We start from the raw sequence: 56,606 nt of genomic DNA, 5'->3' as shown, positions 1-56,606 counted from the left end.
CACTCGACAGGTGAAGGAGTACTCGCAGTACTGCCCGGTCGCCTTGGCCAGCTCGGTGTTCGCCGAGCGATGGACGCCGCTGATCATCCGGGAGCTCGTGCTGGGCGCCCGCCGCTTCAACGAGATCGACCGAGGGCTGCCGGGGATCTCGCGTTCTCTGCTCAAGCAGCGTCTCGAACACCTCGAGCGCAAGGGCGTCGTCCAGCGGGTCGCCGTGCCGGCGGGCCACGAGTACCAGCTCACGCCGGCAGGTCGAGACCTCGAGGGCGTCATCACGGCTGCCGGCGAGTGGGCGGTGCGCTGGATGTTCAGCGAGCCCGAGCCGCGGGAGGTCGACCCGGTCACCCTGACGTGGTGGATGTCGCGCCGCCTCGTGACCACGGAGCTGCCCGACCACCGCACGATCGTCGAGTTCGACTACACCGGAGAGGACCCGACCCGGATCTGGATGGTGATCGAGCGCCGCGAGACCTCGGTGTGCACCGACCCGCCCGGCTTCGACAACGACGTCGTGGTGACCACCGAACCGGTGGCGTTGATGCGAGTCTTCTCGGGCATCGTCACCTATCCGCACGCCCTCGCCGACGGCAGCCTGGCGCTGACCGGACCCTCACACCTGACCCGAGCGGTTCCGCGCTGGTTCGCGTGGAGCCCGTTCGCTCCGGCGGTGCGCCAGCGCCTTGGCCTCGACGCCTCACACCCGTGACGATCGTTCGGGACCGCGACCTCAGGGACTGCCCTCTGGACGCGTGACGCCGGCGATGTCGAGGGCCCACGCCTGACCGTCGCGACGGAACCCGAGCCGCTCGTAGTAGGCACCGACCATGGCGTCGGGGGTGCGGATGGTGCGCCACCCGTGGCCGGCGAACAGGCCACTGCGCCGCCACACGAACTCGCCCGGCGTGAAGTCCCGGTAGCGCTCGGTGACGTAGTCGAGCTCCACCTGACCGACACCGCCTCCCGCGCCGCGGACGACCACCACGCCGACGGTCTCGTGGCCGTGGACGACGAGGTAGGCATAGCGTTCGGCGGCCTCGGTGACGCCGCTGAAGCCAGGGTTGAACCTTTCGATGTCGTCGTGCTGGACCTCGAGGAAGTGCTGCAGGTAGGCGTCATGCTCCTCGACCTCGATGACGGTGAAGGCGCTCTCGTCGTTCCTCTCCCGCAACATCCTGGCGATGAACCAGAGGTTGATGGCCGCGAGCACGACGTTCATGGCGACCATCGGCCAGACGCCGAGGAAGGCGTTGAAGAACGTCAGGATGATGCAGGCGACCGTGTTGAGGACCCGCAGCCGCAGGATGCGCGCCTGGAGGAGCGAGAAGACGAGGAGAGCCGAGCCGAACCACCCGAGGGCGTCGAGCCAGCTCACGTGAGCGCCCACCGGACCGTGACGGTCGTCGTGATGGCCTGCGTCCCACCCTCGATCGGCATCGAGGCGTCAAAGCTGGCCGACCGGGCCATCATCGGGCGCGGCCGGTTGTCGTCGGGGCCGCCCTCGTGGATGTGGATGACCTTGCCGAGCTCGGTGCCCGCGAGACGAGCGAACTGCGTGGCCCGGGTGTGGGCATCGGCGAACGCGGCGTCGCGGGCGGAGGCGACGGCGTCCGCGGTCTGGTCGGCCCCCATCTCGATGCCGTCGACGGCGAGCGCGTCACCGGCCGCACCAGCGAGGGCCTGGAGGAGGTCGCCGACCCGATCCCGGTCGCGGACGGTGAGCCGGAATGCCTGGTATGCCGTGTAGCCGATGACCTTGCGCCCGTTCTGGTCGTGCCGCGGATGGATACCGACGTCATCGGTGCGTCGGTCACGGGGCTCGACGCCGTGGTCGGACGCCGCCTGCAGGGCCGCAGCGGTGCGGTTCGACGACTCCGTCAGGGCGGAGGCGACGTCGCGGGCGTCGCACTGCACCCGGGCGCGCACGATGACGAGGTCGGGGACGACGTGGTGGGCCCCGTGGCCGGTGACTTCGACGTGGTCGGTCATGCTCGCAACTCTAGGTCCGCGCAGCCGCCTCGTGACCCACGGAGCGGGAGGTCCGGCTGTGGCGGGTCGATGAAGTCGAACTGGCGAGTAGCAGGTTGAATCGTCTCCATGGCCGCCCTTCCCTCTGCTGCGAACTCCGTCACCGTCCGCCTCATCGTCCCCGCCAGAGCCACCGCCGTGAGCGAGCTCACCAGCGTGGTCGAGCAGGCCGGGGGAGTCGTCACCGGTCTCGACGTCACGGCCTCGGGCCACGAGCGGATCCGCGTCGACGTGACCCTCATGACCCGCGACCCGGGCCACGCCGACGAGATCGTCGAGCGCATGCGGACGGTCGAGGGCGTCGAGATCGGCAAGGTGTCGGACCGCACCTTCCTCATGCACCTCGGCGGCAAGCTGAGCATCGAGTCCAAGGTCCCGATCCGCAACCGTGACGACCTGTCCCTCATCTACACCCCCGGTGTCGCGCGCGTCTGCCTGGCGATCGCCGCGAACCCGGAGGACGCCCGCCGCCTCACGATCAAGCGCAACACCGTCGCCGTCGTCACCGACGGCACCGCGGTCCTCGGTCTGGGCGACATCGGCCCGCTCGCCGCGCTCCCCGTCATGGAGGGCAAGGCAGCCCTCTTCAAGCGGTTCGCCGACATCGACGCGTTCCCGATCTGCCTCGACACCACCGACACCGAGGAGATCATCACGGCGGTCAAGGCGATCTCGCCGGTCTTCGCGGGCATCAACCTCGAGGACATCTCGGCGCCGCGCTGCTTCGAGATCGAGGCACGCCTGCGCGAGGAGCTCGACATCCCGGTCTTCCACGACGACCAGCACGGCACCGCGATCGTCTGCCTCGCCGCCATGCGCAACGCGCTCGCCGTCGTCGGCAAGAGGCTCGAGGACGTCACCCTCGTCATGAGTGGCGCCGGCGCTGCCGGCACCGCGATCCTCAAGCTGCTTCTGTATGCCGGCCTGCGCAACGTCGTCGTGGCCGACTACTACGGCGTCATCCACAAGGACCGCGAGGACGTGGTGTCCGGGGATCACCCCAACCAGGCGTGGATCGCCGAGAACACCAACCCGCAGGGCCTGTCGGGAACCCTGGTCGAGGCCCTCGCCGGTGCCGACGTCTTCCTCGGCGTCTCGGCACCCAACATCCTCACCGGCGACGACATCGCCACCATGGCCGACGACGCCGTCGTCTTCGCGATGGCCAACCCGACGCCCGAGGTCGACCCGATCGAAGCGGCGAAGCACGCAGCCGTCGTCGCGACCGGACGCTCCGACTTCTCGAACCAGATCAACAACGTGCTGGTCTTCCCCGGCGTCTTCCGCGGCCTGCTCGACTCCGGCTCCAAAGTGCTCACCCCGGAGGTCCTCCTCGCCGCAGCCGACGCGCTCGCCGCGGTCGTCAAGGAGGAGGAGCGCAACGCGACCTACATCATCCCCAGCGTCTTCCATCCCGACGTCGCCGGTGTCGTGGCGGCAGCCGTCTCCAAGGCCGCTCTCGCCGCTGGTGCCGCGACCGCAGAGCCGAAACCGAGCGCCTCGGTGGCGGAGCCCGCCCCCACCACGGCGTGAGGAGCGAGCGCACTCCTCGTTGGACCTTCGCGCCGGTGCTCGCGGCGCTGCTCCTCCAGCTGGGGGTGCTCTACGCCCCCTCGGGTGGGGGAGCCCCGCCCTTCGCCCACTTCGACAAGCTGGTGCACTGCGCGGTCTTCGCGCTTCCCGTGTTCCTCGCCCTGCTGGTCCGCCTGCCGTTCACCCCGGTCGTCATCGCCCTGGCCGCGCACGCACCGGTGAGCGAGATCGTGCAGGCGACGTTGCTGCCCAAACGGGCTGGTGATCCCTGGGACGTCGTCGCCGACCTCGTCGGCGTCTGCCTCGGGGTGGCTGCGGCCCATCTCGGGCTGCGCAGGGCGAAGCGGGATCGCTGATAAGATGGACCCTTGCGCCACGTCCGGCGCCCGCGTTCCAGCCCGTTGAATCTCGTTGACACAGATGTCGCGTGGAGGGCCGTATACGCCCCCACCACCGACTCGGATCGAGTGATTCACCATGCCCAAGAAGATTTCCTCCGGCGGCAAGAAGCCACGTTGGACCTCCTCCCAGAAGTCCGCGGCGCAGGCCAAGGGACCCAAGAAGGCCCACCGCGGCCAGCCCGACGGGCCCACCCGCACCAAGGCGCCGCGCTCCGAGCGCAGCCCACGCTGGGACCGTGAGGACCGTGGAGCCCGACCCGAGCGCAGTGAGCGCCCGGAGCGTCGCGACGACCGCGCCTCCTCGGGCCCGCGCCGCGAGGCCCGTCCCGACTCGCGCGGTGGCAACCAGGGCCGCGACAGCCGCGCCGACTCCCGCTCTGACACGCGCAGTGGCTACCAGGGCCGCGACAGCCGCAACGACTCGCGTGGCGACAGCCGTGGCGAGCGGCCGGCATACGGCCAGCGTCGTGATGACCGCGCCACGTCCGGGCCTCGTCGTGACGACCGGTCCGACACCCGCGGTGGCTATCAGGGTCGCCACAGCCGCAGCGACTCGCTTGGCGACAGCCGTGGCGAGCGGCCGGCATACAACCAGGGTCGTGACGACCGTGGCACCTCGGCGCCGCGACGCGACGACCGTCCCGAGCGTGGTGACCGTCCGGCATACGGCAGCCCCCAGCGCGGCGAGCGCAACGCCCGTCCCGGCTACGCCGGCCCGCGCCGCGACGACCGCACCGAGCGCAGCAGCCGACCCGCCTACGGTGAGCGCCGTGACGGCCGTCCGCCGTTCCGTCGTGACAGCGACACCCCGGTCCGTCGCGTCGCCGACCCCGTGCGTCGTGACCGCCACGAGGGCCGTCACTTCGACGAGCGTCGCAACGACCTGCCCGAGCAGCGCACCTTCGAGGAGGCCGAGGCCGAGCGCGCCCAGGCCGACACGTGGGTCAAGTACGAGTCCAAGAAGGGCACCGGTCCCACGGAGGTCACCGAGGACAACGGCTTCGCCAAGCTCGGTGTGGACCCGCGCCTCGTCGAGCGCCTCGCCCGCGACGGCATCTCCTCACCGTTCCCGATCCAGGAAGCCACGATCCCCGACGCGCTCGCGGGTCGCGACGTCCTCGGTCGCGGCCAGACCGGCTCCGGCAAGACGCTGGCGTTCGGCCTCCCGACCATCACCCGCCTCATCGACGGAACCCGCCCCGCGCCCAAGCGCCCCCGCGCCCTCATCATGGTGCCGACGCGCGAGCTCGCGATGCAGGTGAGTGACGCCCTCGAGCCGCTCGTCCACGTGACCGGGCTGCGCCACAAGCTCGTCGCGGGTGGCCTCTCCTACGAGCCGCAGGTCCGGGCCCTCAAGAGCGGCATCGACATCCTCGTCGCCACCCCGGGTCGCCTCAACGACCTCATCGAGCGCGGCGCCTGCGAGCTCGACGACGTCCGGGTCGTCATCCTCGATGAGGCCGACCACATGGCCGACATGGGCTTCATGCCCGAGGTCACCGCGATCCTCGACAAGATCCCCGCGGGCGGTCAGCGCCTGCTCTTCTCGGCGACACTCGACAAGGGCGTCGACAAGCTCGTCGACCGCTACCTCACCGACCCGGTGACGCACTCGACCGAGGACGCGCAGGCCAGCGTCACGACGATGAGCCACCACATCATGCTCATCGACCCCAACAACAAGAAGCAGCTCACGGCCGAGCTCGCCGCACGCGACGGTCGCACCGTGGTCTTCGTGCGCACCCAGCTCGGCGCCGACCGCATCGCCCGCGAGCTGCGTGAGAAGGGCGTCCTCGCGGCCGCCATCCACGGCGGTCTGTCCCAGAACCTGCGCAACCGCGCGCTCGGCGCCTTCCGCGACGGGTCGCTGCCCGTCCTCGTCGCCACCGACGTCGCCGCCCGTGGCATCCACGTCGACGACATCGGCCTCGTCCTGCAGGCCGACCCGCCTGCCGACCACAAGGACTACCTGCACCGTGCCGGCCGCACCGCTCGCGCGGGGGAGAAGGGCACCGTCGTGACCTTCGCCCTCCCGCACCAGAAGCGCACGATGGCCCGTCTCGCCGAGGCCGCCGGCCTCGACGTCGAGCCCATCCGCGTGATCCCGGGCGACCACAACGTCGCGGCCGCCGGAGGACGTATGCCGTCCGGCGTCCCCGTGGCTGATCACGTCTGGATGCCACTGCTCGAGGCCAAGGAGCAGCGTGGCCGTCGTCCCGGTGGCCCGCCGCGTCGCTTCCAGGGTGCCTCGCGTGGTCACCAGGGCGGATCCGGTGGTGGCTCGGGCGCCCCTCGAGGCGGCGAACGCCGGGGTGCGGGCAGCCGCGCCGGTGGCCGTGCAGAATGGAACCGTGGCCGCTGACAGCACGACGGGACGACTTCTCGTCTCCACCCCGCAGCTCGATGACGGGTTGTTCCACCGCAGCGTGATCCTCGTGCTCCAGCACGACGACAACGGCGCCCAAGGGGTTGTCCTCAACAAGCCGCTGGGCGCCGACGTCGACTCCGTCCTCCCGGGGTGGGGCGAGCACATCGCCTCGCCGCAGACCCTCTTCCAGGGGGGTCCGGTGCAGCTCGACTCGGCGTTGGGGCTGGCCACCTTCCGCGGCGATGCGGAGCTCCCTCCGGGCAGCAAGCGGCTGTTCGACTCGGTCGCGATCGTCGACCTCGACACCCCGCCCCTGCTCGTCATGCCCGAGGTCGGCGGCCTGCGGATCTTCGCCGGGTATGCCGGGTGGTCCAGCGGGCAGCTCGAGGGCGAGCTGGATCGTGGGTCGTGGTTCGTCGTGGACTCCGTCGCCGGCGACCTGCTGACCGGCGACCCGGGACGCCTCTGGGAGCAGGTGCTCCGGCGCCAGCGGGGCGAGCTGGCTTTCGTCGCCTACTACCCCTCGGACCCCGAGCTCAACTGACCACCGGCCGAACCCGACGTACGCTGGACCGGTGAGCGACCCGCAGATGCCCAACGACCCCTTCACTCCCGAGCGGGAGTCCGAGCCCTCGGGTCCCTCGACGCGCACGGCCGTGCTCGAGCGCGAGGAGACGGTCCCGCAGGTCCAGGAGCCAGGCGACCACGAGCGCTTCTCGCACTACGTGCGCAAGGAGAAGATCCTCGAGTCAGCTCTCTCCGGCGAACCCGTGACCGCCCTGTGCGGCAAGGTGTGGGTCCCCGGTCGCGACCCCAAGAGGTTCCCGGTCTGCCCGGAGTGCAAGGAGATCTACGAAGGGCTGCGCAAGCCGCAGGACGGCGGCGAGTGACCCGCTGACGCGTCCCTCCCCGCCCGCCGGACCAGCGGCGGCGGACCGATGGCGCGGTGTCGTCGGGGGGTGAGCGGACGGCATACCGGCCGTCAGCCGCTTTGCCAAACCTTGACCGGATCATGGAACTTCTCTGGTATCCGGGGTCCGGTGGCGTCGCTAGGTTCGAGAGAACCGGACCTCACAGAGGTTTGTGCAAACCGAAAGGGACACCACATGTCTGTTCGTCCAGTGCGCACCGTCGCACTTCTCGCCGCCTCGCTCCTGTCGGCAGCCGGGCTCGGCGTCACGAGCGCCTCGGCCGTCACCACGGCCGGTGACCCGACCATCTCCGCCGAGTGTGTGCACCACGACGACGAGGTCGGGCACGCCGCCGCTCGCTCTGGCAAGGCCGGCAAGTCCGACCCCCACCACTTCACCGCAGCCGAGGTCGCCGCCAAGGAGTCGGCGTTCGCCAAGGCGCTCGCGGCGAAGGGACTGACCAAGAGCAGCACGGGCAAGGCCGTGGACGCCAAGAGGCCGGGCGGTGGCGGCGGAACCGCAGCGTTCGCGCCCACGACGGTCAACGTCTACTGGAACACGATCACCAACGGGTCCGCCGGCGCCGTCAGCAGCACCGCCATCGCCTCGCAGATCAACGTCCTCAACCAGGCCTACGCCTCGACGGGTTTCTCGTTCGTGCTCAAGGGCACCAAGGTGACCAACAACGCGGACTGGTTCAGCGTCACCATGCCGAACCGCGGTGAGCCCAGGGACGCAGCGGCCATGAAGACGGCGCTGCACCAGGGCACCATGGCCGACCTCAACGTCTACTCGCTGAGCTTCGCCGACGGCACCCTCGGCTACGCCACCTTCCCGGGCGGCTCCCTGAGCTACGACGGCGTCGTGCTCGACTACCGGTCCCTGCCCGGCGGGAGCGCCGCTCCCTACAACCTCGGTGACACGGGCACCCACGAGGTCGGCCACTGGGCCGGGCTCTACCACACCTTCCAGGGTGGCTGCACGACCACGGGCGACTCGGTCGCGGACACCCCGGCCGAGGCCAGCCCGGCCTTCGGCTGCCCGGTCGGCCGCGACTCCTGCGCCTCGCTGCCCGGCACCGACCCGGTCCGCAACTTCATGGACTACACCGACGACTCGTGCATGGACCAGTTCACGCCGAACCAGATCACCCGCATGCAGAACCAGTTCGTCGCCTTCCGCGCCTGACTGCGCTGACCGTCTGAACGAACGCGCAGCCGACCGTGCTGCGCATGCACATCACCGAGGGCCCGTCCGTGAGGCGGGCCCTCGGCATGTCGTCCGGCGATCATCGTTACCCTTGCGGAGCCGATGAGTACCTCTGCTGCCAGCCACCTCAGTCCCGCCTTCCCGGAGCGGGCCGCGTGGGGTACCGCCGCGAAGCTGCGCGCCTGGCAGCAGGACGCGCTCACGGCATACCTCGAGGCGGATGCCAAGGACTTCCTGGCGGTCGCGACGCCCGGTGCCGGCAAGACGACCTACGCACTGCGCATCGCCGCGGAGCTCCTGGAGAGCGGTGAGGTCGAGGCCATCACGGTCATCGCACCCACCGAGCACCTCAAGACGCAGTGGTCCGAGGCGGCGTCGCGCGTCGGCATCCAGCTCGACCCGAAGTTCTCCAACTCCACCGCCGTCCACAGCCGTGAGTACGACGGCGTCGCCCTGACCTACGCACAGGTGGCAGCGCGGCCGGACCTGCACCAGCGCCGCACGGAGTCGACCCCGACGTTCGTCATCCTCGACGAGATCCACCACGGCGGAGACGCGCGCAGCTGGGGTGATGCCATCCGGGTGGCCTTCACGCCCGCGAAGCGACGGCTCTCGCTCACCGGGACGCCGTTCCGGTCCGACTCCAACCCCATCCCGTTCGTCCGCTACGAGATGGACGAGGCCGGGATCGTGCGTTCCGCCGCCGACTACACCTACGGGTATGCCGCCGCCTTGCGTGACGCCGTCGTCCGTCCCGTGCTCTTCCTCGCCTACGGCGGCGCGATGCGGTGGCGGACCAAGGCCGGTGACGAGATCGCAGCCCGCCTCGGCGAGCCGCTGACCAAGGACCAGACGGCCCAGGCCTGGCGCACGGCGCTCGATCCCAAGGGGGAGTGGGTCCCGTCGGTGCTCGCCGCTGCGGACAAGCGGCTCACCGAGGTCCGTCGCCACGTGCCCGACGCCGGGGGGCTCGTCATCGCGACGAACCAGACCACGGCACGCGCCTATGCCAAGATCCTGCACTCGATCACGGGGGAGAAGACCACGGTCGTCCTCTCCGACGACGCCGGGTCGAGCCAGCGGATCGAGGAGTATGCCGCGGGTCAGTCGCGCTGGATGGTGGCGGTCCGCATGGTGTCCGAGGGCGTCGACGTGCCCCGGCTCTGTGTCGGCGTCTATGCCACCTCGACCTCGACCCCGCTGTTCTTCGCGCAGGCCGTGGGTCGCTTCGTGCGGGCCCGCAAGCGCGGGGAGACCGCCTCGGTCTTCCTGCCGTCCGTGCCCACGATCCTCGAGCACGCCGCGTCGATGGAGCTGGAGCGCGACCACGCCCTCAACCGCAAGAGCGACCCCGAGGCCGAGGCGTCGATGTGGGCTGAGGAGGAGAGCCTCATCGCGGCGGCCAACCGCACGGACAGGACGATGGGGCTCGAGGACGAGAGCTTCGAGGCGCTGGAGTCCGATGCGCACTTCGACCACGTGCTCTTCGACGCGCAGCAGTTCGGGCTGCACGCCGACGTCGGTTCGGACGAGGAGCAGGACTACCTCGGGCTGCCCGGCCTGCTCGAGCCCGACCAGGTGTCGGTCCTGCTCCACGAACGACAGGCGAAGCAGAGCAACGCCCCCGGGCGCAAGCCCCGTGCCTCGGAGGCCCCCGTGTCGGCCCACCGCGCCCTCGCGGCGCAGCGCAAGGAGCTCAACAAGCTCGTCGCCGCCTATGCCAAGAAGACCGGGTCACCCCACGCCAACGTGCACATGGAGCTCCGACGGGCCTGCGGCGGACCGGAGCTCGCCGCCGCGACGTCCGAGCAGGTGGCCGTCCGGATCGACAAGCTGAGGCTCTGGTTCGTCGGACGCCGCTGAGGCCTTGACCTGGCGGTCAGTCGTTGCCCCGCTGGGCGGACGCCTCCACGAGGGGTCCGGTGCGGTGGTCGAGGTGGGTCACGAGACACATCGAGGTGTTGGCCCGCAGGACGTGGACGTCGTCGATGATCTCGTCGATGACCCTGCCGAGGTCGGCGTTGTCCCGTGCGACGACGCGGACGATGAGGTCGCCGACGCCGGTCGTCGAGTGGATCTCGAGGACCTCGGGGATGGCAGCGAGGTGGGCGACGACGGGCGCGTGCCCCTGCCGCTGCCGGATCTCGAGCGTGCAGAACGCCGTCACCGGGTAGCCCAGCGCCGCCGGGTCGACCTGCGGGCCCATGGCCGAGATGATCCCGCGCCCCTGGAGTCGGTCGAGGCGGGCCTGCACCGTGCCTCGGGCCACCCCGAGGCGGCGGGAGGCGCCCAGCACTCCCACCGTCGGGTTCTCGGTGAAGAGCGCGATGAGGCGCGCGTCCAAGGCGTCGATGCCGTCGGGTCGGATCATGGGCACAGTGTCGACCTGTTGCCCCTCCCACGGCAAGATGGTGCGCAGACTGTGCAGCGCGGCGGCATACCGTTGCACATCGTGCGTGGGTCAGACACCCTGCAACCATGACCGACACCACGATGACGACCCCGGCCACGGACGCACCGGCGCAGCCCGGCCAGCTCGACCTCACCCCGCAGGAGCGGGAGGCGAACCTCGACCTCGACCAGCTCAAGCAGCTCGTCGGCCTGGTCGAGTACGACGAGACCAAGGACCCGTTCCCCGTGACCGGCTGGGACGCGATCGTCTTCGTCGTGGGCAATGCGACCCAGGCGGCGCAGTACTACCAGTCCACCTGGGGCATGGAGCTCGTCGGCTACTCCGGACCGGAGCACGGCAACCGCGACCACAAGGCCTTCGTGCTCAAGTCGGGCTCGATCCGCTTCGTCCTCAAGGGCGCCGTCAGCCCGGACAGCCCGCTCATCGCCCACCACACCAAGCACGGTGACGGCGTCGTCGACATCTCGCTCGAGGTGCCCGACGTCGACAAGTGCATCGCCCAGGCCAAGGCCGCCGGTGCGCGCGTCGTGCAGGAGCCCGAGACGGTGTCCGACGAGTTCGGCTCCGTGCGCATCGGCGCGATCGCGACCTACGGCGAGACGCGCCACACGCTGGTCCAGCGCACCATCGACGGCCAGACGTATGCCGGCCCCTACCTGCCGGGCTACGTCGCGCGCACGTCGACGTTCACCAAGCGCGACGGTGCCCCCAAGCGGCTCTTCCAGGCGCTCGACCACATCGTCGGCAACGTCGAGCTCGGCAAGATGGACGAGTGGGTGACCTTCTACAACAAGGTCATGGGCTTCGTGAACATGGCCGAGTTCATCGGCGACGACATCGCCACGGACTACTCGGCACTCATGTCCAAGGTCGTCGCCAACGGCAACCACCGGGTGAAGTTCCCCCTCAACGAGCCGGCGATCGCCAAGAAGCGCAGCCAGATCGACGAGTACCTCGACTTCTACCAGGGCCCCGGGGCGCAGCACCTCGCGCTCGCGACGAACGACATCCTGCGCAGCGTCGACGAGCTCCGCAAGGAGGGCGTGGAGTTCCTCGACACCCCGGACGCCTACTACGACGACCCCGAGATGCGGGCCCGCATCGGTGAGGTCCGCGTCCCGATCGAGGAGCTCAAGTCGCGCAAGATCCTCGTCGACCGTGACGAGGACGGCTACCTGCTGCAGATCTTCACCAAGCCGCTGGGCGACCGCCCGACGGTGTTCTTCGAGATCATCGAGCGCCATGGCTCGCTCGGCTTCGGCAAGGGCAACTTCAAGGCCCTGTTCGAGTCCATCGAGCGCGAGCAGGACGCGCGCGGCAACCTCTGAGGCAGCCGCCCCCGCAAAACGCTGAAGGCGGGGTATGCCGGGTGGGGACACCCGGCATACCCCGCCTTTTCGCGTCCCCGGGCGGCCGCATTATCGGGTCACCCGATAAAGGGGCGCTCGACCCCGGTTGGCAACTCGGGTGGAACGGCACGTCATCGGGTCGCCCGATGCTGCGGCCAGCAGCTGGCGTCACGCTGTTGACAGTGACGTCATAATGGTGCCAACATGGCGTCATGGAACTCACCAGATATGTCGACTCGCTCCAGCAACAGCTGGCCGTGGCCGCCGCAGCAGGTGGTCCGGAGGCCGAGGCCGTCGCCGAGCGACTCGCGGCGCCACTGGACTCCGCCGTTCGGCTGACCCTGCAGGAAGCGGTGGTAGACGCCGCCGCCGAGATCACGCTCGCCCTGGCCCCGGCGTCGGTCGACGTCCGCCTCGCGGGTCGCGGTCTCGCCTTCGTGGTCTCGGGTGCACCCGAGGCGACCACCCCGGTGACGTCATCCGTGACGCCATCCCGGACGACAGAGGAGGGGGACGAGGGAGGGACCTCCCGCATCACCTTCCGCCCCTCCGACCGGCTCAAGGCCGACATCGAGTCCGCGGCCGAGCGGGAAGGCCTCTCCGTCAACGCCTTCCTCGTCCGCACGCTCACGCTCGTGGTCCGACCGAGCGGTCCGAGCGCCTCCACCGCCTCCTCCCCGAGCGGACCGGTCACGACCCCCCAGGGCGGCCAGCGGCTGTCCGGCTGGGTCCAGTGATCTTTGCCATGACCGCCATCAACCACCCCCAGGAGCTCTCCATGACCACCTTCGACACCCCCGCACCCATTCGCGCGCGCGTCCGGCTGCATGCCGGCAGCGTGCGCGCCGTCGCCTCCGACACCGACCACACCGTCGTCACGGTGACCCCGTCCCGACCCGACCGGGCCGGGGACGTCGACGCTGCCGAGCGCACGAGCGTCACGCTGGTCGACGGTGTCCTCGACGTCGCCGCCCCCCGCGACCGGGGGCTCAGCCTCGTGTGGCGCCCGGCCTCGGTCGAGGTGCTCGTCGAGCTCCCGAGCGGCTCCCACCTCGACGCCGAGACGAGCGCCGGCGACATCGAGGCCACCGGGCGGCTCGGCGAGTGCACCCTCAAGACGTCGGCCGGCAACGTGCGCGCCGACGAGACATCTCGAGCGCAGCTCCGGACCTCGGCCGGCAACGTCGACGTCCGGCGCGCCACGGTCGAGGCAGACCTCAACACGAGCGCCGGCAACGTCACGCTGGGGGACAGCGCCGGTCGCGCCACCCTCCGGGCCAGCACCGGTGACATCTCCGTGGGCCGCAGCTCCGGCCGCCTCGACGCGCGGACGTCCTATGGGCAGATGCGGGTCGACTCCATCAGCCAGGGGGAGCTCACCCTTGCCACCGGATACGGGTCCATCGACGTCGGCGTCCTCGACGGGACGGCGGCGAGGCTCGACGTGTCCTCCAACCACGGACACGTCCGGAGCGAGCTGTCGCCGAGGCCGGGCCGCCCCGAGGGCGCAGAGCTCACGGCGGCCATCGCGGCCGTCACGAAGTACGGCAACATCACGATCAGGAAGGCGCTGTCATGACGACCACCCTCGGCGCCCCTCCGGCCACGGCCACCCCGGCCATCGCGGTCACGGGGCTGCGCAAGTCCTACGGCGACGTCGAGGTCCTGCGAGGCGTCGACCTCGAGGTTGCCCAGGGGAGCATCGTCGCCCTGCTCGGCAGCAACGGCGCCGGCAAGACCACCCTCGTGAGGATCCTGTCCACGCTCCTCAAGGCCGACGCCGGCGAGGCGAACGTCCACGGACTCGATGTGGTCACCGACGGCGCGGCCGTGCGCGCGGCGATCAGCCTCACCGGACAGTTCGCGGCCGTCGACGAGGTCCTGACGGGCCGCGAGAACCTCGTCATGATCGCCCAGCTGCGACACCTCAAGGACCCGGGTCGGATCGCCGACGACATCCTCGAACGGTTCTCGCTCACCGATGCTGGCGGTCGACGCGTGGCGACCTACTCCGGCGGAATGCGTCGCCGGCTGGACATCTCCATGAGCCTCATCGGCGACCCGCGGGTCATCTTCCTCGACGAGCCGACGACCGGCCTCGACCCGCAGGGGCGCCTCGAGGTGTGGGCCGCCATCAGGGAGGTGGCCTCGCAGGGCACGACCGTGCTGCTCACCACGCAGTACCTCGACGAGGCCGAGCACCTCGCCGACCGGATCGCCATCCTCCACGAGGGCCGGATCATCGTCGATGGGACGTTGGCCGAGCTCAAGGCCCTGCTGCCACCGGCAGAGGTCGAGTACGTCGAGAAGCAGCCCAGCCTCGAGGACGTCTTCCTCGCGGTCGTCGGCGCCAGGAAGACTGAGGAACACCGATGAGCACCTCCACACCAGCAACCGCCCACTTCTTCGGCGACACCGCGGTCCTGCTCCGCCGTTCACTTCGCCACATTGCCCGCAGTCCCGACACCATCATCACGACCCTGGTCATGCCGATCGCCATGATGCTGCTCTTCGTCTACGTGCTCGGCGGAGCCATCCGCACGGGGACGGAGTCCTACGTGAGCTACCTTCTGCCCGGCATCCTCGTGATCACCATCGCCTCCGGGATCTCCTACACGGCGTTCCGCCTCTTCCTCGACATGCAGGGCGGCATCGTCGAGCGGTTCCGGTCGATGCCCATCGCGCGTTCCTCGGTGCTCTGGGCCCACGTCCTCACGTCGCTCGTCGCCAACCTCCTGTCCCTGGTGGTCGTGCTCCTCGTGGGGCTGGCGATGGGGTTCCGTTCTGGCGCAGGGCCGCTCGCGTGGTTGGCGGTCCTCGGTATCCTCGTGCTGCTGACCCTGGCCCTCACCTGGGTGGCGGTCATCCCCGGCCTGAAGGCGAAGACGATCGACGGCGCGAGCGCGTTCGCCTACCCGCTGATCTTCCTGCCGTTCATCAGCTCCGCGTTCGTGCCCACCGACAGCATGCCCGGACCGGTTCGTGCCTTCGCCGAGCACCAGCCGATCACGACGATCGTGGACGTCCTCCGTCGGCTGTTCACCGAGCAGCCCGTGGGCAGCGACGTCTGGACAGCCCTCGCCTGGTGCGTCGGCATCCTCGTCGTGGCCTACGTCGTCGCGGTCCGCACCTATCGGAGCAGCGTCGCCGCCTGACCGGACCACCGAGAAGCTTGAACGTATGCCGTGGGGCCGGCCCCACGGCATACGCTCGTCCTCATGGGATATGAGTACAAGGTCGTGCAGATCCGTGAAGGCCTCGTCGGCGGCAAGATGTCGGCGGGCAAGCTCGAGTCGGTCCTCAACGAGTGGGCCGCCAAGGGGTGGCAGCTCAAGGCCGTCACCGCTGTCGAGGTCAAGGGCCGCATCGGTCCCGGAGGCACAGAGGGTGTCCTCGTGACCTTCGAGCGCGCGCTGAGCTGAGTCCGGGGCGCGACGCCCCGTCCCTGGTTGCTGCAACGCGTGGGGAGGGGTCCCAAGACGGTGTGACATCCTGCGTGGCATGAGCACGCCGAGCAGCGCCGGGTGGTACGAGAACCCGGACAACCCCGATGAGCTGCGCTATTTCGACGGCATCCTCTGGACCGCGAACACGACGCCACTGCGCAAGCGGCCGCACCAGGGCCCACCGGTCGTCCCTCCATCATCGGGACCACAGCCGAGACCAGAGGGCTGGGGACCGCAGCCGCACCAGCAGACCGGTCACCCGGAGCGGCGCGCCGCACGCCCCGGTCAGTCGGACGTGCCCGGGCAGCCGACGCTCGCCTCCTACCTACTACGCGCGGTGGCCTACCTCATCGACACGCTCGCCGTCGGCGCCCTCTCACTCCTCTTCGGTGGCTACTTCCTCCTGAAGGCCTTCGAGCCGATCGCTGACCGGCTCGACGCAGCCGTCGTCAATGGCGACGTGGGCGCCATCAGCGCGGCGTTCGCCGACGTGAGCTTCGGCTACCTCGGAGCCTTCCTCGCCATCCAGCTGCTCCTGTTCGTCGCCTACCAGGTCCTATGCCTGCTGAGGTGGAGTGCGACCCCGGGCAAGCTCGCCGTCGGGATCAGCGTGCGTCGGCTCGACCGTCCGGGACTGCTCGACCTCGACACCGCCATCCGTCGGGTGGGCTTCCAGGCAGCCGCCCAGGCCCTCGGCAACGTCCCGCTCCTCGCGGTCTTCGGGACCTTCCTCGTCGTCGCCGACCTCGTCTGGCCGCTCGCCGACGACAAGAAGCAGGCGCTGCACGACAAGGTCGCCAAGACCATCGTGGTCAAGGGCAAGGTCCAGCGCTGACCGATCCGATGCAGGCCCCTGCGCGTTCGCCTCTTTGACGAAGAGATCGCGTCAACGACGGACGACAGGGCTGTTGGACTCCCAGATGGAGGTCGCGGGACGCAGGACCACACGGTACTCGCGCGATGAGACGAAACTGACCCAAGCGCTCGCGGGCGACGGACCCACGAAGCTGCCCCTGACCTGCCGCTCTCGGAGCGTGAGTCATCAGGTCCGGGTCACGGCCGGCCGGATCGTCCCCACACACTCGCTGAGGGAGATCCGAGTGCCGTCCGCGCCTGGTGCTGTCGCGCGCAGGATGACTGTGTCGCCGTCCTCGAGGAAGGTGCGGGTCGAACCGTCGTCCAGGGTCACGTCCTCCTGACCGCCCCAGGAGAGCTCGAGGAAGGAGCCGCGCTCGTCCTTCTCGGGCCCCGAGATGGTGCCGGACCCGAAGAGGTCCCCGCTGCGCAGCGTGGCTCCGTTGATGGTCATGTGCGCGACCATCTGCGCCGGTGACCAGTACATCGAGCGGTAGGGCGGCCGAGAGACCACCGTGCCGTTCCACTCGACCTCGTAGGTGATGTCGAGCCCGTATGCCGTGCTCGCACCGTCGTCCGTCGGCTCACCCCGCAGATAGGGCAGGGGAGTGGGGTCGGTCTGTCCGGGCAGCGGCACCCGCGCGACGCGCAGCGCATCGCTCGTCACGACCCAAGGCGAGATCGTCGTCGCGAACGACTTGCCCAGGAAGGGGCCGAGAGGGACGTACTCCCAGGCCTGCAGGTCGCGCGCGCTCCAGTCGTTGAGGAGGACGACACCGAAGAGGTGGTCGTCCGAGTTCGCCACGGAGACAGGCGAACCCAGCTCGGTGCTGCCGCCGACGATGAAGCCGAGCTCGGCCTCGATGTCGAGCCGCACGCTCGGCCCGAAGACGGGGACGGGCTCGGTCGGTGGCTTGCGCTGCCCGCTCGGCCGCACGATGTCGGTGCCGGAGGCGACGACCGTGCCGGATCGGCCGTGGTAGCCGATCGGCAGGTGCTTCCAGTTGGGCGTGAGCGGCTCGGAGTCAGGGCGGAAGAGGCGACCGACGTTGGTCGCGTGATGCTCGCTGGCATAGAAGTCGACGTAGTCCGCGACCTCGATCGGCAGGTGCATGGTCACCTGGTCGACGGGGATGAGGTGGGGCTCGACACAGTCCCGCCGGGCCGGGTTGGTGAGGACCTCCACCAGCCACTCGCGGGCGGCGGTCCACGCAGGTCGCCCCAACGCGAGGAACGGGTTGAGGGACGTCTGCTGCCACACGGCATACGACTCCATCCCGGCCTGCTCGGCGCAGGGCGCGAGGTCGAGGACGTGGTCGCCGATGCGGATGCCGACCCGTGGTTCCGAGTCTGCGGTCGAGAAGACGCCATAGGGAAGGTTGCTGAGGCCGAAGGGGTGGTCAGCGGGCAGGTCGAGCCAGGTCATGAAGGGTTCTCCTCAGGGAGGTCGAGGTCGAGCAGGCCGAGGTCGTCGAGCTCGCCGATGGGGTCGGTGACCTCACAGCATCCGTATGCCGTGAGGAGACTCCGCAGACGGGTCGTGTCCGCGTCGCCCAGGGACTCCACCGCGTCGGCGAGCAGGTGTGAGTCGCGCTGTGCCAGAAGGGCTTCGACTGCCACGAGGGCTCCGTCATGGGCTGCCGAGTGCACCGCGAGCAGGACGTTGAGCAGCCCGTGCTGGGGCTCACCGTCATGCTCGGCGCGGACGGCGTGGTGCAGGCCGCCCGTCAGCTTGAAGGGAACCCCCACCCGGGCGCATTCGTGGATGAACGCCGCGAGCTCGGCCTCGTCGGGCCAGGCCCACGTCGGGGTCGCTCCCGTGCGGAACTTCGCCTGGACGACGGGCCCGGCCTCGTCGACTCCGGCACGGATGTCATCGAGCGCACGACGGTGGTCCGCGCCACGGGGCACCTCGAGCGTGAGCGGGAGCGAGCCCACGGGGAGCCCGCGCCAGCCGGGGAACCAACCGAGCTCGGCACCCACGGCAACCACCTTCGCCTCGTTCTCCAGCCGCTCCACCGCGTCCAGGACGACCGAGGGGTCCACCCCCGGGCGAGCGATCAGCCCGACGTCCAGCGGCTTCTCGGAGACCGTGTCGACGTGGGTCAGGAGCGCCTCCACGTCGGAAGCCGGGACGAGCAACGGACCGATGAGGGCGGCATACGCCGCCTGTCTGTGAGCTCGGTGGCGGGCCACGGCGACGTCGAGCGGTGCATTCCCGGGAGGGAAGACGGCGGCATCGTCGATGAGCCCTGCGAGCAGGGCGGTGGGCGCCGTTGACATGGCCGACACGCTACTAGGCTGGCCCCACCGAAGTTTCTACACAGTGAGGTGGAGAGCAGTGGCGCACTACCAGTCGATGGGCAGCATCCCGCCCAAGCGGCACACGCAGCACCGGCGACCGGCCGGGCGTGGGAAGACCGGCGAGTTGTACTACGAGGAGCTCATGGGCGAGGAGGGCTTCTCGTCCGACTCGTCCCTGCTCTATCACCGTGGCATCCCGTCGACGATCGTCGATGCGCGGGTGTGGGAGATCGGTGACCTGTCCACGACGCCGAACCACCCGCTGAAGCCGCTGCACCTGCAGCCGCACAACCTGTTCCCGGACTCCAAGACGGTGAACAGGACGGATGTCGTCACGGGTCGTCGCCTGCTGCTCGGCAACGGTGACGTGCGGATCTCGTATGCCGTGGCCGGCGCGACGAGCCCGTGGTACCGCAACGGCATCGGTGACGAGTGCGTCTACATCGAGCGCGGCGCGGCTCGGGTCGAGACGATCTTCGGGGCCTTCGACGTCGCGCAGGGTGACTACATCATCATCCCGCGGGCCACGACCCACCGCTGGATCCCGAGGGGCTCACGCAAGGAGCCGCTGCGCGCCTACGCCATCGAGGGCAACAGCCACGTCGCGCCGCCCAAGCGCTACCTCAGCAAGTACGGCCAGCTGCTCGAGCACAGCCCCTACTGCGAGCGTGACCTGCGGACGCCGCAGGGGCCGCTCCTCGCCGAGGACATCGGCGAGAAGGAAGGCGCCGAGACCGAGGTCTACATCAAGCACCGCGGCTCCGGCCCGGCGGCCAGTGGCGGCATCGTCGGCACCGTCCACACGCTGCCGTTCCACCCCCTCGACGTCGTGGGCTGGGACGGCTGCCTCTATCCCTACGTCTTCAACGTGCGTGACTTCGAACCCATCACCGGCCGCGTGCACCAGCCGCCGCCCGTGCACCAGGTCTTCGAGGGCTGGAACTTCGTCGTGTGCAACTTCGTGCCACGCAAGGTCGACTACCACCCGTTGTCCATCCCGGTGCCCTACTACCACTCCAACGTCGACTCCGACGAGGTCATGTTCTATGTCGAGGGCGACTACGAGGCGCGCAAGGGATCGGGCATCGGCCAGGGCTCGATCTCGCTGCACCCGGGCGGACACGCCCATGGTCCGCAGCCGGGCGCCGCCGAGGCGTCGATCGGTGCGGAGTACTTCGACGAGCTCGCCGTCATGGTCGACACGTTCCGTCCGCTCGACCTCGGCGAGGGTGGGTTGGCCTGCGACGACGGCAAGTACCACCTCAGCTGGAGCGGCGGGCGGGGCGCCCGTCGCTGAGCAACCGCCACTGGCGCCGCGCCTCGACCCACCCGCACACGAGGGCGTCGAGCGCGGCGTCGCCGGTTGCGGCGTGCACCAACCACACCTGGTCGAGGTCGCTGGGGCGCGGGGCGCGGTTCTCCCAGGTGATGCGCCGCTCGGCGAGCAGGTCGAACATGTCGTCACACAGATGGGCGGCGATGACCGTCACGGCGTGCGCACTCGGGGCAAGGGCGTCAACCCTCGCCGCCGCCACCCGACCGCCGCCCACGACGAGCACGTGCCGGTCCGGCGTGGGGAAGTCGAGCAACCTCACCGTGTCACGGTGTCTGTCCGAGGTCATGAGTCATCCTGACGAGGCACGGTTGCGGGTGAGGTCACCTCGTGTTACGTCTGGGTTGCACGGGTTCACTCGGATGGGCTGAGCCCCAGGCGGTAGCCGCGTTTGACGACTGTCTGCACCAGGGTGCGACCGCCGGCATCGCGGAGGCGTCCGATGGCGACCTCGGCGGCGTGAGGATCGGTCGAGTCGCCCGGCAGGACGGCAAGGACGGCGGCCCGCGACACGACGTCGCCCCCGGCGTCGACGAGGAGCCGCAGCACCGCAAGCCCGCTCGGTGACAACGGCAGGACGTGGCCGTCGAGCAGGGCCACAGTGCGCCGCACCTGGAGGTGACCGTTGACGGTGGCCACTGCCGACGACTGAGCCACCTCGAAGTGATGGACGAGGCGACGGACGAGTGCCCCCAGTCGCCCTCGGTCCGGCACGATCGGCTCGATTCCCCTGTCCTGCAGGGGAAGTGCTGTCACCGGTCCGACCGCAGCCGCGACGAGGCAACCGTCGGCGCAGCGGGCGACGATCCCGTCGGTGACACCTTCGGCGTCGGCTGCTGCCAGCCAGGCGTGCGCTCCGGGCGCCGAGGTGAAGACGACGGCGTCGATCTCGCCGGAGGCGGCGTCGCGCACCGACTGGGCCAACGCTGCGGGGTCCGGCGTCGGGCCCCACCGATAGACGACGAGGCTCGCGACATCGGCTCCGGCGGCGGCGAGCTCGGTGTCGAGCCCGTCGGCGCCGGCCCCGTGGTGTTGCACGGCGATGCGCAGACCGGCGACGCCCTCGTCGAGCAGGAGCTCGAGGATCTCGGCGGACGTCTCGCTCTCGGCGACCCAGTCGGCGGTGAGCCCTGCGGCCTGGATGGCGCCGCGCGCCTTGGGTCCCCGGGCGATGATCCGTGCACGACCCAGCACGAGGACCAGCTCGTCGGCGAGACCCGCAGCATCGGCCGCCTCGATCCAACCCCTGAGGCCGATGCCGGTGGTGACGACCACGACGTCCGGCGGGGCGGCGAGCAGCTCCTTGGTCGCGATGAGGAGCTCGTCGTCGTGCTCGTGCGGGACGATCGTCATCGCGGGAGCATGGCGGACGGTGGCGCCACGTCTGGCCAGGGCGGACGACAGCTCGGCCGAGCGCCGGTCAGCGGTCACGAGGACGACGCAACCAGCCATGACCTGGCTGAGGGTCGGGGGAGTCCGGGCAGCGCTCACACCGTCAGCCTGTCCGACCGCTCGGGCGCCAGCAGCGCGGGGTCCGCGACCCGGCCCACGACGATGACGGCGGGCGCACGCACGTCGGCGGAGGTCGCGGCCGTGACGATCCTCCCGAGCGAGGCGCGGGTGACGCGCTGGAGCTCGGTGGTCGCACCCTCGATGATCGCCACCGGCAGGTCGGCGCTCGCTCCGTGGGCGACGAGGTCGCTCACGTGCTCCGCCAGCAGTCGCACTCCCATGAGGATGACGAGTGTCGCAGTCTCGGCAGCTGCCGCCGACAGCGCGTGGGTGTCGATCCGCTCGTGGCCGTGCACGATGTGCACGCCACCGACCGTTCCCCGGTGGGTGAGGGGTATGCCGGCCGCCCCCGGAGCGCTCAGGGCTGAGCTCACACCTGGGACGACCTCGACGGAGACGCCGGCCTCGCGGCACGCCAGGACCTCTTCGCCGCCGCGACCATAGACGAACGCGTCGCCCCCCTTGAGCCGCACGACGGTGCGCCCCCGCTGGGCGTGCTCGACAAGGATGCGGTTGATCTCGTGCTGGGGAACCGGGTGGTGACCGGCGGTCTTGCCCACGTCGATGACCTCGACACTGACAGGGAGGGTGCGCAGCAGGGCGGTGGGGCCCAGCCGGTCGGTCACGACGACATCGGCCTCGGCCAGGGCCCGACGCCCGCGCACGGTGATGAGGTCGGCCGCACCTGGTCCGCCTCCGACGAGGATCACCCGCCCGTCCGTTGCGGGCTGCCTCCGTCGGGTGCGCAGGTCCAGGTCGGTGCTCTCGAGGTGCAGGGCAAGGGCGTTGCGGATGGACACCACCCGAGCCGGGTCAGGGCGCCCGGTCGAGACGACGCCCACCCTCACGCCGGCGTGGTCGGCGACCGCCGGGCTGCGAGCGGTGCCGTGCTCCGATGTGCCGGCACAGACACTGAAGACCCGTGCTGCGGTGGCCTGCTCGCACAGTGCTCGGTCGACCGACACGTCACCGGTGGCCGCGACGACGAACCAGGTGCCGGCGACGTCATCGAGCGCCACCTCGCGCTGGCTCCAGGTCACCGACGCCTCGGCGACGAGGTCGAGCATGGCCTCGCACACGACCGGCGTGACGACGTGCACGAGGGCACCATCGGCCACCAGGGCCGCGGCCTTGGTCACCGCCACTGGCCCCCCGCCGGCCACTAGGACGCGACGGCCGACGAGATCGACGCCCAACAGTGTGGTCATGTCACCGTCCCCGCCGTCACACTGGGGCGGACGACGTGAACGATGCCGTCGCGCACCTCGGTTGGCCAGGTATGCAGGGGCTGCGGCTCCTTGCCCACGGAGTCGAGGCACTCCCCGGTGCGCAGGTCGAAGACCTGCTTGTACATCGGCGACGCCACGGTCGGTGCCTCTCCACGAGTCCCGACGATCCCTCGGGACATCACGAAGGCGCCCGAGAACGGATCCAGCTGCTGCACGGCATACACGTCGCCCGAATGGGTGCGGAAGAGCGCGACCTGCTCGCCGCCCACGAGGGCCGCGGAACCGCGTTCCGGCGCCAGGTCGTCGAGCCGGCACACCGCGATCCACGCAGGGATCGCGAGGTTGACCTCCTGCGTCGCGACGTGGGTGGTCATCGGCGGACCTCCAGGGTGGTGCCGGCGATGAGCACACCGCCGGCGCGCTCCTCCGGGGTGGCAGGGCGGGCCTGGCCGCGCTCGGCGACGTAGGCGAACGAGTCGTCGGCCTGCTCGGGCGCGTTGACGAAGGACCCGAAGCGGCGCAGCTTCTCGGGGTCGGCGAGCGCTGCGGCCCACTCGTCCTCGTAGCCGTCGACGTGGGTCACCATGGCCGCGTCGAGGTCGGCGGCGATGCCGAGGGAGTCGTCTAGGACGACCGCGCGGATGGCCTCGAGCCCGCCCTCGTGGTCGTCGACCCACGCCGCCGTGCGCTGCAGCCGGTCAGCCGTGCGCACGTAGAACATGAGGAAGCGGTCGATCGCCTGCACGAGAGTCTCGGTGTCGAGGTCCTCGGCGAGGAGCTGCGCGTGCTTGGGGGTGAAGCCACCGTTGCCGCCGACGTAGAGGTTCCAACCGTTGTCGGTCGCGATGACTCCGACGTCCTTGCCGCGGGCCTCCGCGCACTCGCGCGCGCACCCGGAGACGCCGAGCTTGATCTTGTGCGGCGAGCGCAGACCGCGGTAGCGCAGCTCCAGGGCGATCGCGAGGCCGACGGAGTCCTGCACGCCGTAGCGGCACCAGGTCGACCCGACGCACGACTTCACCGTCCGAAGCGACTTGCCGTAGGCGTGACCAGACTCGAAGCCGGCATCGACCAGGCGGGTCCAGATTTTGGGGAGCTGCTCGATGCGGGCACCGAAGAGGTCGATCCGCTGGCCCCCGGTGATCTTGGTGTAGAGCCCGAAGTCCTTGGCGACCTCACCGATGATGATGAGCCCCTCGGGCGTGATCTCGCCGCCCGGGATGCGCGGCACGACGGAGTAGGAGCCGTCCTTCTGGAGGTTGGCCATGACGTGGTCGTTGGTGTCCTGCAACGTCGCTCGCTCACCCTCGAGGATGTGACCGGTGCCGAGCGAGGCGAGGATCGAGCCGATGACGGGCTTGCAGATGTCGCAACCACGGCCGCGTCCATGCGTCGCGATGATCTCGCTGAAGGTCGTGAGGCCCTGGACTCGCACGACGTCGAAGAGCTGGGCGCGGGAGAGGTCGAAGTGCTCACAGAGAGCCTTGCTGACCTCGACGCCGGACTTCTCCAGCTCGGTCGTGACGAGCTTCTTGACGAGGGGGAGGCAGGAGCCGCAGCTCGTGCCGGCCAGGGTGCAGGCCTTGACGCCGGCGAGGTCTGTGCAGCCGCCGTCGGTCACCGAGCACCGGATGGCGCCGGCGGTGACGTTGTTGCACGAACAGACGGTTGCGTCCTCCGGCAGGTCCGTTGCCGTTGCCGGTCCACTGCCTTCGGGGAGCAGGTATGCCGCAGGGTCCCCTCCCAGCTCACGGCCCACCATCGGTCGCAGCGCGGAATATGCACTGGCGTCACCCACGAGGATGCCGCCACGCAGGGTGCGGGCGTCGTCGGACATCACGAGCTTCTTGTAGACGCCACCGACCGGGTCGGAGATGACGACCTCGAGGCTGCCAGGCTCCTGCGCAAAGGCGTCTCCGAAGCTCGCGACGTCGACGCCGAGGAGCTTGAGCTTGGTCGACAGGTCGGCGCCCGGGAAGGTGCCCTCGCCTCCCAGCAGCCGGTCGGCGACGATCTCGGCCATCGTGTAGCCGGGCGCGACGAGACCGAGGCAACGGCCGCCGATGCTGGCGACCTCACCGATGGCCCAGATCGCGGGATCCGCTGTGGCACAGCAGTCGTCGACGACGACGCCTCCGCGCTCACCCACCTCGAGTCCGGCGGCCCGGGCGAGCTCGTCCCGAGGTCGGACACCCACGGCGAAGATGACGACGTCGACGTCGAGGGCCGGCCCTTCGGCGAACTCCATCCGCGAGACCGTGCCGCGGTCGCCGACGATCTTGGACGTGGCGGTGGACGTGCGCACCGTGACGCCGAGGCCTTCGATGAGGCGCTTGAGGCCTGCGCCGCCACCGTCGTCGACTTGGAGCGGCATGAGGCGTGGGGCGAACTCAACGACCGTCGACTCGACCTCGAGTGCCTGGAGGGCGCCGGCTGCCTCGAGTCCGAGGAGGCCACCACCGACGACCGCGCCACGCACGGGGCGGTCGAGCTCCCCACGACGCTTCTCGACGAAGGCGCGCAGGTCGGCCACGTCGTCGATGGTGCGGTAGACGAACGCGCCCCGAAGGTCCTTGCCCGGGACGGGGGGCACGGCGGCATACGAACCGGTTGCCAGCACGAGCGCGTCGTAGGAGAGGACTGCGCCACCGTTCGTGGTCACCGTCCGCGCCTGGCGGTCGATGCTGTCGGCCCTGACGCCCCGCCTCAGCGTGACGAGCGGGTCGTCCCAGATGTCCTGACCGCCGAGAGCGAGGTCCTCGGGTTGGCGCCCGGTGAAGTAGGACGTAAGGGCGACGCGGTCGTAGGGCGCGCGCGGCTCCTCGCACAGCAGGGTCACCGCCCACTGCCCGGCGTCGTCACGCGAGCGGAGGGCGTCGATCAGTCGTCGCGCGACCATGCCGCCGCCGACGACGACGAGCTGTTTGATGTCCGGTGCCTCAAGCATGGTGACGACGCTAGGTATGGGCCGTTTCGGGACGGTCGTCCAACTGTTTCCCCTACGTAAAACGGTCCTCACACACCGGGGTGCGCCGCGGTGAGGTTGCGAGCGCAATGGTTCCAGGGCAGATCAGCGCCTGCGAAGTCTCTGCTTGTGGCCGCGGTCGAGTGCTGGCTCCTCGTGCGTTGACCGGACCCTCGTGATTCGGACTTGCGGACCTCATTCCGTGAGAGGGCGTCAGTGGACGGGGGAGTGGCAGTGTCGTCATCCGGCTTCACTCTCATGCCGATGAGCGGACGGGCTGTAATCCGATGCCTCGGTGGACTCAGAGAAGAGCTCGACGGACCACCGGACCGTTGATGTGGCCTCGCTGTCCGGGAATGGGCGGCCATGGTGGCGCGATCTTTTCGTCGCGCTCGGCGATCCAGTTTGGCTGTCACACTCTGCTGATGGAGATCCAACGTCTCGAAGCTCAGGTTGTGGCGATAGCCCAGCGAGTGCGCGATGGTGTCAAAGTTGAGGACGATCGCGTAGAGCTCAAAGCCGAGTGGCCCAGCAACTACCACAAGACCGCGCGGCAGATCGCGGGCCACGCGAACGCGGCGGGCGGGCAACCGATCTTGTGGATCTTTGGCTTAAACGAGAGTCGGAATGCAGTGAGGGTCTTGGTGACGTCGATATGGCTGACTGGTGGCCCCAGGTTCGACGACACTTCGACGGGGAAGCGCCCACGCTCCTGCATCACTTGGTTATCCCGGTCGGCGACGATGAGCAAGTGGTGGGCGTCCAAATGAGTACCGACCGTGCTCCATATCTTGTCGGGGTTATCGGTGGCGGCCAAGTCGAACGCGAGGTGCCATGGCGTGTCGGCACTAGCACCTCGACCGCGCGTCGGCATCAGCTGCTTTCCTCTGTAGTCGAGCAAGCCAGCGTGCCCGAGCTAGAGCTAATCAGTGGCAGCATCTGGCTGCAGCAAGGCGATCACGAAGGGGATGAGGTATCCATAATCCGACTGCAGTTGGAACTGTTCGTCTCTGCGGCCGGACCTGCAACTCTCCCTCAGCATCGCCAGCAATGGCTGATCCGCATGAGTGACGGTCTTTCCCTCCCTTTGGACGATGTCCGAATTTACGGGCCGTTTAGGTTCGGTCGTGCTGGCCCCTCGGGTATGCGTTCTCACGACCCTGCCGGGTACGTAGACGTCCTCGAGCACAGTGGGCTAGTGGTAACTGGGTCCGGCCCCATCAGCGCAAGCTGCACTTCGCACTTGGACGACGGCACGATGAGGACTCTCCAGTACGCGCCCACTCTCGAGCTTCTCGTCTACCTGCCCGTTGACCGCGGATCTCACGCCGCTCGGCTTGAGGCAACCTTCAACCACATCCCCGGCTCGGAGAGCGAACCAGAACCCGAAGAGGGAAACTACGTACGTACCCTCGCCCGCTTTCGACGGTCTTAAGCCCCAACTGGCATAGATCTCGTGCGGGTAGACGCTCAATGCGTCATCCCAGATGAGCGTCCATCGCCAGGGACAGCAGTAGCTTTCCCCAAGGCACGCGAGCGACATTCCGTACGGCCTGACGTCCCATCGCTGTGGCTAGAAGGGCGAGACAAGCACGAGCACCAGAACGCCGGCGGCAATGTCTCGGTTGGAGGGGATCATGTAACCGTCCGCGGATGTCAGGGAGAGGCGCTCGGTGACAGGGAGGATCCCGGCGTCGCGGGGGTCATGCCGACCTGCAGGAAGCGCTCGACCATTCTGTTGGTGTACTGCTCAGTCCACCAGAAGAGCGCGGCTCGCCCTTGGTTGGGGAACGCCAGGAACGCCAGGAGCGCGACTGTCGCCGCCCACCGCTTCCACCTGCGCGGGAGCAGCTGCCACCCCGTGTCCCCTGCCTCCATCCATCCCATGGCGGCACCCTTCCAGTCGGCACCGACAGCGGACTTGGTAACCGCAAGCGGTGTGATGACCGGCGGGATAACTAGGCGCTTACGCTGGTAACGGGAAGTACATGGAACAAGGACAGCCTGCTCTCCGTTCCAAGGCCATGAAGCAAATAACCGTTGGCGACCTCCGCGCCGGGGACGTTGTGAGCATCGAGGATCTCGGCCCTGTTCTAGTCACGGAGGTTTCGAGCGAAATCGGTGGCTCGCGATTTATCCATCTCTGTGACCTCAACACCGGTGAGGCGCTTTCGCCCACATACAGCCTCGGCGTGCAGCGGGTGGTCGACCGTCATGACATCGCAGCCGCCCATCACCGATATCGGAATGTCAGTGCGTCGACGGAGCACGTGGAACTCGGTCGCGAGTCAGTCGACATCGCCCCGGAGGGGGTCTTCGGCTACACGGGCATAGCTCGGCCAGACGTCTTTCCCGAGCGGCTGTGGGAGCACACTGAGCTCCCGGTTGAGCATGGCGAGGAACTGCGGCCGATATAGAAATGGACACCAGCCTTGTCGGCCGCGGCGAGCCACGCGCGCCGTGGACTTGGCGTCGTTCCCAGACCGAACGGCCCCGCGAGCAGTTTGATGGCTTCACTCCGTGGCGTGCGCCAGTGCCGATGACCGCGCGTTCGGGAAGGCGCGCCACTCCCCCTTAGTGGTGGCCGCTCAGAGCCCAGCTATGCAGGTCGCCCATCGCCCGGACAGGTAGGTATCTGAGAGATAGCGTCAACGCTGAGGGGTAAGTGCCAGGATCGTGGCATCGGCGCGTTGTCGCGTGAGATCCCTATGATTGCGGACCCGGCGGAACTAGGGCTTGGCAAAGCGGAGGGCGGCTCATCTTGGACGAGGACTTCGTGCTGCGGTGGCCCCGAGCGTTGTTCAAGGCGCAGACAGCGGATCTCCTGAATCGACGGCAAGACCTCAGCGATTGGTCGGAACGCTGCGAGCTGCTCCTCGAGGACGTTTTTACGACCACAACCCCTCTTGAGGAGTTCCAGCGTCTGCGTGAGGCGAGTCGTACAGGAGAGTGGGGTGAGCCCGCGCCTAATCCCTTTGTGCTTACCCCAGAGCAGAAATGGCTGGCCGATCTGCTGGCCCGGGCAGACTCCATTCAGTACGTCGGCTTCCGCCGTCCCTACTACACCGAACGTTTGGGTGGGCGTCTCAACGACCAGATCAGTCTTGAAACAGCAGGGCACGAATTTGATCTCTTGGTCTCAAGCCTAACCCGCCGTGGGTACCTGGAGCAGGTATTCGGGAAGGACTGCCCCGACGATCCCTCGGACGTCAATCCTGCGGACGTGATCGCCTCACTCCACCCCGGCGGTGATCTGTGGCCCATCGACCGAGCAGCCCTGGCGCGGACACCCGGCGACTTCCTGGACCTTATTGAGGTACTTCACGACCTTGTCTCGGCTCCCAGACGGCGTAGGTTCCACGACTGGTCTGGCTGTGGCTGGCACTACCACGAGTTCTCACCTTCAATAGGCCGAGCAGTTTATCGATGGTCGGTCAATCGCATTCTGGACCGCACGACCCTCGGTTTGCGTCTCGCGGAAGAGGGGGAGGACAGAGGCCGGCTTGTGGCAGTGACCGACCGCGCCAGGTCAGATCTCGCGGACCGCATGGTCAGCCGACAGGACGAAAGCACATCGGGAGTCGTTCGTCACGCCATTGCGCTGTTCCGCGGCCGGGGGGTAACGGAGCATGACAAGCGCTCTGCGTGCACGGCACTAGCCCGGGTGCTCGAGGAGCGACGCAGGCTGCTCGAGGACAAGCTTGCGAAGAAGGACGAAGGAGACCTGTTCCTGATTGCGAACCGTTTTGCGATCAGGCACCAGAACGCTCAGCAGCAGAAGAACTACGACCCGCTCTTCCTAGACTGGGTCTTCTGGTTCTACCTCGCCACCATCGAGCTGTCAGATGGTCTCATCGCCCGTGACGAGGGATTGGCCTGACTTAGTACGACAAGAGATGAGGCTGCGTGTCGGCCCCCCGCTTAGGGCTGAACGGGCCAACGGTACTCGCGACGCTGCACCGGTCCAACATGTACCGAGACTGGACTGAGCGGGGGGTTGCGGCTGGCGCATGAGCTGCAGGCTGAAGTAGGTGAGACGTTCGTGGTCGTTCACGACCCCTAATCTCGCCCCCGTTAAACGTCCGCAACTGCCGCGATGCGCGCGGTCCCAGGTGTGTACGCACCGTTGTCGCCTAGGGTGCCAGCGTGGACCCTCTGGACGACCTGCGAGCCAAGATCGACACTTACGGCTGGGCCGTTCGGAACGTATCGGACTCCGACCCGGCGAAGTGCCTTTCGTACACAGTGGGTCTAACTGCGCATGATCATCCCGAAGTCGTCATGACCGGGCTCCCACCAGCGGCCGGCACCGCGTTCCTGAACATGGTCGGCGAAATAGTCGTCCGGGAAGGGGGACGTTTCGCCGCAGGCGAGGCGACCGCGGAGTTGGCGGATGGTCCGGCGATGCCGGTTCTGGCAGTTACCGATAAGACCGACCTCACGGCAGTGGACGCCATCTATGGCGACGTCCCAGCACTTCAGATCGTTTGGACGGACTCGGGGGGACGACTTCCGTGGGAGCCCGGCTACGCAAATCCGCCCGGATCACAGCGACTTCTTGGCTCGCTCTGACCGTCGTCGGATCGTCCGCTCATGCCGCGGAGCGGGCGATGTGGTTTGCCTCTGCGCTCAGGCATGACGGGTCAGTCGGGCACGTATTGGCTCGACGCCGCGAAGTTCACGCTGATCCGTGGGCCGACGAGGGCGTTCTGCTTGGGAACGCAGTGGCGCCAGTCGCTCTGACACCGACCGCCCATGACTATGAGGTCGCCACTCGACGGACGGAACCGCATACTTGGACCGCCCCCCGTCGGGCGAATGAGGAAAGGTCTCGCCGCACCAAGGCTAAGAACGGGGACCACGCACTCGCGCCGACGCGTCGACGCACCGTCCCCATGCCACCCCGTGCTGTCGTGATGGTCGCGGTACAAGTTGAGCCATAAGCGGTCGTAGAGAACCCCGTAGTGCTCGGTCAGCCTACGAGCGACATCGCGCAACTTCACGGGCGCAGTGCTGAGGTCGCGGTACTCCGCGGTCAGTCGCGGCTCCGTCACCATCCGGGTGTACATCCAGCGCCGGCGCTGGGTCCACCCCGAAGTTTCGAGCAGCTCCTCGAACAAGTCGGCGGCGCCGCTCAGCCACCCGGGCACCTGCTCGATCCACGAGTGCTCATCCAGACGCAGCCGGTGCGCGTGCTGGAACGCCTGGCCGACCCGCGGTGCAGCAGTCTCGTTGTCATCCGCGAAAAGGGGCAGGGCCACGTCGGTCATGGGCCCATCTCTACCAGGGGACACCGACAGGCGTGGTTCGTCCGTACACCGTATAGGCACGCGCAGCTCGCGACAGGGGTGTCGGCTGCGACACGCTGGGTGTCGAGCCACTGGTGCGGCTGCGGTCCCGCAGGCATCGCGGGGGCTCCCGCGGCCGGCGCTGGAAGGACCCGGGGCAAGAGCTCGGATGATCGGGCGGCCAGCAGCACGCCACAACTGGACACGGGCCAAGACGTGCCAACTGGCAGGCCAAGCATCCGCTCATGCCGCTGCGCAGGAAGGACCGATGTCGCGGTGCCCTGATGTCAGAGTGGCCGTATGGAGGGATCCGTGGAACAGCCAATACACGTGCGACTCATGGCGGACTACGCAGCCGACCCTGTCTGGACTGACGAGGGTATGGCCGACCTTGAGTACCTGCCGATCTCGCCACGCCTGCGAGATGACCTCCGAGAATGGGCTAGGGAGTGGGAGCTCATCCTTGGCCCGACTTTCCAGGTCAGAGAGAAAGACTCCTATCGACGTTGGCTCGCTGCGGGACGGCGTCACGCCCTCGATCTTCAGAAGGAACTGGGCCCCACATTCGAGGTGGAGTACCGGCACGAGCTTGAGGACGTCTGAGCCCGCGAGCAGTCTGCACTGACATCAGCGTGTGCCGTTTACCGGATATGCCGCGTTGAGTCGCGCGTCATCGAGTCACGCTTGTGGTCATTGGAGTCATGACTTCTGCGCAACCCGTGAACTCCTCAATCTTGTCAAGATCTGAGCTGTCGACGACGGTCTGCCTGAATCGCCCAGTCGTCCTGGTCATGAAGCAGTACGCCGACCTCCACCCCTTCGAAGCGTCCGAGGGAAATACAGGCTGCGTTTGGGCCCAGCGGCAGGCCGAGGACGTGGGTCGTCTGACCGCTGGGAACTAACTCACCATGGTGATCCAGCGCCGCCATGTCCGAGACGATCACGCCGTCGGGTCCAAGCTCTGCTTTGCTCATCGCAGCGCGGACGTAACGAGAGCTGTTGTTCTGCACTTTGAGCCCTAGGGTCGTCAGAGTCGCCTGCACGTCCATTACCTCGTAGGTCTGGCTACGAGATATGCGTATCGGCAGCCCTGGACGGGGGAGTGAGTAGATGCTCCCGTGAGGCCGAAGCAGGCGCGGGTATCGATGATGCAGGCCGGCCATCTCGCCCAGAGCAAGGGAGGCTTCGTGCTCTTGCTGCGCGACGACGAAGCGATTCGCGCCGGAGAAGTCGGGTAGTCGCATGTCAGGCCCGAGAAAGGCTTCGCGAAATCGGGTCGATGGTGAGGCTTCCCGGCTGTGACTGTCCCGCTGCGCTGCGCACGCCATATGAAACGACACCAGTGCTTCATGCTGAAGAAGTGCCGTGGCTCGTTCCAGCGACCTCGCGAAGTCAATTCCCGAGCCACTTGCCGCCCACACCAATCCATACATGACTTCGGCGCGCGCCTCGTCAATGGGCCTGCCGTGTGCATGCCCTAGGGCAGCGGTGAAGTGATCGCGCGCTTGGTTCAGCATCACGCGTCGGTCCTCAAGCTTGCGGTAGGACGGGGCGGCATCGCGGAGCAGGCGATAACCCGCAGTCATGGAGGCGTGAAAAGGGTTGGTAGTTAGGGTGTCGATCTTCTGCTCGATTCGAGCGAGATCCTCGTTCGCCTTCTGCTGACCAGACACGAGAGCTTCGAGAATGGCGGACGCGAAATCCGCGGCGTCGCCCCGGCCGAGGCCCTCGTCCTTTATGGCTGCGCTGAGCAAGCGGGACCCCACCTTGAGGGAGAGGCTGGTAACGAGCGTCTCGATCAGCACGGGGCCTCCACGAATCCCAAGGTGAGGCGAGTATGCCGCGGAAGTCACCCTCACGACTAGCCCCAACGGCAGCGCGTTCCAGAAGCAGAGCTTGGTTCAGGGTCCAAGCGTTGCTACGGCTTCATCAGTCACCGGATCTGGCCACCTCAATCGAAGGCGACCTTGTCTTTGGCTAAGCACCCTAAGGGCCCACGCGCGCAGTTACCGCTCATGCCGCAGGTAGCGATTCTCTCGCTTCAGCCTTCCCCCTCGGTACCTTGAGTGCTATCGGACAGGGAGGCAGAAATGGACGTTTCAGCGGTCGCGCACATAGTCGATGCGCAGATCGGCCCAATCTTGTCCTCGGCCGGTTTCGCCGATCCCACCATGGGCAGCCAGCAAGAGCGGATGCAGGTTCTGTATTGCGCCGACAAGCAGACGGTTCTTCGGAAGTTGCCAGGCCTTCCCGACGGCACCGACGGGCCGCCAGTCCTAGGCTCGTGTTTCGACGTGATGGTCGAGTTGCAGGGCGTTCGAGTCACTGACGTGCACATGGACGCGGCTCCTTGGACGCCGCACTGGACCTGTTCGGCATGGCCGCGGTTGCCACTCGGCTGCGAAATGTATTGGGCTCCTCGGTCGAAGAAGCCGCTCCGGTGGTGGCCGAGGGTGTAACGGTGTTGTTTGTCGACTGTCCTAAGCGCATCGCGTCTGGCCAGGGCACCGGTGCCTCGTAGTCGGACTGGCAAGCCTGCCGCTGGGCGCTAAACGTTCTGCGTGGGCGCGCCTTCGCTTCATTCCCGGTGTCAAAGTGGCACGTTCACCGAACGCACTCATCTGCCGCAAGAAGGATCGATCGCGAAAGTACCCTGAGCCCGTGTACAAGGACTTCTGGCGACTTCACGTGGCTGCGGCGATAGGTGGCCCTTGTGCCTTCGGCCTGGCAGCTAATAGCTCTGGTTGGGCAGCGGTCGGTTGGCTAGCAGCGGCCTTAGGCTGCGTTCCGATCCTGGCTGCCCCCCTTTTAGCCGCCTCAGTCCTTCGCCGACACGGTCCGCCTCCGGGTCGCCACGCGGGCCCGAACCCGCCGAAGTGAAAACCGGGACGACGACTCGACCACGACTCCCAGCATCGGTGTGCTGACCTCGCCGGTCCAGTCTTACGGAAATCCGGAACTGCCGCACTCCGGGCGTTCGTGCGCTTGGCTCGTTCAGAGGTCCCCACCAGCGAGCGCGGGTACGCGCTCCCACTGGCCATCCTCTGGAACCAACAGATCGGGGCTACGCTCCATCCGCGGTCGGGGTCGCACCCACCACGACGCTGATCCCTTGGCCACAGGCCCGACGAACCCGACAACGAGGTGGCTGTGGCCAGGTCCCTGAGTAGGCACACAATCCCGCCGCGGACGCGCGCTCATAGGAGTCCTGAGAATGCGACACTCGGCGCAGAAACCTCGATACGTCACCAAGGCAAAAGGGATATGAGCGATTCAAATACGAAGGCATTGAAGGTCGGCTGGGGCTCGGCAGTCACCGTGGCGGTCGTTGCTGCGGCGCTGATTTCGTTTGTTGCTGACATCGGCCCGGTGCGAACGTTGTACTTTCGGCTCGCGGACGACCAACCCCGGCTGGGGTGGGGCTTGCTCCTCGTGCTTGGTGTCGTTTCCGCGATCGGCCTCACTTGGCAAAGACGTTGGCTCCGCGGCCGCCTGTCGGATGCCAAGGGCCAGCACGAGACGGACTTGAATGAATTGCGTCAGAAGGTGAGCAACTCCGAGGCCCGCACCGAAAAGGCCGAGGTGGCGTTGGCTGAGGCACAGGCAACCGTCGACGCGCTCCGTCAGCCCAGACGTGTCAAGGCTGATGTCGCTCTTGTTGAGAAGACCCTCGGCGAGTTGGGCGAGGGAGGCCGAACGCGCGGGGCCATCGTCGAGGGAGAGCTGGAGTGCAAGTACTTCGATGGGTGGTTGCTGGACACCATGGATGAGTTCCGGCATGAGGCGCCGGAGACGATACAACGCCTCAAGGATGTCCGCCTTCGTGAGGATCTGGGGACTCTCTACGCGGCGATCGAAGAGTTTCGCGGAGGGATGTTTGAGGTGATCTTCCGCCGTCGCGCGAGTGATCCCGGACATGGAGAATTCATGATCGTCCAGCCACCGGAGGGCCCCTGGGCAAGCGAGCGATCCGATGCTCCGTGGGAGGCCTACTACACAAGAGTCCGCGGCATGCAGGCGCAGTTGGGACAGATTAAGGATGCGCTGATTCAAGTCGAGCGCCGACTTCACGATCTGCGCGTCGACTACTCCGAGCCAGCTGGCAGATAGAGGGCTACACCACGAAGTGGTCGGGCTGGCGTGCGATGTGTCGGGGCGTCGCGTCACTGCCAGGCGGATCCCCTCCAAGGCCGCGGTACGACTCACTTGACGTACCTCGATCTGGAGCAGGTAGCCGACGACAGCAGTTCACAATGCCTAGCCGAGGAACGTCCGGATCTGCCGCGGAGGGAGCAGTTGTGGCTACCGGCTCGGCGGAAGCTTCAATCGCGCCTCCTCCACGAAACGCGTCAGTATCCCGAGGGGGACATCGATAGGCCTGAGGGCGGAGAACGCCATGGTGCCGTCCCCGTCCGAGTAGAAGATCTCCAGCGCCGGCCCCATTCCAGGCGTCTCGTCAAGGTCTGTGAGCTCCCAGCCCATGCCGTCGCGGACCACATCGAGGCCATGAGTACTTCGAAGTGGCGACCCTCACATTCCCAGACGTTCACGCGAGCAGCATGCCGGACAACGTCCGCTTCTGCCGCGATGAGGTGACTGATGCCGATAAACGTGCCGTCTAGCGTTGCGCCACCAACTCCATACGGTGCGCTTACGCGTTCGGCAGGACGTCCTTGACCGCGTCGAGCACCTTCGCGAATGTGTGCCGGTCGTCGCCGCCGCTGGCCCAGGCCGGGTCCTGCGGCAGGGGTCCCATCGGGTCTGCGTCCTCGGGCCGCGTCGCGGCCGGAGCGAGCGAGCGGCGGAACGCCTCCTCCAGGCCCACCAGACGGTGTCCCCCGGGAAGCAGCATCTCCAAGAAGTCGTCGTCCGCTGCGACCATGTCGTGACGGAGGCTCTCGACCAGCGCCTCAACCGTAGGGCGGGGCACGTCCGTGAGGCTGCCGACCAGTGTCCCCACGAGCGCCGTCGGCAACAACGGCACGTCGACCTGCGTGCGTTCGAGCTCCGCGTGCGAGGTGTAGGCGTCGAGGAGGGCGCTGTAGCGCAACTTGTCGGGTCCGCCTACGTCGAAGTGCCGCGAAGGGCCGCTGTAGTCGAGCGCGCCGACCAGCGCTTCGAGCGCGTCGACGAGAGCGATCGGCTGCACCATGGAGTCCATCCAGGTCGGGATGGTGTGCACGGGCATTCGTTTACTGACCTGCCGGATGATCTCGAACGACGTGGACCCGCTCCCGAGGAGCACTGCGGCACGCAGGATAACCACGGTTGCAGGCGTGTAGGTCAGGATCCGTTCGACCTCGCGGCGGGACTCGATGTGCTCTGAGAGGTCCTCGTCGGGGACGTTCGGCACGATCCCGGATAGGTACACCATCCGCTCGACACCCTGGACACGTACTCCGTCGGCGAAATTAGCGGCTGCCTCGCGATCGTTCTCAACAAAGTTGTCACCGCCCATCCCGTGGATCAAGTAGTAGACCGCATCCACACCCTCGCAGGCAGCCGCAACCTGGTCGGCGTCGAGCGCGTCCATCACGACGGTCTCCACTCGGTTCCCCCACCACGGCTGCTCGCGGTCAGGGTTGGTCGTGGTGGTGCGCACATCCTGGCCGCGTTCGAGGAGCAGTGGCACCAATCGGCCCCCGACATATCCCGTCGCACCTGTGACCAAGATCTTCAACTCGTCCTCAACTCTCCACGGGTTGTCGGCGTCGGCGTCTGGCCACTTTCCACCGAGCTGACTGTAACCCTGGCAAGGAGCTCGGCCGGTACCCACGGACCGTCCGCTCATGCCGCATGGGTGTTAGTAGATGGGCCTGTTGCCTCTTGGCAGAACTCCCACATGAGTGCGATTGACAGGGAGGTCGCCACGGTGCTCGGTGGGGCCCTGCGGGACTGGTCACGTACGTTGACGCGCGTACCGACGACTACACCGAGGACGACGACGTACGCGCGCTTGAGGACGTAGCCGACCTTCTACACCAGCGTCGCCCAGTGGGCAGGCGAGGCTCCGAGAGAGACGGGGAGAAGAGTTCTCCGGGGTCTTGGGTCTCGAACAGCCACCACGACACCGTTCGCTCAGCCCATGGCGCCGCTCGACAGGGCCTCGCTCACAACGCCCGGGCTTCACGCTCGTGCCGCATCCGTGGGTCGGGCGTGCCAGGACCGTGCGAGCGCTTGTCGGGCGTCGGGCGTCGGGCGCCGTACTATCCGGGACACTGGAGGCAAACCGACCGTAGCTTTGAGAAGGAGTCAACCGTGAGTGAGGGAACCGTCCGCTGGTTCGATGCCGAGCGGGGGTTCGGCTTTATCGCTCTCGGTGATGGTGCAGAGGACCTGTACGTGCATGCATCCGAGATCCTCAGCAACGACGCGATGAAGCTGCTCCGCGAGGGTCAGGTGGTCGAGTTCGAGGTGGGCGAGGGGGACCGCGGCCCGCAGGCACGTCGCGTCCGGGTCACGGCCGACCAGGCCCGCGACACACCATTGGGCGTGCTCGGCACCGTCTCCTGGTACGAGCCGTCCAAGGGGTATGGCTTCATCACGCCCGACGGCGGTGGGGCCGAGGTCTTCGTGCACAGTTCGGCCATCGTGGGGGGCGGCGTGGTCTCGGAGGGGCAGCGGGTGGCGTTCCTCGTCGTCGACGGCGAGAAGGGACCGCAGGCTGACCATTTGCTGCCACTCGGGGCCCAGGCCGCCCAGCAGGCCGTGGCCTCGGACGGGGCGGACGGCACCGTGTCCTGGTACGCCGGGGATAAGGGCTTCGGGTTCATCACCCCGGATTCGGGCGGCCCCGATGTCTTCGTCCACGTTCGGGAGCTGGCCGATGGGCTCCCCGAGCTGGGCGAGGGGGACCGGGTGACGTATGCCGTCGTCGTGAGCGAGAAGGGCCCGCAGGCTCGCGACGTGCGCCTCGCTCCCAGCTCGACACCTCACGGCGCACCCGCGACGTCGACGACCCACGCTCGGTCGGCGCGCCGGGAGGCATCCGACGTCCCGGCGCGCGGCGGCGAGGGAGTGGTCGCGCGCTACGACGCAGAGCGGGGATTCGGTTTCATCTCACCGGACGCGGGAGGTGCGGACCTATTCGTGCACGTGTCGGTTCTCAGAGGCGCAGAGGCGCTGGACCAGGGCGATCGGGTCCGGTACCAGGTGCGACAGAGCGATCGAGGCCCACAGGCGGACCGCGTCGAACGGCTGTGACCGTGGGCGGTCCGGGCAGAGCTGATGCTCAGGCGTGTCCCGATCCCGCCACACGTGCATCCCGCAGACAGGGCGGGCAAGGCACTTCTCCGTCGGCGACACCTTGGCAAGCCAACGTGATGCTGGAGCAGCACGAGAGCAAAAGCCTCACACCACGGCAGTGGCGGGGGCGTGCTCGTTCAGCCAGCTGAGGAGTCCGCAGACCTCGTCCTTGCAGCCGCCACATCCCGTCGTGGCTCGCGTCGCCCTGGCGATGTCGTCGACGGACCGCGCGCCGCAGGCGTGGGCCGTCATGATCTCGGCCTTGGTGACGCTGTTGCAGCGGCACACGGACGAGTCGTCCGGCAGCGCGTCAGGAGTGGTCGGCGCCGCAGGCGTGGCGGACAACGCCGTGAGCAGAAGCCGGGCGGGGTCGCTGGGGACCGGGGTGCGCCGGGTGTAGGCCGCGACGAGGTCCGCCGCGAGCTGCCCTGCGCCGATGCAGGTGGCGCCGACGAGCCGGTCGCCCGAGACGACGACCTCGACGTGCCGGCCTGCGTCCGGGTCGGACAGGCTGAGGGTGCGCTGCGCGGGGTCGTCGGCGCGCGACCCACCGCACACCCCCATGGTGACGACGTCGAGCCCGTGGGCCTTGACGCGCACGATGTCGCTGCTCGTGGCGTCGGACCCGCGGCTGCGCGGGGCAGTTCCGGTGAGGCGGTCGGCGAGGGCGCGGGCCTGGTCCCACCCGAGTGCGACGAGTCCCATGGCTCCGTTCGGCGGCTGGGCGCAGTCCCCGACGGCGAAGATGCGGGCATCGGCAGTTGACGCGGAGTCGTCGACGAGGATGCCGCGCTCGCACGCGAGCCCGGCTTCGGCGGCGAGCTCGGTGTTGGCGATCGTTCCCGTGGCGACGAGCAGGAGGTCGGACTCGACGACGTCGCCGTCGGTGAGGCGTATGCCGGTGAGTCGCCCGTTCGCGACCACCGCGGCTTCCGCTCCCACACCGACACGCGGGTGGATGCCGAGCTCGGGCATGGCACTCGCGAGGACGCGGCTCGCGGACCCGTCGAGCTGGCGCTCCATGAGGGCAGCGGCGGGGTGGATGATCGTCACGGCGCAGCCGCGTTGGGCCAGTCCGCTCGCCGCCTCGATCCCGAGGACACCTGCCCCGAGGACGACGGCCCGCCGGGAGTTGAGCGTCGCGGCGACGATCTCGCGGGCGTCGTCGATGCTGCGGAGCGAGTGCACTCCGAGGGGGAGCGTGCCGGTGCCGCTGTCCAGGCCCACGAGCGGGGGGATGCGTGCTGCGGCGCCGGTGGCGAGCACGAGCTGGTCGTAGCGGTGTCGGCTGCCGTCGGTCGTCGTCACGACGCGGTCGTCACGGTCGATCGACGCGGCCGCAGTGCCTCGCAGCACGGTCAGCCGAGGGTGGTGCGGGGTCGGCAGCGTGAGGGAGGTCAGGTCGTAGCGGCCGGCGACGACCTCGCTGAGGAGGACGCGGTTGTAAGGCTCGCAGCCCTCGGCCCCGATGACGGTGACGTCGTACTTGCCCACGGTGTCGCGTCTCAGGACGTCCTCGACGAACCGTGAGCCGACCATGCCGTTGCCGATGACGACGAGCCTCATGCCAGGACCTCCGTGGCGGTGCGGAGCGCGAGCGGCTCCGGAGCGAGCGCGACGTCGGCGCGAGCCACGGTGACCGCGCAGACCTTGAACTCGGGCATGCCCGAGATGGGATCGGTGGCGTCGTTGGTGACGCGGTTGACGCTCGCGGCTCCGCCCCAGTGGAACGGCATGAAGACGGTGTCGGGGCGCACCGACTCCGTGAGGCGGGCCGGTGCGGTGACCACGCCACGGGAGCTCGTCAGGCTGACGAGGTCGCCAGCGGCGATGCCATGCAGGTCGGCGAGGATCGGATGGATCTCGACGAAGGCCGCGGGCGACGCACTGACCAGGGCCTCGACGCGTCGGGTCTGCGCCCCCGACTGGTAGTGCTGGAGCACCCTCCCCGTCACCAGGTGGATGGGCGCATCGGAGCGCACGTCCTCGGCAGGACCGTGGTCGTCGACCGCGACGAACCGGGCGCGCCCATCGGCCGTCGGGAAGTCGTCGACGAACAGGCGCGGCGTCCCCGGGTGCGGGTCGCCCCCCGTGGCGGGGCACGGCCAGTAGAGGCCGGGCTCGGCGTCGAGGCGGTCGTGGCTTAGGCCGCTGTAATCGGCCCGACCGCCCGCACTGGCCCGCGCCAGCTCGTCGAAGACCAGGGACGCGTCGGTGTCCCAGGTGCCTGGAGCATCGAGCCGCTCGGCGAGCTCGCGCCACAACCAGAGCTCGGAGCGCGCACCGTCGGGTGCGTCAATCGCCCTGCGGCGACGCAGGATCCGTCCCTCGAGTGAGGTCATCGTGCCCTCCTCCTCTGCCCACTGGAGCACGGGCAGGACGACGTCGGCACGCTGCGCCGTCTCGGACGGGACGACGTCACACACGACCAGGAGCTCGAGCGCGTCGAGACGGTCGCCCACGTGGTTGGCGTTGGGCGCAGACACGCGGACGTTGGCTCCGTGCACGAGCAGTGCGCGGGGGCCGTCGTCGCGTCCGAGCGAGTCGAGCAGCTCGACAGCGGGCTTGCCCTTGCCCGGGATGGTCGCCGGGTCGACGCCCCACACCGAGGCGACGTGCGCCCGTGCTGCGGGATCGTCGACCATCCGATACCCCGGGAGCTGGTCGGACTTCTGCCCGTGCTCGCGCCCGCCCTGGCCGTTGCCCTGGCCGGTGATGGCGCCATAACCGGAGCCGACGCGTCCGGGCAGGCCCAGCGCGAGGGCGAGGTTGATCGCGGCGTTGACGGTTGCCGTGCCCTGGGAGGACTGCTCGACCCCGCGCCCAGTGAGGATGAAGGCCCCGGACCCGCCCCGCGAGGGACTCGCCGCTGCCAGCAGGTGCGCGGTCTCGCGCAGCAGCGTCGCCGGGACTCCGGCAACCTGCTCGACGCGCTCGGGCCACCATGCCGCCGCGAGCCGACGGACGTCGTCGACCCCGGTGGTCCGAGAAGCGATGTATGCCGTGTCGGCCGGTCCCTCGGCGAACGTCACGTGGAGGAGGCCGAGGAGGACGACTAGGTCGGTCCCGGGCACCGGCTGGAGGTGCAGGCCCTGACCGTTGTCCGCCAGGGCCGCGGTGGCGCTGACCCGCGGGTCGACGACCACGAGCCCGCCTTGGGCTCGGCACCCGGCGAGGTGTGACACGGCGGGCGGCATCGTCTCGGCGAGGTTGCTCCCGAGGAGCAGGACGGCCTGGGCGCCGCCAAGGTCGGTGAGCGGGAAGGGGAGGCCGCGGTCGACCCCCAGGGAGCGGTTGGCAGCGGCTGCCGCACTGCTCATGCAGAACCGCCCGTTGTAGTCGATGTTCGCCGTGCCCAGGGCGATGCGTGCGAACTTCCCCAGCTGGTAGGCCTTCTCGTTGGTGAGCCCGCCACCGCCGAAGACTGCCACCGCATCCGCTCCGTGCTGTGCACGAACTGCCCTGAGCCGCAGCGCAACCAGGTCGAGCGCCGTCTCCCACGACGTCGGCTCGAGCTCGCCGGACGCGCCGCGCACCAACGGAGTCGTGAGCCGGTCCGGCGCACGCAGCACCGAGGCACTCGTCCAACCCTTCTGGCACAGTCCGCCGCGGTTGGTGGGGAAGTCACGCCCGGCAACGCTGACGCCGGTGGGCTCCGGCGTGAGCGTCTGGGCGCACTGCAGGGCGCAGTAGGGGCAGTGCGTGGCAACAGTGGTCATGGAGACGTCAGATCGTCTCCGAGGCGAGCGCGGAACCACGGCGCTGGTACACGGCATACACGGTCAGAGCCATGAGGACGTAGGCCGCCACGAAGACGTACAACGCCGGGACGAGCGATCCGTAGGTGTCCTTCGCCATCGCGAAGCCGCGCGGGATGAAGAAGCCGCCATAGGCACCCACGGCTCCGGCGATGCCGATGCAGCCGGCCGCTGCCTTGCGCGCGGCGGGAAGCGCCTCCGCGGTCACCCCGGCACGGAAGACCGCGGGGATCATCCGGTAGGTCGCACCGTTGCCGATGCCCGCGCCGGTGAAGAGCACGAGGAAGGCGCCGAAGAAGAGCGGGAAGCTCTTGGCCTGCAACCCTTCGATCGCCGCCAGGGCGCCACCGGTGAGGATGACGAACGACGCGATGGTCACCCGCGCACCGCCGAAGCGGTCCGCGACCATGCCGCCGAGCGGACGGGTCAGGGCCCCGATGAGCGCACCGATGAAGGCCAGCCCCAGGGGAGCCGTCGGGAACTGGGTCTTGAGCAGCGTCGGGAACGCACCGGCATACCCGATGAAGGAGCCGAAGGTCCCGATGTAGAGGAACGAGATGATCCACGTGTGGGGGTTCTTCGTCGCGAGGGCGAACGACCTGTAGTCGGCCCTGATCCCGGTGAGGTTGTCCATCCACCGCCAGGCGCCGACGGCAGCCAGCAGGGCCAACGGGATGAAGATCAGTCCGGCGCGCTCGAGGTGAACGCCAGCCCCGATCGCGATGACCGCGGGGACGACCATCTGGACGATGCCGGTGCCGAGGTTGCCGCCGGCAGCATTGAGCCCCAGCGCTTTCCCCTTCTCGGCCTCGGGGAAGAAGAAGGAGATGTTGGTCATCGAGGAGGCGAAGTTGCCGCCCCCGAAGCCGGCGAGGGCGGCACACAGCAGCAGGACACTGAAGGACGTCTCCGGCCGGGTGACGATGAACGCGAGTGCCGAGGCGGGGAGCAGCAGCAACAGCGACGAGATGATCGTCCAGTTGCGCCCGCCGAACGCCGGCACGGCGAACGTGTAGGGGATGCGGATCGTCGCGCCCACGAGGCTCGGGACGGCGATGAGCCAGAACTGCTGGTTGAGGGTGAGGGAGAAGCCGGCCGCGGGCAGCAGCGGCACGACGACGGACCAGAGGGCCCAGACGCAGAAGCCGAGGAACTCGGCGAAGACGGAGAAGCCCAGGTTGCGGCGCGCGACGCTGCGGCCGGTGGACTGCCAGAAGGCGGCGTCCTCGGGGTCCCAGTGATCGACCCAGCGACCGGGACGCGTCTCGAGGGCGGTGGGAGCGGGGGCGGTGGCGGAGGGGGCGGCGGGAGCCGCGGCGGCCGGGGCCGCGGTGGGGGTGGTGGTCTCCATGGGGCCAGACCCTGCCCAAGGCGTGTTTCCGAACCCTGCGGCTCACGTAAATCATCCGTAACGCCGAGCGCACAGCACATCCCGGGGCACTGTGAGAAGCCAGCCCCGTGGCCGCATTATCGGGTCACCCGATATTGGCCCGCTCGACCCCAGTTGCCAACTCGGGTCGAGTGCCCCTTTCTCGGGTCACCCGATAAAGGGCATGAGTGAGGGCTCTGCTCAGAGGTAGGTGGTGGGGATTGCGGGCTCGCCGCGGCTCAGCTGGTGGGCCGACCGAGGCAGCTCGGCGACCGACGCCTCGTGCCGATCGCGCGCCGTGGCCAGCTCCGCGTGCTCGCTGCCGACCACGTCCCCGCCCCGGACGTACTCCACGAGCAACGGGCGGTCGTCCCCGTCGTCGTCGGGCGGCTCACCGATCCCGATGATCTCGGCCTCGGCGATGCCTCGGGCATTGCGTCGCCGCAGGGCGTACTTGCGCCCACCGACCGACGTCTTGTCCTTGCTCGCCTTGGCGACGCCGACCATCTCGCCGGAGTCGTCGGAGCGGGCCACGAGCTTGTAGACCATGCCCGCAGTGGGCGCACCGGACCCGGTGACGAGCTGGGTGCCCACGCCATAGGCGTCGACCGGCCCCGCGGCCAGACCAGCGATGGCGAACTCGTCGAGGTCCGACGTCACGACGATGCGCGTGCTCCTGGCGCCGAGAGAGTCCAGCTGGTCGCGGACCTCACGTGCCTGGACGAGGAGGTCCCCGCTGTCGAGACGCACCGCGCCGAGCTCGGTCCCCGCGACCTCGATGGCGATCTCGACGGCCCTCTCGACGTCATAGGTGTCGACGAGCAGGGTCGTGCCGACTCCCAGCACCTCGACCTGCGCTGCAAAGGCCTCGCGCTCGTCGTCGTGGAGCAGCGTGAAGGCGTGCGCAGCCGTTCCTGACGTGGGCACCCCCCAGCGGCGGCCCGCCTCGAGGTTCGAGGAGGTCCCGAACCCTGCGATGTATGCCGCCCGCGCAGCTCCCACTGCGGCTTCCTCGTGCGTGCGTCGAGACCCCATCTCGATGCACGGTCGGTTGCCCGCGGCGCCGGTCATGCGCGAGGCCGCGCTCGCAACAGCGCTGTCGTGGTTGAGGATTGACAGCATGAGAGTCTCCAGGACGACTCCGTGGGCGAAGTCGGACTCGACCACGAGCACCGGTGAGCCGGGGAAGTAGGCGTCGCCCTCGGCATACCCCCAGATGTCCCCTTCGAAGCGGTAGCCCGCGAGGAAGTCGAGAGTCTCGTCGTCGACGACCTTGCCGGCCCGCAGGGCCGCGATCTCCGCGTCGCCGAAGCGGAAGCGCTCGATGGCGTCCAGCAGCCGACCGGTCCCGGCGACGACTCCGTAGCGGCGGCCGTCGGGCAGTCGGCGGGCGAACGTCTCGAAGACGCAACGTCGCGAGGCCGCACCGGAACGCAGTGCCGCCTGGACCATCGTCAGCTCGTAGTGGTCGGTCAGCAGGGCCGTCGAGTGCGCGGTCGAGGGCGCAGGAGCGGGGGAGGAGAGGCTCACCCCCAGCACCCTATTGTGGGTGCGTGTCCATCGCGCCCGTACAGGAGGAGATCACCTCCTCCTCGACCGATGTCGCGCCCGACGTCCCGTGGATCACGCTCGTCTGGAACGACCCGGTCAACCTCATGTCCTACGTGACCTACGTCTTCCAGAGCTACTTCGGCTACGACCGGACCAAGGCCGAGAAGCTCATGATGGACGTGCACACCAAGGGGCGTGCCGTCGTCTCCCACGGCTCGCGCGAGAAGATGGAGAGCGACACCGAGGCCCTGCAGGGTTACGGGTTGTGGGCCACCTTCCAGAAGGACGACTGATGCTGCCTGCGAAAGCCTGTGAGAGCAAGGTCCAGATCATCAGCCAGAAGGACGAATGATGTTCAGGCAGGACGACTGATGGCCCGGGCGTTCGTCCGCAAAGGCAGGGGAACCAACGTCCGGTATGCCGCGAAGCTCGATGCCGTCGAACGTGCGGTTGTCGCCGGCCTCATGGAGCAGGTCCGCGACCTCGTCGCGCCCGAGCCGGTGGAGCGCGTCGAGACCGGCCCCGCGGGCGAGTCGGACGACGACGACTTCGCGGCGATCGTCTCGGGCCTGGGCGGCCTCGGCATGGGTGTCTCGGTCTCGGCCGAGGACCAGGTCCCCGACGACCGTCCCGTTCCCAGCGACGCGCGCTCGTTCGGTGACCGCGACCCCGCTCTCGAACGGCTGCTCCCGGCCGGGAACCGGGCCGACGACCAGGCATCGGCCGAGTTCCGGAGGTTGACCGAGCACGGCCTGCGGCAGCGCAAGGCCGGCCACCTCGAGTCCGCCATCCGCTCCCTCCGGGCACCCGGCCCGGGAGTGCAGCTCGACGAGCGCGCCGCGATCGACATGGTCATCGCCCTGACCGACGTGCGCCTCGTCCTCGGCGAACGCCTCGGGCTGCGCGAGGACGCCGACGTCGACCGCCTCGAGCAGGAGCTCGCCGACGTGGACGACGACGATCCCCGCACGCACGCCATGTCGGTCTACGACTTCCTTACATGGCTGCAGGAGACGCTCGCCACCGCGATGCTCCCCGGTGCCGACCGCAGCGCATAACCTTGTGCGGTGCCTGACTCTCCCATCGGAATCTTCGACTCCGGGTATGGCGGTCTCACGGTGGCGCGAGCCGTCCTCGACCAGCTGCCTCACGAGTCGGTGGCCTATCTGGGTGACACGGCCCGCACGCCCTATGGCCCCCGCCCGATCGCCGAGACCCGGGCCTTCGCGCTCGAGTGTCTCGACCGCCTCGTCGCCCACGGCGTCAAGGCGCTGGTCATCGCCTGCAACACCGCCAGCGCCGCCGTGCTCCACGACGCGCGGGAGCGCTACGACGTGCCGGTCGTCGAGGTCATCCGCCCGGCGGTCCGTCGCGCCGCCGGAGCCACGCGCAGCGGTCGGATCGGCGTCATCTCCACGCTCGGCACGCACCAGTCGCGCGCCTACCTCGACGCCTTCGCGGCCGCCCCGCACCTCCGGGTGACGAGCGAGCCGTGTCCGCGGTTCGTCGACTTTGTCGAGTCGGGCGTGACCGGCGGCGCGGAGCTCAGAAGCGTGGCCCGCGACTACCTCGGCCCCCTCCAGGAGCAGGACGTCGACACGCTCATCCTCGGCTGCACCCACTACCCCCTGCTGGCCGGCGTGATCTCCTACGTCATGGGGCCCGACGTCACGCTCGTGTCCTCCGCCGAGGAGACGGCCAAGGAGCTCTATCGCGTGCTCGCGGACGCCGACCTCCTCCGGCCCGACGACCGCCCTGCCCCGGAGCACGGGTTCACGACGACGGGCGACCCACAGGAGTTCCGCCGCCTGGCGCTGCGGTTCCTCGGGCTCGGTCCGAACTTCGGTCACATCTTCACCTCCGCCATCGGCGTCCCGGCGGCGATCGCGTGAGGGTCACCGTCATCGGCTGCAGCGGGTCGTTCGCAGGACCGGACTCGGCCGCGTCGAGCTACCTCGTGTCCGTGGACGCCGGGGATCGCACGTGGAACGTCCTCCTCGACCTCGGTTCCGGTGCGCTGGGCCCGCTGCAGCGGCACCTCGACCCGCGAGACCTCGACGCGGTCTTCCTCACGCACCTGCACCCGGACCACTGCGCCGACCTGTGTGGTCTCTATGTGGCGCACCACTACGCGCCAGCGGGAGCGCCGGGTCGAAGACTCCCCGTCTGGGGCCCCCCCGGCACGGCGTCCCGCATGGCGCTCATGTACCACGGCCTGGAGGAGGGCGGCATGGACGGTGTCTTCGCCTTCTCCGAGCTCGGCGACCGCGTGCCGGTCACCGTCGGGCCGCTCACAATCACCCCGTATGCCGTGAACCACCCCGTCGAGGCCTTCGGCTTCCGGGTCGAGGCCGAGGGGGCCGTCCTCTGCTACACCGGGGACACCGACGCCTGCGACAACCTCGAACCGCTCATGCGCGACGCAGACCTCGTGCTCGCGGACTCGGCCTTCGTCGACGGACGCGACGAGGTCCGCGGCATCCATCTCTCCGGCAGCCGCGCGGCGCGTGCCGCCGCCGACGCCGGGGGAGTCAAGCGCCTCGTGCTGACGCACATGCCGGCGTGGAACGACCGAGATGTCTGCCGTGCCCAGGCCGAGCCGTTCTGGCCCGGTGCCGAGGTGGCGCAGCCCCACGACGTCTACGACCTCGGCGCGGTCGCCGGGACCAGCGACGTCTAGCCTGCTCGTGTGACTTCACAGCAGACCAGACATGACGGCCGCGCCCCCGAGGACCTCCGCGAGGTGCGGATCACCCGCAACTGGCTCGACCATGCCGAGGGCAGCGTCCTCATCGAGTTCGGCCGCACCCGCGTGCTCTGCGCAGCGTCCTTCACCGAGGGTGTGCCGCGCTGGCTCAAGGGCCGGGGCACCGGGTGGGTCACCTCCGAGTACGAGATGCTCCCGCGCTCGACCAACACCCGCTCGGACCGCGAGTCCCGCAAGGGCAAGGTCGGGGGTCGCACCCACGAGATCTCGCGCCTCATCGGCCGTGCGCTGCGCGCCGTCATCGACACGAAGGCGTTGGGGGAGAACACGATCGTCGTCGACTGTGATGTGCTCCAGGCCGATGGTGGCACGCGCACGGCGTCGATCACCGGTGCCTACGTCGCGCTCGTCGACGCCATCGAGGACGCCCGCGACAAGGGCCTCATCGCCAAGAACGCCCAGCCGTTGTCCGACTCCATCGCAGCCGTGAGTGTCGGCGTCGTCGGCGGGCTGCCCGTCCTCGACCTCGACTACCCCGAGGACTCCACGGCCGACACCGACATGAACGTCGTCATGACGGGCTCGGGACGCTACGTCGAGGTGCAGGGGACGGCCGAGGGCGCTGACGCGGCGTTCGACCGCGACCGTCTCAACGAGCTGCTCGACCTCGCCGCTGCCGGCTGCGCCACCCTCACCGCCCTGCAGAAGCAGGCGCTCGACGAGGCTCCCCGGGAGCGGACGCGATGACCAGGCTCGTCCTCGCGACCCAGAACGAGCACAAGGTCCACGAGCTCCGCCAGATCCTCGCCGAGCTCGTCGAGGAGCTCGGGCTCGAGGTCGTCGGCGCCTCGGACTTCCCGGACGCCCCCGACGTCGTCGAGAGTGAGGTGACGTTCGTGGGCAATGCCCGGCTCAAGGCCGTCGCCGTCGCGAAGGCCACCGGTCTGCCCAGCGTGGCCGACGACTCGGGGTTGGCTGTGGACGTGCTCGGCGGCTCGCCCGGCGTCTTCTCGGCGCGGTGGTCGGGTTCGCACTCGGGGCCCGACGCCCCCCGCGCCGAGCGCGACCGTGCCAACCTCTCGCTGCTCCTCGAGCAGCTCGGCGACGTGCCCGACAAGCACCGCAGCGCATCATTCGTCTGTGCCGCGGTGCTCGCCATGCCGGACGGCTCCACCGAGGCGGTCGAAGGTCGCGTCACCGGCACGATCCGGCGGGACCCGGTGGGGGAGAACGGCTTCGGCTACGACCCGATCTTCGTCCCCGACGGCGACACCAGGTCGATGGCGGAGTACACGGACGCCGAGAAGAACGAGATCTCGCACCGGGGCCGCGCCTTCCGCACCATGATCCCGGTCCTGCGCGAACGCCTCACCTGACTCTCGCCTGCTCGTTGCGTCTGCGGAGGTGCCTGCGAGAGCCGCCACATGCGCAGACGCAAAGGAGTGGGCCGGACGGAAGGTGAGCGGACGGCATACGCCGCCGTCTCACAACTACTCTTTGGTGCCAGAGGGGGGACTCGAACCCCCACGCCGAAGCACGGCATCCTAAGTGCCGCGTGTCTACCAGTTCCACCACTCCGGCGAGGTGCCTTGCGGGGCAACTCGGACCTCAGATACTAGCTGTCCGCGGTTTCGAGACTCGTTCTCCACCCCATGCTTCTGCCCGCGAAGTTCGCCGTCTGGTTGTGACAGTTCGGGCACAGGAAGCGAAGGTTTTCGCGCAGGTTGTTGTGGAAGTCCCCGTCGATGTGGTCCACGTGCAGCGTCAGTTTCTGACCACGCCACGTTCCGTCGTTGCCGCACATCTCGCACTCCCAGGGCCGCCCTATCGCCAGAAGAGCGCGCCTCAGCTGTGGAGCCTTGCGTCGAAAGGAGCCGGTCGGGATTCGAACCAGAATTTCTTCAGGTCCTAGGAGGTTCGGAGCAGCTCGTCCGTGGCGACGAGTGAAATGGGATGTGTCGAGGCCGAGTTGCCTGACTCGTCGTGCGATGTGGGTTTGCGTGCCACCCGCTTGAGCGAGGCCAAGCCGCCGCACAACGTCCGCGTACGAGTCGGCTTGTGCCACGAGGGGCCCGAGCAACTCTGCCGTGTACTTGATCCTCCCCATGAAGCGAACATAGGGACCTCCTCTGACAGGGACCTGCCCACTGGAGTGCCGCCTCGCGCACTGGCTGTCGGTGCCTCGCTGATAGTTTGGCGAGAGCCGACCATCGAGGAGACCTGCGTGACCGAGCGACTCAGTCCGGGCGATGTTGCACCGGACTTCACCCTGACCACCGACACCGGTGAGAGCGTCACGCTCTCCGACCTGCGTGGCGACAAGGTCATCGTCTACTTCTACCCGGCGGCCATGACGCCCGGGTGCACCAAGCAGGCCTGCGACTTCAGCGAGTCGCTCGAGCTGCTCAAGACCGACGGCTACACCGTCCTCGGCATCTCGCCGGACAAGCCCGAGAAGCTCGCGACGTTCCGCGACAAGGAGCACCTCTCGCTCACCTTGCTGTCGGACCCCGACAAGTCGGTCATGACGTCCTGGGGCGCCTTCGGTGAGAAGAGCCTCTACGGCAAGACCGTCCAGGGCGTGATCCGCTCCACCTTCGTCGTCGACGACCAAGGCAAGGTCGAGCACGCCTTCTACAACGTCAAAGCCACCGGTCACGTCGCCAAGCTGCGGCGCGACCTCGGACTCAGTGAGGACTGATTCGATGACCAGCATCCCCGCCCTCGAGGCCGACATCGCAGAGCGCCGCACGCGCCTCGCACGCACCCTGGATGAGCTCACCGCGAAGGCGACGCCCTCAGCCATCGCCAAGCGGCAGGTCGACCAGGCCAAGGCCCGCTTCGCGGACGCCACGACGACTCCTGAGGGTGACCTGCGGGTGGAGCGCGTCGCTGCAGCGGTGGCCGTCGTCGCCGTCATCGTCGCGCTCAAGGTGCTGCGTCGCCGACGGCGCTGACCGATACTGGGGTCACGGCAACGCTGCCGCACCTCGTCGGGGCCTGAGCCGTCGACGGGTGAGACACCCGGGAGTGCCATGACGACCACCGAGACGGCCACCCCCTCGGGCAACGCGCCTGCGGTGCCCGACGAGAGCACTCGAGCGGCCCTTGACGCGGCGATCGCCACCGTCCGGGCGGGCGAGCAGCGCTGGGCCGAGCTGGGGCTGCGCGACAGGGTCGACCTGCTGGGCCGGGTCCACGCCGCTGTCGCGGCGCAGGCCGAGCAGTGGGTCGCCGCAGCCGTGCGGGCCAAGGACCTCGATCCGGACTCGCCTCTCGCGGGTGAGGAGTGGCTCTCCGGTCCCTACTGCACGCTGTCGGCTCTGTCGGCGTTGCAGCACACCTTGACCGCCGTCGCGCAGGGCAGGAGCCCGATCGAGACCCAGCGGTTCGGCACGGCGCCCGGGGGACGGGTGGCCGTGCCCGTCCTGCCGACCAGCCGCTACGAGTACCTGCTGCTGCACGGCTTCTCGGCCGACGTGTGGATGAAGCCCGGCCTCAGTGCCAGCGACGTGCGGGCCAACGCCGGCCTCGGGGCCCTCACGCCGACGAGCACGGGCGGGGTGGGCCTCGTCCTCGGCGCCGGCAACATCACCTCCATCGCGCCCCTCGACGTGCTCTACGAGCTCGTGGCCCACAACCGCGTCGTCGTCCTCAAGCTCAACCCGACGATGGACGAGCTCCTGCCCGTCTACACCGCAGCCTTCGCGCCGCTCATCGAGCTCGGGCTCCTGGCCGTGGTCACCGGCGCCGGGGACGTCGGCAGCTACCTCGCCCAGCACCCGGGCTTCTCCCACGTCCACATCACCGGCAGCGCCGTGACCCACGACGTCATCGTCTGGGGCCCCGGGCCGGAGGGTGCCGCGCGTCGAGCAGCGGGCACGCCGGTCCTCGGCAAGCCCATCACGAGCGAGCTGGGCGGCGTCTCGCCGATCATCGTCGTCCCGGGGGAGTGGTCCGCGGCCGACCTCCGCTTCCAGGCGCAGCACGTCGCGACCCAGCGCCTGCACAACGGCGGCTACAACTGCATCGCCGGGCAGGTCGTCGTCCTCAGCAGCGAGTGGCCGCAGCGGGAGGCCTTCGTCGAGGAGCTCCGGCGTGCGCTGGCGCAGGCACCGGAGCGCGCGCCCTGGTATCCCGGGAGTTGTGACCGCGTCGCCGCGGCGGGTGCGGCCTACGGGCGGGCCGATCGCCTCGGACAGGGCGGCGGACGGTTGCTCGTCGACGCGCGGAACGGCGTGGATGCCTCGGCGATCGAGACGACCGAGTACTTCTCACCGGTCCTCGGCATCGTCGACGTGCCCGGCACCGGCCAGGCCTTCCTGGACGCCGCCGTGGCCCACGCGAACACCGCCCTCGTCGGGACCCTTGGCGCCAACCTCATCGTCGCCCCGGCGACCCTCAAGGAGCTCGGCAGCGGCTTCGACGAGGCGCTGGCCCGGCTCGAGTACGGCTGCATCGCCGTCAACGCCTGGACGGGCCTGGGCTTCCTCGCGGCCGGCGCGCCGTGGGGGGCCTTCCCCGGTCACACGCTCGCCGACGTCCAGAGCGGGATCGGGGTCGTCCACAACGCGTTCCTGCTCGAGGACGCGGAGCGGACCATCGTCCGGGGACCGTTCCGGCCCTTCCCCCGATCCGTCCTCGGCGGTGAGCTCTCGCTCTCGCCGAAGCCGCCGTGGTTCGTCTCGGCCCGCAGTGCGCGGCGGACCGGGCAGCTGCTCACGCAGTTCGCCGCCAAGCCGTCCTGGGCCAAGCTGCCCCGGATCTTCGCCTCCGCCTTCCGCGCCTGACGGTTCGGCGTATGCCGGGTGCGCACCACCCGGCATACGTGCCGGAGGACGGGGCACGAAAAACCGCAGACCGGGCGTGATCGCCCGGTCTGCGGTGCTGGTCCGCCATCAGGGACTCGAACCCCGAACCCGCTGAGTCTCAACGCACGTTTCGCGTCGTCGTCCGCGAGCGCTTGAAAACGCGCGCTGACCTGCGTGTATGCCGTCCCGAGTTGTCGCGTCGTCACGCGTCTTTTCGTGCTACTTCTCGTCCAAAGTCGGGTCATTAACCGGTGACGCGTCCCGGCTTGTGTTTCAGGTATGGACCTCGGCCTCAGCGCTCCTGCTGGGGGTGGGCTTCATTTCTGGGTGTGGCTCTCCGGCAGTATGCCCATAACACGATGCCCGACTCGCGCAGAGTCTTTCTGACCCGGATCCAGTGTCACCCGGCCTCGGCCCAATTATGTCGGACCCGCTCTGATCCTGCGATCAGGAGAGCATCTGGACGAGAAGTGGCCGTGTCTGACGTTGCCATCGCAATCTCGCGACTCGGTGAGGATAACTTCCGCTGAGCGCAGAATTCGCGCGCTATGGAGTGGCTGCTCGCCAAACTCGAAGGGTCTGTGGTCGTCGTGACTCCACAGACGACCGTGGAGAGTGCGAGCCTAAAACGACTGATCAGTCAATCCGAAGTGCAGCACCACGCTTGGCGCGGGCAGTCCGGCGGTCCCTACGCCGGTCACCGGGTCCTTCAGGCGTGGCCCGTTGAAAGCATCTGAAAGACGTCTGGAACGTAGATGCAGTTGCGGTCGCCGTGTTCGAGTGGAACGTCGAGGAGGTCGCTGAGTGGGTCGAGCACTTGAATCCGCCTCAGCTGCTCCCGGGGAGACAATCGGATGCGGGTCGGCTCGTCGTCAAGCACAGGTCAAACCTAAGCAGGTCATGGAGGCCACAGGCAGGGTCACCATCCGCGGCCTCAGCGCGCACAACGGCAGCGTCCTAGACCAGATCGTCGACGACGTCGTCGCAGCCGATGTCACGTAACTCGTCACCGTCGCACTCGACGAGCAGCTTCCCGCACGGCCAGGCCGCCCCGAGCCTACGACACGGCTTGGATCAGGGCTGGCCGCAGCCACTTCACGTACGCAAGATGCGAGCGCTCGACTTGCGTCACGGGCTCAAGACTCTTCTTAGGTCGGCGCCCAAGGACTTAAGGGTCGTGGTCGAATAGTTTGAATGCGTCGCCGAGCCCTGACTGAAGTAGTAATTGATGTCAAGAACCTTTGGGAAACTCAAGAACGAACTCGTATCACATACAGCATCCCCCTTATCGCACAACTCAACAGTCCTGGAGGTTACCGATGCGGGGTAGGAGAAATCACCCATCTGCACATTGGGAACAGTCGGGAAGCCGGCGAGTGCCGCATCTTGGATCCACTGATTTAGGGTGAGTGCCGCAAAACCGACGTAAGTGGCAGACATCCCAACTCCAGGGTCGGCAGTGCCTTCATTCCTGAGCCCTACGTTCTGCGACCTTAAAGGATCAGCCAGTAGGGCGACGGCGCTGATGTGAGTGAGCATGTTCGGGGAGGCGACTGCAACATAACCCAAGGCCGCATGGATGACCCAGGAGCCCTGTGAGTATCCAGCCAAGACAATCTTTTGCCCCGTCGAGCCGCACGTATCGATGGCGTCCTGAATCTGCCGAATCAGTTTCACTGCTCCGTCCCAAGCGCCGGGTGTGTAGTTGGCGACGTTCTTGAGGTTCTCCCAGGCGGACGCACCCGGAGTGCCTACGATGGGGACCGGATTTGCCTCATACGGGATACCTAGAGCCGAAAACGTGGCGGTGCTGGGAACACTGTCATTGTTGACCCATTGGGTCTTTAGACCTTGGTAGATGTCGTTCACTTTCGGGCCCAAGCCGCCGTAGCCGCTCTCCCCAGATCCACGCATCCCAAGGAGGAGATAGTCCGTGCATACGCCAGCCACCCGCACCGGTTGGGGTGGAGGCTGGGCTCCCATGGGAGGGAGTGGGGGAACGCCGGTCCAGGGGTAATAGGTGACTGCCTCTCCGCTGACGGTGGGGTTGCCATTCCATCCGGGTGGTCCGTCGTTTCCCCACTGGACATTGGTTGCGTCCACAGAGCCAGATGCTGACACACCCACACTTGAGCTCGTAATTGACCCGTGGATGTGGGCAACTACGTCAACCTCGGTCCTCAAAGCGGTTGAGGCATAGCGCACGTCAATGAAATCGAGTTGTGCCACAGATCGCGTCGAGGCGTCGATGCCGTTCCAGTCGCCGGTGGCGGGGGCGCGGGTGGGGCTGCTGACTGCGGTGGTGTCCCCGCCGGCGGTGGAGTCCCAGATTGAGGTGAAGACGACGGGGTTGGTGGCGGTTCCGGCGGCGGTCAGGGTGCCACCCACGATCAGGCCGGTGCCAGAGGACTTCAGGACGGCGCCGGGGTTGAGGGTGAGGGTGGTCCCGGCGGGCACGGTGAATGAGCTCGTATTGACCAGGGTCAGGTTCGAGGAGGTGAATGGCAGGGCGCCGCTGGTGGCGAGGGTGACGCTGCTCATGTCGAGGATGGGTGCGCCGGTCGATCCGGTGGCGGTGTTTCCCTCGAGCTTGGCCAAGGTCACCTGCGTCGACCAGAGCCTGATCTCGGTGTTGGCGATGGTGGCGAAGGTGTTGCGTTGGATGGTGGGGGAGTCCGCGACCCGGTTAGCGAAGACGCCGGTATGGGAGTTGTCCAGCGTTGAGTCGGTCAGCGTCAAGGCGCCGTATGTCACGTCGACCGCGGTGGAGGCATATCGCACGCGGACCCGCGACAGGGAGACCACCGCAGCGGTCGTCGAGGCGTCGATGCCGTTCCAGTCGCCGGCGGCGGGGGCGCGGGTGGGGCTGCTGACTGCGGTGGTGTCCCCGCCGGCGGTGGAGTCCCAGATTGAGGTGAAGACGACGGGGTTGGTGGCGGTTCCGGCGGCGGTCAGGGTGCCACCCACGATCAGGCCGGTGCCAGAGGACTTCAGGACGGCGCCGGGGTTGAGGGTGAGGGTGGTCCCGGCGGGCACGGTGAATGAGCTCGTATTGACCAGGGTCAGGTTCGAGGAGGTGAATGGCAGGGCGCCGCTGGTGGCGAGGGTGACGCTGCTCATGTCGAGGATGGGTGCGCCGGTCGATCCGGTGGCGGTGTTTCCCTCGAGCTTGGCCAAGGTCACCTGCGTCGACCAGAGCCTGATCTCGGTGTTGGCGATGGTGGCGAAGGTGTTGCGTTGGATGGTGGGGGAGTCCGCGACCCGGTTAGCGAAGACGCCGGTATGGGAGTTGTCCAGCGTTGAGTCGGTCAGCGTCAAGGCGCCGTATGTCACGTCGACCGCGGTGGAGGCATATCGCACGCGGACCCGCGACAGGGAGACCACCGCAGCGGTCGTCGAGGCGTCGATGCCGTTCCAGTCGCCGGCGGCGGGGGCGCGGGTGGGGCTGCTGACTGCGGTGGTGTCCCCGCCAACGGTGTCGTCCTTGATCGACGTGAAGGCAGCCGTGCTGGTCGCTGTCCCGTTAGCGATGAGCGTGCCGGACACCGACAATCTGCCGCCGCTGCTGACCTTGACCACAGATGTGGGGCTGACTGTCAGGGACGCCCCGGCGGCGACTGTCACGGAGCCATCGATGAGATAGACGCCTGCGCAGGCAGGGGACCAAGTGGTGTTGGTGCTAATGGTCCCCGTAACGTGCCGGACTGCCACGTACGTACTGCCGCAGGAATCGGGGGGCGTCACCGGCAACGTAAGTGCCTTGGTAGCGGTGGCGGCCTTGGTGTCGGTGGCCTTTGCGGTGAAGGTCGCTGTGCTGGCGGTGGTGGGGGTGCCGGTGATGGCGCCGGTCGTTGCGTTGAGGGTGAGCCCGGCTGGGAGGGTGCCGGTGGTGATGGTCCAGGTGTAGGGGGCGGTACCACCGGTTGCGGTCAGGGTGGTCGTGTAGGCGTTGCCCACGACGCCGCTGGGCAGGCTGTTGGTCGTGATCGAGACCGGGATCGGTGCGGCGGCGATGGTGAGGGAG

Annotated in this window: 53 protein-coding genes and 1 tRNA gene; 31 read left to right on the top strand and 23 right to left on the bottom strand. The window is 68.4% G+C overall.

The features are described 5' to 3' along the window. The first annotated feature begins 10 nt into the window (after positions 1–10). Entirely contained in the window at positions 11–706 is a 696-nt protein-coding gene (locus tag ACFQW8_RS01890; RefSeq protein WP_380085289.1) for a winged helix-turn-helix transcriptional regulator, read from the top strand. Between the two features lie 21 nt (positions 707–727). On the opposite strand, the gene ACFQW8_RS01885 is transcribed toward ACFQW8_RS01890, so the two are convergent. After that, complete coding sequence (locus ACFQW8_RS01885) at positions 728–1,372, bottom strand: hypothetical protein (protein WP_380085288.1); 645 nt, start codon at positions 1,370–1,372, stop codon at positions 728–730. After that, complete coding sequence (locus ACFQW8_RS01880) at positions 1,369–1,986, bottom strand: SIMPL domain-containing protein (protein ID WP_380085287.1); 618 nt, start codon at positions 1,984–1,986, stop codon at positions 1,369–1,371. Before ACFQW8_RS01880 ends, ACFQW8_RS01885 begins: the two co-directional genes overlap by 4 nt. 108 nt (positions 1,987–2,094) lie before the next feature. Here ACFQW8_RS01880 and ACFQW8_RS01875 point away from each other — a divergent pair, with 108 nt between their 5' ends. From ACFQW8_RS01875 to ACFQW8_RS01845, 7 genes are all read left to right on the top strand, one after another. Further along, positions 2,095–3,558 carry an NAD-dependent malic enzyme gene (locus ACFQW8_RS01875; protein ID WP_380085286.1) on the top strand — a complete coding sequence of 488 codons (1,464 nt, stop codon included), beginning with the start codon at positions 2,095–2,097 and terminating at the stop codon, positions 3,556–3,558. After that, entirely contained in the window at positions 3,555–3,914 is a 360-nt protein-coding gene (locus ACFQW8_RS01870; protein WP_380085285.1) for a VanZ family protein, read from the top strand. The genes ACFQW8_RS01875 and ACFQW8_RS01870 overlap by 4 nt, the downstream gene beginning before the upstream one ends. A 121-nt stretch (positions 3,915–4,035) precedes the next feature. Then, a complete protein-coding gene (locus ACFQW8_RS01865) occupies positions 4,036–6,321 on the top strand; it encodes a DEAD/DEAH box helicase (RefSeq protein ID WP_380085284.1) in 2,286 nt (761 codons plus the stop codon). Beyond that, positions 6,311–6,871, top strand: coding sequence for a YqgE/AlgH family protein (locus ACFQW8_RS01860; protein WP_380085283.1), 561 nt, complete (start codon positions 6,311–6,313; stop codon positions 6,869–6,871). Before ACFQW8_RS01865 ends, ACFQW8_RS01860 begins: the two co-directional genes overlap by 11 nt. 46 nt (positions 6,872–6,917) lie before the next feature. Further along, the gene (locus ACFQW8_RS01855) at positions 6,918–7,217 is read left to right on the top strand and encodes a DUF3039 domain-containing protein (protein WP_380088559.1); all 300 of its coding nucleotides are present in this window, start codon (positions 6,918–6,920) and stop codon (positions 7,215–7,217) included. Between the two features lie 216 nt (positions 7,218–7,433). Next, positions 7,434–8,426: a zinc metalloprotease gene (locus ACFQW8_RS01850; protein WP_380085282.1), complete on the top strand. Its 993-nt coding sequence runs from the start codon at positions 7,434–7,436 to the stop codon at positions 8,424–8,426. A gap of 123 nt (positions 8,427–8,549) precedes the next feature. Further along, positions 8,550–10,310, top strand: coding sequence for a DEAD/DEAH box helicase (locus ACFQW8_RS01845; RefSeq protein WP_380085281.1), 1,761 nt, complete (start codon positions 8,550–8,552; stop codon positions 10,308–10,310). A gap of 16 nt (positions 10,311–10,326) precedes the next feature. Here ACFQW8_RS01845 and ACFQW8_RS01840 read toward each other — a convergent pair whose 3' ends face one another. Beyond that, entirely contained in the window at positions 10,327–10,818 is a 492-nt protein-coding gene (locus ACFQW8_RS01840) for an Lrp/AsnC family transcriptional regulator (RefSeq protein WP_380085280.1), read from the bottom strand. A 107-nt stretch (positions 10,819–10,925) separates the two neighbouring features. Here ACFQW8_RS01840 and hppD point away from each other — a divergent pair, with 107 nt between their 5' ends. The 7 genes from hppD to ACFQW8_RS01805 all read left to right on the top strand — a co-directional run bounded on the left by hppD (position 10,926) and on the right by ACFQW8_RS01805 (position 16,490). Then, positions 10,926–12,188, top strand: a complete 1,263-nt coding sequence (gene hppD, locus ACFQW8_RS01835; RefSeq protein ID WP_380085279.1) for a 4-hydroxyphenylpyruvate dioxygenase — start codon at positions 10,926–10,928, stop codon at positions 12,186–12,188. A 233-nt stretch (positions 12,189–12,421) separates the two neighbouring features. After that, a complete protein-coding gene (locus tag ACFQW8_RS01830) occupies positions 12,422–12,946 on the top strand; it encodes a histidine kinase (RefSeq protein WP_380085278.1) in 525 nt (174 codons plus the stop codon). A gap of 41 nt (positions 12,947–12,987) precedes the next feature. Beyond that, a complete protein-coding gene (locus ACFQW8_RS01825) occupies positions 12,988–13,788 on the top strand; it encodes a DUF4097 family beta strand repeat-containing protein (RefSeq protein WP_380085277.1) in 801 nt (266 codons plus the stop codon). Beyond that, positions 13,785–14,585, top strand: a complete 801-nt coding sequence (locus tag ACFQW8_RS01820; protein ID WP_380085276.1) for an ABC transporter ATP-binding protein — start codon at positions 13,785–13,787, stop codon at positions 14,583–14,585. Before ACFQW8_RS01825 ends, ACFQW8_RS01820 begins: the two co-directional genes overlap by 4 nt. Continuing rightward, a complete protein-coding gene (locus tag ACFQW8_RS01815; protein ID WP_380085275.1) occupies positions 14,582–15,364 on the top strand; it encodes an ABC transporter permease in 783 nt (260 codons plus the stop codon). Before ACFQW8_RS01820 ends, ACFQW8_RS01815 begins: the two co-directional genes overlap by 4 nt. A gap of 63 nt (positions 15,365–15,427) precedes the next feature. Continuing rightward, positions 15,428–15,631, top strand: coding sequence for a DUF4177 domain-containing protein (locus tag ACFQW8_RS01810; RefSeq protein WP_380085274.1), 204 nt, complete (start codon positions 15,428–15,430; stop codon positions 15,629–15,631). A gap of 79 nt (positions 15,632–15,710) precedes the next feature. Next, on the top strand, positions 15,711–16,490 hold the full coding sequence (locus ACFQW8_RS01805; protein ID WP_380085273.1) for an RDD family protein: 780 nt from the start codon (positions 15,711–15,713) through the stop codon (positions 16,488–16,490). Positions 16,491–16,697: 207 nt separating this feature from the next. On the opposite strand, the gene fahA is transcribed toward ACFQW8_RS01805, so the two are convergent. Further along, positions 16,698–17,936, bottom strand: coding sequence for a fumarylacetoacetase (gene fahA / locus ACFQW8_RS01800; RefSeq protein ID WP_380085272.1), 1,239 nt, complete (start codon positions 17,934–17,936; stop codon positions 16,698–16,700). After that, entirely contained in the window at positions 17,933–18,793 is an 861-nt protein-coding gene (locus ACFQW8_RS01795; RefSeq protein ID WP_380085271.1) for a hypothetical protein, read from the bottom strand. Before ACFQW8_RS01795 ends, fahA begins: the two co-directional genes overlap by 4 nt. Before the next feature lie 58 nt (positions 18,794–18,851). Here ACFQW8_RS01795 and ACFQW8_RS01790 point away from each other — a divergent pair, with 58 nt between their 5' ends. Then, a complete protein-coding gene (locus ACFQW8_RS01790) occupies positions 18,852–20,111 on the top strand; it encodes a homogentisate 1,2-dioxygenase (RefSeq protein WP_380085270.1) in 1,260 nt (419 codons plus the stop codon). On the opposite strand, the gene ACFQW8_RS01785 is transcribed toward ACFQW8_RS01790, so the two are convergent. The 7 genes from ACFQW8_RS01785 to ACFQW8_RS01755 form a co-directional block, all read right to left on the bottom strand. After that, entirely contained in the window at positions 20,077–20,436 is a 360-nt protein-coding gene (locus ACFQW8_RS01785) for a precorrin-2 dehydrogenase/sirohydrochlorin ferrochelatase family protein (protein ID WP_380085269.1), read from the bottom strand. The genes ACFQW8_RS01790 and ACFQW8_RS01785 overlap by 35 nt on opposite strands. 65 nt (positions 20,437–20,501) lie before the next feature. Continuing rightward, positions 20,502–21,599 (bottom strand): uroporphyrinogen-III synthase, encoded by a 1,098-nt coding sequence (locus ACFQW8_RS01780; RefSeq protein WP_380088557.1) that lies wholly within the window; start codon positions 21,597–21,599, stop codon positions 20,502–20,504. Between the two features lie 35 nt (positions 21,600–21,634). Continuing rightward, a complete protein-coding gene (cobA, locus tag ACFQW8_RS01775; protein ID WP_380085268.1) occupies positions 21,635–22,867 on the bottom strand; it encodes a uroporphyrinogen-III C-methyltransferase in 1,233 nt (410 codons plus the stop codon). Further along, positions 22,864–23,262, bottom strand: coding sequence for a nitrite reductase small subunit NirD (gene nirD / locus ACFQW8_RS01770; RefSeq protein ID WP_380085267.1), 399 nt, complete (start codon positions 23,260–23,262; stop codon positions 22,864–22,866). Before nirD ends, cobA begins: the two co-directional genes overlap by 4 nt. Next, the gene (gene nirB / locus ACFQW8_RS01765) at positions 23,259–25,835 is read right to left on the bottom strand and encodes a nitrite reductase large subunit NirB (protein ID WP_380085266.1); all 2,577 of its coding nucleotides are present in this window, start codon (positions 25,833–25,835) and stop codon (positions 23,259–23,261) included. Before nirB ends, nirD begins: the two co-directional genes overlap by 4 nt. A 553-nt stretch (positions 25,836–26,388) precedes the next feature. Further along, positions 26,389–26,754, bottom strand: a complete 366-nt coding sequence (locus tag ACFQW8_RS01760) for a hypothetical protein (protein WP_380085265.1) — start codon at positions 26,752–26,754, stop codon at positions 26,389–26,391. Positions 26,755–27,509: 755 nt separating this feature from the next. Next, positions 27,510–27,740 (bottom strand): hypothetical protein, encoded by a 231-nt coding sequence (locus ACFQW8_RS01755; protein ID WP_380085264.1) that lies wholly within the window; start codon positions 27,738–27,740, stop codon positions 27,510–27,512. Positions 27,741–27,877: 137 nt separating this feature from the next. Between ACFQW8_RS01755 and ACFQW8_RS01750 the strand changes: the two genes are divergently transcribed. The 3 genes from ACFQW8_RS01750 (at position 27,878) to ACFQW8_RS01740 (ending at position 30,425) form a co-directional block, all read left to right on the top strand. Next, positions 27,878–28,270 carry a hypothetical protein gene (locus ACFQW8_RS01750; RefSeq protein WP_380085263.1) on the top strand — a complete coding sequence of 131 codons (393 nt, stop codon included), beginning with the start codon at positions 27,878–27,880 and terminating at the stop codon, positions 28,268–28,270. Positions 28,271–28,614: 344 nt separating this feature from the next. After that, a complete protein-coding gene (locus ACFQW8_RS01745) occupies positions 28,615–29,733 on the top strand; it encodes a hypothetical protein (RefSeq protein ID WP_380085262.1) in 1,119 nt (372 codons plus the stop codon). A 266-nt stretch (positions 29,734–29,999) separates the two neighbouring features. Further along, entirely contained in the window at positions 30,000–30,425 is a 426-nt protein-coding gene (locus ACFQW8_RS01740; protein ID WP_380085261.1) for a DUF4262 domain-containing protein, read from the top strand. Between the two features lie 71 nt (positions 30,426–30,496). Here ACFQW8_RS01740 and ACFQW8_RS01735 read toward each other — a convergent pair whose 3' ends face one another. Then, positions 30,497–31,123, bottom strand: a complete 627-nt coding sequence (locus ACFQW8_RS01735; RefSeq protein ID WP_380085260.1) for an alpha-ketoglutarate-dependent dioxygenase AlkB — start codon at positions 31,121–31,123, stop codon at positions 30,497–30,499. A gap of 318 nt (positions 31,124–31,441) precedes the next feature. Between ACFQW8_RS01735 and ACFQW8_RS01730 the strand changes: the two genes are divergently transcribed. Beyond that, positions 31,442–31,744, top strand: a complete 303-nt coding sequence (locus tag ACFQW8_RS01730) for a hypothetical protein (RefSeq protein WP_380085259.1) — start codon at positions 31,442–31,444, stop codon at positions 31,742–31,744. A gap of 134 nt (positions 31,745–31,878) precedes the next feature. On the opposite strand, the gene ACFQW8_RS01725 is transcribed toward ACFQW8_RS01730, so the two are convergent. Beyond that, entirely contained in the window at positions 31,879–32,946 is a 1,068-nt protein-coding gene (locus ACFQW8_RS01725) for a hypothetical protein (protein WP_380085258.1), read from the bottom strand. A gap of 1,459 nt (positions 32,947–34,405) precedes the next feature. On the opposite strand from ACFQW8_RS01725, the gene ACFQW8_RS01720 reads away from it, so the two are divergent. Then, complete coding sequence (locus tag ACFQW8_RS01720) at positions 34,406–35,251, top strand: hypothetical protein (RefSeq protein ID WP_380085257.1); 846 nt, start codon at positions 34,406–34,408, stop codon at positions 35,249–35,251. Positions 35,252–35,792: 541 nt separating this feature from the next. On the opposite strand, the gene ACFQW8_RS01715 is transcribed toward ACFQW8_RS01720, so the two are convergent. Further along, positions 35,793–36,932 carry an NAD(P)H-binding protein gene (locus ACFQW8_RS01715; protein ID WP_380085256.1) on the bottom strand — a complete coding sequence of 380 codons (1,140 nt, stop codon included), beginning with the start codon at positions 36,930–36,932 and terminating at the stop codon, positions 35,793–35,795. 467 nt (positions 36,933–37,399) lie between these two features. Here ACFQW8_RS01715 and ACFQW8_RS01710 point away from each other — a divergent pair, with 467 nt between their 5' ends. Beyond that, positions 37,400–38,344 carry a cold-shock protein gene (locus ACFQW8_RS01710; protein WP_380085254.1) on the top strand — a complete coding sequence of 315 codons (945 nt, stop codon included), beginning with the start codon at positions 37,400–37,402 and terminating at the stop codon, positions 38,342–38,344. A 147-nt stretch (positions 38,345–38,491) separates the two neighbouring features. Here ACFQW8_RS01710 and ACFQW8_RS01705 read toward each other — a convergent pair whose 3' ends face one another. From ACFQW8_RS01705 to ACFQW8_RS01690, 4 genes are all read right to left on the bottom strand, one after another. Further along, positions 38,492–39,952: an FAD-dependent oxidoreductase gene (locus tag ACFQW8_RS01705; protein ID WP_380085252.1), complete on the bottom strand. Its 1,461-nt coding sequence runs from the start codon at positions 39,950–39,952 to the stop codon at positions 38,492–38,494. Then, positions 39,949–42,105: a molybdopterin oxidoreductase family protein gene (locus tag ACFQW8_RS01700; RefSeq protein WP_380085251.1), complete on the bottom strand. Its 2,157-nt coding sequence runs from the start codon at positions 42,103–42,105 to the stop codon at positions 39,949–39,951. Before ACFQW8_RS01700 ends, ACFQW8_RS01705 begins: the two co-directional genes overlap by 4 nt. 7 nt (positions 42,106–42,112) lie before the next feature. Then, the gene (locus ACFQW8_RS01695) at positions 42,113–43,495 is read right to left on the bottom strand and encodes an MFS transporter (RefSeq protein WP_380085250.1); all 1,383 of its coding nucleotides are present in this window, start codon (positions 43,493–43,495) and stop codon (positions 42,113–42,115) included. Positions 43,496–43,714: 219 nt separating this feature from the next. Continuing rightward, positions 43,715–44,965 (bottom strand): nicotinate phosphoribosyltransferase, encoded by a 1,251-nt coding sequence (locus ACFQW8_RS01690; RefSeq protein ID WP_380088556.1) that lies wholly within the window; start codon positions 44,963–44,965, stop codon positions 43,715–43,717. A gap of 101 nt (positions 44,966–45,066) precedes the next feature. On the opposite strand from ACFQW8_RS01690, the gene clpS reads away from it, so the two are divergent. The 6 genes from clpS (at position 45,067) to rdgB (ending at position 49,147) form a co-directional block, all read left to right on the top strand. Further along, the gene (gene clpS / locus ACFQW8_RS01685; protein WP_380085249.1) at positions 45,067–45,357 is read left to right on the top strand and encodes an ATP-dependent Clp protease adapter ClpS; all 291 of its coding nucleotides are present in this window, start codon (positions 45,067–45,069) and stop codon (positions 45,355–45,357) included. A 78-nt stretch (positions 45,358–45,435) separates the two neighbouring features. Beyond that, positions 45,436–46,122 (top strand): DUF2017 domain-containing protein, encoded by a 687-nt coding sequence (locus ACFQW8_RS01680; protein ID WP_380085248.1) that lies wholly within the window; start codon positions 45,436–45,438, stop codon positions 46,120–46,122. 9 nt (positions 46,123–46,131) lie between these two features. Beyond that, the gene (murI, locus tag ACFQW8_RS01675) at positions 46,132–46,956 is read left to right on the top strand and encodes a glutamate racemase (protein ID WP_380085246.1); all 825 of its coding nucleotides are present in this window, start codon (positions 46,132–46,134) and stop codon (positions 46,954–46,956) included. After that, complete coding sequence (locus tag ACFQW8_RS01670; RefSeq protein WP_380085245.1) at positions 46,953–47,744, top strand: MBL fold metallo-hydrolase; 792 nt, start codon at positions 46,953–46,955, stop codon at positions 47,742–47,744. The genes murI and ACFQW8_RS01670 overlap by 4 nt, the downstream gene beginning before the upstream one ends. Before the next feature lie 9 nt (positions 47,745–47,753). Further along, entirely contained in the window at positions 47,754–48,518 is a 765-nt protein-coding gene (gene rph, locus ACFQW8_RS01665; protein WP_380085244.1) for a ribonuclease PH, read from the top strand. Further along, complete coding sequence (gene rdgB, locus ACFQW8_RS01660) at positions 48,515–49,147, top strand: RdgB/HAM1 family non-canonical purine NTP pyrophosphatase (RefSeq protein WP_380085243.1); 633 nt, start codon at positions 48,515–48,517, stop codon at positions 49,145–49,147. Before rph ends, rdgB begins: the two co-directional genes overlap by 4 nt. A gap of 122 nt (positions 49,148–49,269) precedes the next feature. Here rdgB and ACFQW8_RS01655 read toward each other — a convergent pair. Then, positions 49,270–49,352, bottom strand: a tRNA-Leu gene (locus tag ACFQW8_RS01655). 34 nt (positions 49,353–49,386) lie between these two features. Further along, entirely contained in the window at positions 49,387–49,575 is a 189-nt protein-coding gene (locus ACFQW8_RS01650; RefSeq protein WP_380085242.1) for an HNH endonuclease signature motif containing protein, read from the bottom strand. 420 nt (positions 49,576–49,995) lie between these two features. Between ACFQW8_RS01650 and bcp the strand changes: the two genes are divergently transcribed. From bcp to ACFQW8_RS01635, 3 genes are all read left to right on the top strand, one after another. Then, entirely contained in the window at positions 49,996–50,472 is a 477-nt protein-coding gene (bcp, locus tag ACFQW8_RS01645; protein WP_380085241.1) for a thioredoxin-dependent thiol peroxidase, read from the top strand. A 4-nt stretch (positions 50,473–50,476) separates the two neighbouring features. Next, on the top strand, positions 50,477–50,728 hold the full coding sequence (locus tag ACFQW8_RS01640) for a DUF3618 domain-containing protein (RefSeq protein WP_380085240.1): 252 nt from the start codon (positions 50,477–50,479) through the stop codon (positions 50,726–50,728). Between the two features lie 78 nt (positions 50,729–50,806). Further along, on the top strand, positions 50,807–52,561 hold the full coding sequence (locus ACFQW8_RS01635) for an aldehyde dehydrogenase family protein (RefSeq protein WP_380085239.1): 1,755 nt from the start codon (positions 50,807–50,809) through the stop codon (positions 52,559–52,561). A gap of 730 nt (positions 52,562–53,291) precedes the next feature. Here ACFQW8_RS01635 and ACFQW8_RS01630 read toward each other — a convergent pair. Then, a complete protein-coding gene (locus ACFQW8_RS01630) occupies positions 53,292–53,462 on the bottom strand; it encodes a hypothetical protein (RefSeq protein WP_380085238.1) in 171 nt (56 codons plus the stop codon). Positions 53,463–53,710: 248 nt separating this feature from the next. Continuing rightward, on the bottom strand, positions 53,711–56,606 hold a 2,896-nt coding region (locus ACFQW8_RS01625; protein WP_380085237.1), incomplete at its 5' end, for a cutinase family protein.

This window comes from Knoellia altitudinis (assembly GCF_042666355.1).
GTDB lineage: Bacteria > Actinomycetota > Actinomycetes > Actinomycetales > Dermatophilaceae > Knoellia > Knoellia altitudinis.
The sequence above is the reverse complement of the archived record's forward strand: the minus strand, read 5'-3'. Positions and strand labels throughout refer to the sequence as shown.

What these genes read in the sequence shown, in the direction of transcription:
- ACFQW8_RS01880 (WP_380085287.1), bottom strand. Translation starts at nt 1,986, where the DNA reads ATGACCGACCACGTCGAAGTCACCGGCCACGGGGCCCACCACGTCGTC.
- ACFQW8_RS01690 (WP_380088556.1), bottom strand. Translation starts at nt 44,965, where the DNA reads ATGGTCCAGGCGGCACTGCGTTCCGGTGCGGCCTCGCGACGTTGCGTC.
- cobA (WP_380085268.1), bottom strand. Translation starts at nt 22,867, where the DNA reads ATGACCACACTGTTGGGCGTCGATCTCGTCGGCCGTCGCGTCCTAGTG.
- ACFQW8_RS01680 (WP_380085248.1), top strand. Translation starts at nt 45,436, where the DNA reads ATGGCCCGGGCGTTCGTCCGCAAAGGCAGGGGAACCAACGTCCGGTAT.
- ACFQW8_RS01635 (WP_380085239.1), top strand. Translation starts at nt 50,807, where the DNA reads ATGACGACCACCGAGACGGCCACCCCCTCGGGCAACGCGCCTGCGGTG.
- hppD (WP_380085279.1), top strand. Translation starts at nt 10,926, where the DNA reads ATGACCGACACCACGATGACGACCCCGGCCACGGACGCACCGGCGCAG.
- ACFQW8_RS01715 (WP_380085256.1), bottom strand. Translation starts at nt 36,932, where the DNA reads ATGAGCGGACGGTCCGTGGGTACCGGCCGAGCTCCTTGCCAGGGTTAC.
- ACFQW8_RS01695 (WP_380085250.1), bottom strand. Translation starts at nt 43,495, where the DNA reads ATGGAGACCACCACCCCCACCGCGGCCCCGGCCGCCGCGGCTCCCGCC.
- ACFQW8_RS01865 (WP_380085284.1), top strand. Translation starts at nt 4,036, where the DNA reads ATGCCCAAGAAGATTTCCTCCGGCGGCAAGAAGCCACGTTGGACCTCC.
- ACFQW8_RS01755 (WP_380085264.1), bottom strand. Translation starts at nt 27,740, where the DNA reads ATGGGATGGATGGAGGCAGGGGACACGGGGTGGCAGCTGCTCCCGCGC.
- ACFQW8_RS01830 (WP_380085278.1), top strand. Translation starts at nt 12,422, where the DNA reads ATGGAACTCACCAGATATGTCGACTCGCTCCAGCAACAGCTGGCCGTG.
- ACFQW8_RS01815 (WP_380085275.1), top strand. Translation starts at nt 14,582, where the DNA reads ATGAGCACCTCCACACCAGCAACCGCCCACTTCTTCGGCGACACCGCG.
- ACFQW8_RS01730 (WP_380085259.1), top strand. Translation starts at nt 31,442, where the DNA reads ATGGAGGGATCCGTGGAACAGCCAATACACGTGCGACTCATGGCGGAC.
- ACFQW8_RS01705 (WP_380085252.1), bottom strand. Translation starts at nt 39,952, where the DNA reads ATGAGGCTCGTCGTCATCGGCAACGGCATGGTCGGCTCACGGTTCGTC.
- ACFQW8_RS01700 (WP_380085251.1), bottom strand. Translation starts at nt 42,105, where the DNA reads ATGACCACTGTTGCCACGCACTGCCCCTACTGCGCCCTGCAGTGCGCC.
- ACFQW8_RS01650 (WP_380085242.1), bottom strand. Translation starts at nt 49,575, where the DNA reads ATGTGCGGCAACGACGGAACGTGGCGTGGTCAGAAACTGACGCTGCAC.
- ACFQW8_RS01795 (WP_380085271.1), bottom strand. Translation starts at nt 18,793, where the DNA reads ATGTCAACGGCGCCCACCGCCCTGCTCGCAGGGCTCATCGACGATGCC.
- nirB (WP_380085266.1), bottom strand. Translation starts at nt 25,835, where the DNA reads ATGCTTGAGGCACCGGACATCAAACAGCTCGTCGTCGTCGGCGGCGGC.
- ACFQW8_RS01875 (WP_380085286.1), top strand. Translation starts at nt 2,095, where the DNA reads ATGGCCGCCCTTCCCTCTGCTGCGAACTCCGTCACCGTCCGCCTCATC.
- ACFQW8_RS01850 (WP_380085282.1), top strand. Translation starts at nt 7,434, where the DNA reads ATGTCTGTTCGTCCAGTGCGCACCGTCGCACTTCTCGCCGCCTCGCTC.
- ACFQW8_RS01805 (WP_380085273.1), top strand. Translation starts at nt 15,711, where the DNA reads ATGAGCACGCCGAGCAGCGCCGGGTGGTACGAGAACCCGGACAACCCC.
- ACFQW8_RS01810 (WP_380085274.1), top strand. Translation starts at nt 15,428, where the DNA reads ATGGGATATGAGTACAAGGTCGTGCAGATCCGTGAAGGCCTCGTCGGC.
- nirD (WP_380085267.1), bottom strand. Translation starts at nt 23,262, where the DNA reads ATGACCACCCACGTCGCGACGCAGGAGGTCAACCTCGCGATCCCTGCG.
- ACFQW8_RS01845 (WP_380085281.1), top strand. Translation starts at nt 8,550, where the DNA reads ATGAGTACCTCTGCTGCCAGCCACCTCAGTCCCGCCTTCCCGGAGCGG.
- ACFQW8_RS01720 (WP_380085257.1), top strand. Translation starts at nt 34,406, where the DNA reads ATGAGCGATTCAAATACGAAGGCATTGAAGGTCGGCTGGGGCTCGGCA.
- rdgB (WP_380085243.1), top strand. Translation starts at nt 48,515, where the DNA reads ATGACCAGGCTCGTCCTCGCGACCCAGAACGAGCACAAGGTCCACGAG.
- ACFQW8_RS01855 (WP_380088559.1), top strand. Translation starts at nt 6,918, where the DNA reads ATGCCCAACGACCCCTTCACTCCCGAGCGGGAGTCCGAGCCCTCGGGT.
- ACFQW8_RS01840 (WP_380085280.1), bottom strand. Translation starts at nt 10,818, where the DNA reads ATGATCCGACCCGACGGCATCGACGCCTTGGACGCGCGCCTCATCGCG.
- ACFQW8_RS01735 (WP_380085260.1), bottom strand. Translation starts at nt 31,123, where the DNA reads ATGACCGACGTGGCCCTGCCCCTTTTCGCGGATGACAACGAGACTGCT.
- ACFQW8_RS01825 (WP_380085277.1), top strand. Translation starts at nt 12,988, where the DNA reads ATGACCACCTTCGACACCCCCGCACCCATTCGCGCGCGCGTCCGGCTG.
- ACFQW8_RS01820 (WP_380085276.1), top strand. Translation starts at nt 13,785, where the DNA reads ATGACGACCACCCTCGGCGCCCCTCCGGCCACGGCCACCCCGGCCATC.
- ACFQW8_RS01640 (WP_380085240.1), top strand. Translation starts at nt 50,477, where the DNA reads ATGACCAGCATCCCCGCCCTCGAGGCCGACATCGCAGAGCGCCGCACG.
- ACFQW8_RS01785 (WP_380085269.1), bottom strand. Translation starts at nt 20,436, where the DNA reads ATGACCTCGGACAGACACCGTGACACGGTGAGGTTGCTCGACTTCCCC.
- ACFQW8_RS01780 (WP_380088557.1), bottom strand. Translation starts at nt 21,599, where the DNA reads ATGGCTGGTTGCGTCGTCCTCGTGACCGCTGACCGGCGCTCGGCCGAG.
- fahA (WP_380085272.1), bottom strand. Translation starts at nt 17,936, where the DNA reads ATGACCTGGCTCGACCTGCCCGCTGACCACCCCTTCGGCCTCAGCAAC.
- ACFQW8_RS01750 (WP_380085263.1), top strand. Translation starts at nt 27,878, where the DNA reads ATGAAGCAAATAACCGTTGGCGACCTCCGCGCCGGGGACGTTGTGAGC.